Annotated in this window: 45 protein-coding genes and 1 pseudogene; 30 read left to right on the forward strand and 16 right to left on the reverse strand. The window is 58.9% G+C overall.

Features of this window, described 5'->3' with window-relative positions:
* Positions 1-229 precede the first annotated feature (229 nt).
* Complete coding sequence (locus ABIB56_RS15435; protein WP_354570115.1) at positions 230-544, forward strand: hypothetical protein; 315 nt, start codon at positions 230-232, stop codon at positions 542-544.
* 403 nt (positions 545-947) lie between these two features.
* Here ABIB56_RS15435 and ABIB56_RS15440 read toward each other — a convergent pair whose 3' ends face one another.
* Complete coding sequence (locus ABIB56_RS15440) at positions 948-2,504, reverse strand: glycoside hydrolase family 76 protein (protein WP_354570116.1); 1,557 nt, start codon at positions 2,502-2,504, stop codon at positions 948-950.
* 122 nt (positions 2,505-2,626) lie between these two features.
* On the opposite strand from ABIB56_RS15440, the gene ABIB56_RS15445 reads away from it, so the two are divergent.
* The 5 genes from ABIB56_RS15445 (at position 2,627) to ABIB56_RS15465 (ending at position 8,249) form a co-directional block, all read left to right on the forward strand.
* The gene (locus ABIB56_RS15445) at positions 2,627-3,961 is read left to right on the forward strand and encodes a glycoside hydrolase family 125 protein (protein WP_354570117.1); all 1,335 of its coding nucleotides are present in this window, start codon (positions 2,627-2,629) and stop codon (positions 3,959-3,961) included.
* Positions 3,962-4,134: 173 nt separating this feature from the next.
* Complete coding sequence (locus ABIB56_RS15450) at positions 4,135-4,953, forward strand: carbohydrate ABC transporter permease (protein ID WP_354570118.1); 819 nt, start codon at positions 4,135-4,137, stop codon at positions 4,951-4,953.
* On the forward strand, positions 4,950-5,870 hold the full coding sequence (locus ABIB56_RS15455; protein ID WP_354570119.1) for a carbohydrate ABC transporter permease: 921 nt from the start codon (positions 4,950-4,952) through the stop codon (positions 5,868-5,870). The genes ABIB56_RS15450 and ABIB56_RS15455 overlap by 4 nt, the downstream gene beginning before the upstream one ends.
* A 49-nt stretch (positions 5,871-5,919) precedes the next feature.
* Entirely contained in the window at positions 5,920-7,176 is a 1,257-nt protein-coding gene (locus tag ABIB56_RS15460; protein WP_354570120.1) for an ABC transporter substrate-binding protein, read from the forward strand.
* Entirely contained in the window at positions 7,173-8,249 is a 1,077-nt protein-coding gene (locus ABIB56_RS15465; protein WP_354570121.1) for a glycoside hydrolase family 76 protein, read from the forward strand. The genes ABIB56_RS15460 and ABIB56_RS15465 overlap by 4 nt, the downstream gene beginning before the upstream one ends.
* Before the next feature lie 26 nt (positions 8,250-8,275).
* Here the strand turns inward: ABIB56_RS15465 and ABIB56_RS15470 are convergent, their stop codons facing one another.
* The 3 genes from ABIB56_RS15470 to ABIB56_RS15480 form a co-directional block, all read right to left on the reverse strand.
* A complete protein-coding gene (locus ABIB56_RS15470) occupies positions 8,276-9,373 on the reverse strand; it encodes a GntR family transcriptional regulator (RefSeq protein WP_354570122.1) in 1,098 nt (365 codons plus the stop codon).
* A gap of 196 nt (positions 9,374-9,569) precedes the next feature.
* Positions 9,570-10,151, reverse strand: coding sequence for a recombinase family protein (locus ABIB56_RS15475; protein WP_354570123.1), 582 nt, complete (start codon positions 10,149-10,151; stop codon positions 9,570-9,572).
* Positions 10,152-10,492: 341 nt separating this feature from the next.
* The gene (locus ABIB56_RS15480) at positions 10,493-11,197 is read right to left on the reverse strand and encodes a FadR/GntR family transcriptional regulator (protein ID WP_354570124.1); all 705 of its coding nucleotides are present in this window, start codon (positions 11,195-11,197) and stop codon (positions 10,493-10,495) included.
* Positions 11,198-11,968: 771 nt separating this feature from the next.
* Between ABIB56_RS15480 and ABIB56_RS15485 the strand changes: the two genes are divergently transcribed.
* The 11 genes from ABIB56_RS15485 (at position 11,969) to ABIB56_RS15535 (ending at position 22,837) form a co-directional block, all read left to right on the forward strand.
* The gene (locus ABIB56_RS15485; protein WP_354570125.1) at positions 11,969-12,709 is read left to right on the forward strand and encodes an acetamidase/formamidase family protein; all 741 of its coding nucleotides are present in this window, start codon (positions 11,969-11,971) and stop codon (positions 12,707-12,709) included.
* Positions 12,706-14,244, forward strand: coding sequence for an AtzH-like domain-containing protein (locus ABIB56_RS15490; RefSeq protein ID WP_354570126.1), 1,539 nt, complete (start codon positions 12,706-12,708; stop codon positions 14,242-14,244). Before ABIB56_RS15485 ends, ABIB56_RS15490 begins: the two co-directional genes overlap by 4 nt.
* A gap of 34 nt (positions 14,245-14,278) precedes the next feature.
* Positions 14,279-15,340 (forward strand): ABC transporter substrate-binding protein, encoded by a 1,062-nt coding sequence (locus ABIB56_RS15495; RefSeq protein WP_354570127.1) that lies wholly within the window; start codon positions 14,279-14,281, stop codon positions 15,338-15,340.
* Between the two features lie 41 nt (positions 15,341-15,381).
* The gene (locus tag ABIB56_RS15500) at positions 15,382-16,767 is read left to right on the forward strand and encodes an amidohydrolase family protein (RefSeq protein WP_354570128.1); all 1,386 of its coding nucleotides are present in this window, start codon (positions 15,382-15,384) and stop codon (positions 16,765-16,767) included.
* Between the two features lie 19 nt (positions 16,768-16,786).
* A complete protein-coding gene (locus ABIB56_RS15505; RefSeq protein ID WP_354570129.1) occupies positions 16,787-17,536 on the forward strand; it encodes an ABC transporter ATP-binding protein in 750 nt (249 codons plus the stop codon).
* Entirely contained in the window at positions 17,533-18,414 is an 882-nt protein-coding gene (locus tag ABIB56_RS15510; protein WP_354570130.1) for an ABC transporter permease, read from the forward strand. The genes ABIB56_RS15505 and ABIB56_RS15510 overlap by 4 nt, the downstream gene beginning before the upstream one ends.
* A gap of 28 nt (positions 18,415-18,442) precedes the next feature.
* Entirely contained in the window at positions 18,443-19,267 is an 825-nt protein-coding gene (locus tag ABIB56_RS15515; protein ID WP_354570131.1) for a creatininase family protein, read from the forward strand.
* Positions 19,264-20,028, forward strand: a complete 765-nt coding sequence (locus tag ABIB56_RS15520; protein ID WP_354570132.1) for a cysteine hydrolase family protein — start codon at positions 19,264-19,266, stop codon at positions 20,026-20,028. The genes ABIB56_RS15515 and ABIB56_RS15520 overlap by 4 nt, the downstream gene beginning before the upstream one ends.
* Before the next feature lie 16 nt (positions 20,029-20,044).
* Entirely contained in the window at positions 20,045-20,506 is a 462-nt protein-coding gene (locus ABIB56_RS15525; RefSeq protein ID WP_354570133.1) for a cupin domain-containing protein, read from the forward strand.
* Positions 20,507-20,525: 19 nt separating this feature from the next.
* Entirely contained in the window at positions 20,526-21,977 is a 1,452-nt protein-coding gene (locus ABIB56_RS15530; RefSeq protein WP_354570134.1) for an amidase family protein, read from the forward strand.
* Between the two features lie 215 nt (positions 21,978-22,192).
* On the forward strand, positions 22,193-22,837 hold the full coding sequence (locus ABIB56_RS15535; protein WP_354570158.1) for a DUF1016 N-terminal domain-containing protein: 645 nt from the start codon (positions 22,193-22,195) through the stop codon (positions 22,835-22,837).
* A 110-nt stretch (positions 22,838-22,947) separates the two neighbouring features.
* Here ABIB56_RS15535 and ABIB56_RS15540 read toward each other — a convergent pair whose 3' ends face one another.
* Positions 22,948-24,171, reverse strand: a complete 1,224-nt coding sequence (locus ABIB56_RS15540; RefSeq protein ID WP_354570135.1) for an ROK family transcriptional regulator — start codon at positions 24,169-24,171, stop codon at positions 22,948-22,950.
* 151 nt (positions 24,172-24,322) lie between these two features.
* Here ABIB56_RS15540 and ABIB56_RS15545 point away from each other — a divergent pair, with 151 nt between their 5' ends.
* Positions 24,323-25,612 (forward strand): ABC transporter substrate-binding protein, encoded by a 1,290-nt coding sequence (locus ABIB56_RS15545; RefSeq protein WP_354570136.1) that lies wholly within the window; start codon positions 24,323-24,325, stop codon positions 25,610-25,612.
* A 119-nt stretch (positions 25,613-25,731) separates the two neighbouring features.
* Here ABIB56_RS15545 and ABIB56_RS15550 read toward each other — a convergent pair whose 3' ends face one another.
* Positions 25,732-25,872 carry a hypothetical protein gene (locus ABIB56_RS15550; protein ID WP_354570137.1) on the reverse strand — a complete coding sequence of 47 codons (141 nt, stop codon included), beginning with the start codon at positions 25,870-25,872 and terminating at the stop codon, positions 25,732-25,734.
* 16 nt (positions 25,873-25,888) lie between these two features.
* Here ABIB56_RS15550 and ABIB56_RS15555 point away from each other — a divergent pair, with 16 nt between their 5' ends.
* The 3 genes from ABIB56_RS15555 to ABIB56_RS15565 are packed head-to-tail and all read left to right on the forward strand — an operon-like array spanning position 25,889 to position 28,721.
* Entirely contained in the window at positions 25,889-26,527 is a 639-nt protein-coding gene (locus ABIB56_RS15555; protein WP_354570138.1) for a carbohydrate ABC transporter permease, read from the forward strand.
* Positions 26,524-27,426: a carbohydrate ABC transporter permease gene (locus ABIB56_RS15560; RefSeq protein ID WP_354570139.1), complete on the forward strand. Its 903-nt coding sequence runs from the start codon at positions 26,524-26,526 to the stop codon at positions 27,424-27,426. Before ABIB56_RS15555 ends, ABIB56_RS15560 begins: the two co-directional genes overlap by 4 nt.
* Complete coding sequence (locus tag ABIB56_RS15565; RefSeq protein WP_354570140.1) at positions 27,423-28,721, forward strand: sulfatase-like hydrolase/transferase; 1,299 nt, start codon at positions 27,423-27,425, stop codon at positions 28,719-28,721. Before ABIB56_RS15560 ends, ABIB56_RS15565 begins: the two co-directional genes overlap by 4 nt.
* Before the next feature lie 229 nt (positions 28,722-28,950).
* Here ABIB56_RS15565 and ABIB56_RS15570 read toward each other — a convergent pair whose 3' ends face one another.
* The 3 genes from ABIB56_RS15570 to ABIB56_RS15580 all read right to left on the reverse strand — a co-directional run bounded on the left by ABIB56_RS15570 (position 28,951) and on the right by ABIB56_RS15580 (position 30,073).
* Positions 28,951-29,160 carry an integrase core domain-containing protein gene (locus tag ABIB56_RS15570; RefSeq protein ID WP_354570141.1) on the reverse strand — a complete coding sequence of 70 codons (210 nt, stop codon included), beginning with the start codon at positions 29,158-29,160 and terminating at the stop codon, positions 28,951-28,953.
* 4 nt (positions 29,161-29,164) lie between these two features.
* Complete coding sequence (locus ABIB56_RS15575) at positions 29,165-29,674, reverse strand: DDE-type integrase/transposase/recombinase (protein ID WP_354570142.1); 510 nt, start codon at positions 29,672-29,674, stop codon at positions 29,165-29,167.
* Positions 29,675-29,758: 84 nt separating this feature from the next.
* Positions 29,759-30,073 carry a transposase gene (locus tag ABIB56_RS15580; RefSeq protein ID WP_354570143.1) on the reverse strand — a complete coding sequence of 105 codons (315 nt, stop codon included), beginning with the start codon at positions 30,071-30,073 and terminating at the stop codon, positions 29,759-29,761.
* A 291-nt stretch (positions 30,074-30,364) separates the two neighbouring features.
* Between ABIB56_RS15580 and ABIB56_RS15585 the strand changes: the two genes are divergently transcribed.
* On the forward strand, positions 30,365-30,682 hold the full coding sequence (locus tag ABIB56_RS15585; protein WP_354570144.1) for a hypothetical protein: 318 nt from the start codon (positions 30,365-30,367) through the stop codon (positions 30,680-30,682).
* Here ABIB56_RS15585 and ABIB56_RS15590 read toward each other — a convergent pair.
* From ABIB56_RS15590 to ABIB56_RS15620, 7 genes are all read right to left on the reverse strand, one after another.
* On the reverse strand, positions 30,619-31,647 hold the full coding sequence (locus tag ABIB56_RS15590; protein ID WP_354570145.1) for a zinc-dependent alcohol dehydrogenase family protein: 1,029 nt from the start codon (positions 31,645-31,647) through the stop codon (positions 30,619-30,621). The genes ABIB56_RS15585 and ABIB56_RS15590 overlap by 64 nt on opposite strands.
* 12 nt (positions 31,648-31,659) lie before the next feature.
* Positions 31,660-31,833 carry a hypothetical protein gene (locus ABIB56_RS15595; protein ID WP_354570146.1) on the reverse strand — a complete coding sequence of 58 codons (174 nt, stop codon included), beginning with the start codon at positions 31,831-31,833 and terminating at the stop codon, positions 31,660-31,662.
* Positions 31,834-31,953: 120 nt separating this feature from the next.
* Positions 31,954-35,034 (reverse strand): glycoside hydrolase family 2 TIM barrel-domain containing protein, encoded by a 3,081-nt coding sequence (locus ABIB56_RS15600; protein WP_354570147.1) that lies wholly within the window; start codon positions 35,032-35,034, stop codon positions 31,954-31,956.
* Positions 35,031-36,590, reverse strand: a complete 1,560-nt coding sequence (locus tag ABIB56_RS15605) for a sulfatase-like hydrolase/transferase (protein ID WP_354570148.1) — start codon at positions 36,588-36,590, stop codon at positions 35,031-35,033. Before ABIB56_RS15605 ends, ABIB56_RS15600 begins: the two co-directional genes overlap by 4 nt.
* Positions 36,587-37,345, reverse strand: coding sequence for a carbohydrate ABC transporter permease (locus ABIB56_RS15610; protein ID WP_354570149.1), 759 nt, complete (start codon positions 37,343-37,345; stop codon positions 36,587-36,589). Before ABIB56_RS15610 ends, ABIB56_RS15605 begins: the two co-directional genes overlap by 4 nt.
* 112 nt (positions 37,346-37,457) lie before the next feature.
* Positions 37,458-38,429 (reverse strand): carbohydrate ABC transporter permease, encoded by a 972-nt coding sequence (locus tag ABIB56_RS15615; protein WP_354570150.1) that lies wholly within the window; start codon positions 38,427-38,429, stop codon positions 37,458-37,460.
* Positions 38,426-39,697, reverse strand: a complete 1,272-nt coding sequence (locus ABIB56_RS15620; protein WP_354570151.1) for an ABC transporter substrate-binding protein — start codon at positions 39,695-39,697, stop codon at positions 38,426-38,428. Before ABIB56_RS15620 ends, ABIB56_RS15615 begins: the two co-directional genes overlap by 4 nt.
* Before the next feature lie 110 nt (positions 39,698-39,807).
* On the opposite strand from ABIB56_RS15620, the gene ABIB56_RS15625 reads away from it, so the two are divergent.
* The 8 genes and pseudogenes from ABIB56_RS15625 (at position 39,808) to ABIB56_RS15660 (ending at position 47,066) form a co-directional block, all read left to right on the forward strand.
* Positions 39,808-40,824 carry a LacI family DNA-binding transcriptional regulator gene (locus ABIB56_RS15625; protein WP_354570152.1) on the forward strand — a complete coding sequence of 339 codons (1,017 nt, stop codon included), beginning with the start codon at positions 39,808-39,810 and terminating at the stop codon, positions 40,822-40,824.
* A 9-nt stretch (positions 40,825-40,833) separates the two neighbouring features.
* A pseudogene (locus tag ABIB56_RS15630) lies at positions 40,834-41,011 on the forward strand (IS481 family transposase); the annotation flags it as partial.
* A 446-nt stretch (positions 41,012-41,457) separates the two neighbouring features.
* Positions 41,458-42,621: an ABC transporter substrate-binding protein gene (locus ABIB56_RS15635; protein WP_354570153.1), complete on the forward strand. Its 1,164-nt coding sequence runs from the start codon at positions 41,458-41,460 to the stop codon at positions 42,619-42,621.
* Positions 42,618-43,580 (forward strand): carbohydrate ABC transporter permease, encoded by a 963-nt coding sequence (locus ABIB56_RS15640; protein WP_354570154.1) that lies wholly within the window; start codon positions 42,618-42,620, stop codon positions 43,578-43,580. Before ABIB56_RS15635 ends, ABIB56_RS15640 begins: the two co-directional genes overlap by 4 nt.
* The gene (locus tag ABIB56_RS15645) at positions 43,580-44,398 is read left to right on the forward strand and encodes a carbohydrate ABC transporter permease (RefSeq protein WP_354570155.1); all 819 of its coding nucleotides are present in this window, start codon (positions 43,580-43,582) and stop codon (positions 44,396-44,398) included. The genes ABIB56_RS15640 and ABIB56_RS15645 overlap by 1 nt, the downstream gene beginning before the upstream one ends.
* On the forward strand, positions 44,395-45,207 hold the full coding sequence (locus ABIB56_RS15650) for an inositol monophosphatase family protein (RefSeq protein WP_354570156.1): 813 nt from the start codon (positions 44,395-44,397) through the stop codon (positions 45,205-45,207). Before ABIB56_RS15645 ends, ABIB56_RS15650 begins: the two co-directional genes overlap by 4 nt.
* A 34-nt stretch (positions 45,208-45,241) precedes the next feature.
* Complete coding sequence (locus ABIB56_RS15655; RefSeq protein ID WP_354570157.1) at positions 45,242-45,973, forward strand: glycerophosphodiester phosphodiesterase; 732 nt, start codon at positions 45,242-45,244, stop codon at positions 45,971-45,973.
* 79 nt (positions 45,974-46,052) lie between these two features.
* Entirely contained in the window at positions 46,053-47,066 is a 1,014-nt protein-coding gene (locus ABIB56_RS15660) for a LacI family DNA-binding transcriptional regulator (protein ID WP_354570159.1), read from the forward strand.
* Positions 47,067-47,155: the final 89 nt, after the last annotated feature.

Consider the following 47,155-nt stretch of genomic DNA (forward strand, 5'->3'; position numbering starts at 1 on the left):
GCCGCTCACGCTGGCGACGCCGACATCAACAAACAGCGAAACGACATCATTATCGAACCCGCGGACACATCCCATAAACGCGACTGTAGTACTAGCCCGTCAGGCGGTTACCAATGAGGAGAGTTCGACTGTGACCGAGTACGTCCGCTTTTAGAGCACCGCTCCCAATAGACGAGGCACTTTCCCCGGCGTCTTCGCACTCGCGAACGGCCTCGCGTCAAGCAACCTGTTGACTGTTCAAGATGCAGCCTGGCACCGCAGGGCAAATGACCGGGCCAACACGCTGTACGCCGACCCCACCACCGTCGCGCCGGACTGCTTCGACCCGGAAGCGAATGCCGGGGCGAGATCCTGGTTCACAGCATCGGCACGAGAGCTGCTCGACGCGACCCATGGCTACCTCGACCTGTTGGACAGGTACGGGGTCGGATGGATGGAACTACGAACCACGTCACCAGGACGCATCACCTACGAGGACGACGATCAGATCGTTGCCGTTCTTCCAACTCACGAGCAGGACTGGCCCTTCCGATCCGGACGGTAGGGGTTCCCCTGCTTACGCCTCGCCACTCTTATTTCGAAGTGCAGGGTTTCGTGACATTCGTGCAGGCAATCGCGAACATCGACAGACGCCTCAACTTCCGGGTCCGCCACCTGTCCAAAAGTCGCTGCCGAAATCAAACGGCCGAAACGTCAACGGCGAGGTTTTTTACGAGCGTCGCTCTCGCATCCTATGGGAGGCGAATCAAAAGAGGTTTCGAGACAGATCGTCAGACGATCGAGCATGCCTCGCTCGCCACCGAACATGACCACGTGGCGGCTGTCTCCGGCATGAAATAGCACGCAATACCCGCCAAGTCTGGTTATCTGACTCGAGACCGTCACGACGTTCGCACAAAAGCGCCCGACCTTTGTGAAGGCCGGTCGCTTTCGCAATTGAGGCGTTATTAGTGCGCGTTGAGGTCGATGGTGGCGTTGTCGAGGTTCAGGTATGCCGCGTTCCCGGCGCTGGTGTCGAGCTTGAGGGTGATCGCGTTGGATCCCTGCACGAGCGTAACTCCTGCGGTTATGGTCGACCAAGTAGTCCAGTTTCCCGTCGAGGGGAAAGTGATGGTCGTGGCGGTCCCTGCTGGCGCGATGAGCTGCCTGCTCGCGTCGCCTGCTGCCGCGGCATATCGGAACGTGATCGGGTAGGTGCCAGCGGCGTTCACGTTGACGTTGAATGTGACGCTTGTCCCGGTGCTGTTCCACCCCGCAAGGTATCCGCGGCCGGTGTAGCCGGTGTTCGTACTTTCAGTGTTCACACCGTTGCGCACAGCGTTTTCCGCCTCATACACGCCCGAGCCTTCCACAATCGCGTTGCTGTTGTCAGGGAGGGCCTGTTGCATTATCGCAACCGCAGCTCCAGCTCCCAGGCTCTGCACTGGTTGCGTTGCCAGTGCCGGGGTCGGCGCGGTCCAGTCGTACCCTCCGATCCCGTCGGAATTCACATGGTTGGCGATCTGCGACGCGTTTGCGGTGAGGAGGCTTTTGTACTGGGTCTGTCCTCCGGCGGTGATGAGGTCGCGGATGTCGCGGGTGAGGATAGCTTTGAAGCCTGCGGTGTCGACGTCTCCCTCGTAGAGGAACGTGCCGGAGGAGGTGAGGTTGGAGACGGCCCAGTCGATGGCGGATTTCGATTCGGTGAGATAGCTGGCTGTGCCAGTGGCGACATACATTTGGAGCGCGGCTTCGGCGAACTGGCCCTGGTTGTAGGTCCAGTCGTAGTCAGTGAACTGCCCCGTCCCTGAGACGTGATCTCGGATATGGCCGCTGCGATTGAAGTTGCTGTCAAGCCAGGTGTAGAGGCGCTCGGCCGTGTCACGGTAAGTGGCGTCTCCGGTGTCGGCATACAACCGAAGGGCGGTGGCGATGGCGGTGCCGTTGGTTGCCACGTTCTTCTCGTTAAGGGAGCCGTTACCAACATTGACGTTCTTCCACCAGATACCCCCGCCATACGTGGTGTCTTCGAACGTCGAAATGTAGGCGAAGATGTTCTTCGATTCGTCGAGGAACTTGGTCTCGCCGGTGAGTTCATAGGCCCGGGCGCTTGCTTTGGCCCACCACCCCATGTCGTCGTTCCAGTCGTTAGCCTTGAAATCCGGATACGCGGCTTGGAAGCCGGCGAAAACATCGTCGATCATGGCCCGTGAGGCACTGTCCCCGGTGCGCTGATACCGGTCCATTACCATTTCCCAGAGTTGTGCCCCCCACCAGTAGTCCGTGTATTTGCCACCCTGCGGGTCCACGGCGTGCTCCGAATGCACCAGATGATCGCTACAGGTGTAAAAGTATTTGGCCGTCGGATCCCAAAATTTCGAGATGAACGAGTCGTACGAACTGGTCGCCTGCGAGGCTGTCAACGCCTGAGCGGGAGCTGGTGACGCAAGCGCTCCTCCAGCCACCAACCCTGCCGCCGCAATTGACGTTGCTACTAAGCCTGCTAAGACGCGCGATCTTCTCATTTCGCTCCCCTATGCCATCCGCATCAACGAGAATAGCAATAAATATATTTAAATTAAAAACTTGCAGTCACAAGTCATATGAATATGATTGTCAGAAATCCCCATCATTGCAAGGAGCAAAAGTGAGCACTGTTGCTCGCATCAGCGACGACCTCGTCACCCGAGTCAACGAGTATGTTCGCGAGCGGATGCCCGCCTCTGTCGCAGAGGTCTTCGCGAACTGCTTCTCTGACACCTTGTCGACCACGCTGAGTGAGGTCGAGGATGGGAGCCTGTTCATGGTAACCGGCGACATTCCGGCGATGTGGCTTCGCGACTCAACAGCGCAACTCACCCCCTACCTCCACTTCCTCACCGAGGACAAGGTACTGGCCGACACCGTCGTGAGGATCTCCCGCCGCCAGCTCGCCTGCATCGTGGAGGATCCGTATGCGAACGCCTTCAACGCCGGGCCGACGGGGGAGTCGGATCATAATGCGGACGTGACGGATGGGGGACCCTGGGTCTGGGAGCGCAAATACGAGGTCGATTCCCTGTGTTATCCGATCCAGCTCGCGCATGACATTTGGTCGACGACCGGACGCACCGAGCACCTCGACGAACACTTTCTCGACGCTGCGCGGGTGATCGTCGACCTGTGGCGGCGAGAACTGCATCACGAGACATCCGCCTATCGCTTCCAGCGTCTCGATGCCCCGGAGAGCGACTCCCTGAGCCGGGACGGCCGGGGCCCGATCACCGCGCCGACCGGCCTGACTTGGAGTGGTTTCCGGCCAAGCGACGATGCGTGCGTTTACGGATACAACATTCCGGGCAATGCGTTCGCTGCTGTGGAGCTCCGCCATCTCGGGCAACTGGCGGCTGAGGTTTTCGGCGACACGGACCTCGCTACCGACGCTCGGGAGCTCAGCCTGGGTATCGAGGAGGGGCTCCGCGAGTTCGGGACTGCCGCGACACCCGCCGGCGACACCGTTTACGCCTATGAGGTGGACGGACGCGGATCGGCTCTTATGATCGATGACGCGAACGTGCCGAGTCTGCTCTCGCTCCCGTTTATCGGCTGGACGAGAAAAGACGATGCCCTCTACCTTGCGACCCGCGAATTCCTCCTCAGCGACGCCAACCCGTTCTACTTCAGCGGCACGCACGCGGCCGGTGTCGGAAGTCCGCACACCCCGCCGGGCCAGGTCTGGCCCATTGCTCTCGCAATTCAAGGGCTGACCACTGACGACCCGGACGAGAAGAGGTGGTTGCTGGATGTCCTCTCGTCCACCCACGCGGGAACCGACCTGATGCACGAGTCATTCTCGGTCGACGATCCTCGGCAGTACACCCGTCCCTGGTTTTCGTGGGCTAACGCGATGTTCTGCGAACTCGTGCTCGACGTCTGCGGCCTCCGCACCCACATCCGCGAACCTCAGCGCGCACTTGACACCGGGGAGATGATTCGTCAATGAAGGTACTCACTCCCGTAGATCCACTTTTGCCCGCCGCACGCGACGATCGAAGCGCGAAGTCAACCGATCCGGTCCGGTCCCTACCGCTTTCTTTGCGCGCGCGGTCCAATCGAGGTATGAGCGCGATGCGGCGGCAGCAAGCTCGCGCAGCGTGGCTGTTCCTCGCTATCCCGGTGGCACTTTTCATCGTGTTCATGCTCTTACCGATCATCATTGCCGGGGTCGTCAGCCTGAGCGACTATGCCGTCGTTGGATCTGCGAACTGGGTCGGCTTTGACAATTACGTGCGCATCTGGCGCGATCCCTTCTTCTGGATTGCTCTGCGCAATACGACCTATTACACAGTGCTCTACGTTCCGCTTGGACTTGTTGTGGCACTCGGAACCGCTCTATTGCTGAACCGAAATGCCGGCGTTATTCGCGTATACCGGACGCTGTTCTATATCCCGGTGATCTCCTCCACCGTTGCCACCGCGACCATTTGGTATTGGCTGCTTAACCCGCAGAAGGGACTGATCAACGTCGCCCTCGGTTGGGTGGGGATCAATGGGCCTGCTTGGCTGTACGACTCGAAGTGGGCGATGCCCGCGATCGTATTCATGAGCGTATGGGCCGGTTTCGGCGCTAACATGATCATTTTTCTTGGCGGTCTTCAAGGGGTTTCCCCGGACCTTAAGGAAGCGGCTCGCCTCGACGGGGCAAACGCTTGGCAGGTGTTCCGATTCGTCATCACTCCGGCCCTTCGTCGGACGACGTTCCTCGTGTCTACCTTGTTGATCATCGGAGCGTTCCAGGTCTTCGACCAGGCTTATGTCCTGACCAAAGGTGGCCCGGGAAACAGCACGATCACGATGGTCTATTACATCTATAACAAGGGCTTCGGATCGCTTGAAATGGGATACGCATCCGCGCTGTCGTTCGTGCTGTTCGTCATCATTCTCGTGTTCTCGGTCCTCAACTCGCGCCTCACCAACCGAAAGGACGGAGCATGAGTAGCACCACGCGACCCCTCACTGTCTCGATCAGCCCAGACCGGCGAAAGGCCCGCTCGAGGAAGTCGATCAAAAGCGTCATTTGGTTCGCAGCAGTGACTTTGATCAGTGTCGCAACAGTCGCACCACTGATTTGGACGTTGGCCACGTCGTTCAAACCGCCGGCGGAGATTCTCAGTGGTGCCTTGAACCTGATCTCGAAGGCTCCGACTCTCGGTAACTATGTTGAAGCGTTCACGACCGTGCCTTTCGCACGGTACTTCGTTAACTCGCTCATCATCGGTGTCGGCGGAGCGGTGGCGAATATGTTCTTTGGCGCCCTCGCTGGTTACGCGTTTGCAAAGCTCCGATTCCGGGGACGCGCGCCCGTCTTCGGCGCGTTCCTCGCTTCGCTCATGATCCCTGGGATTGTGACGATGATCCCCACCTTTTTGGTTCTGCGTCACTTCCCCTTTGCGGGCGGAAACGACCTCACCGGAAACGGCGGAATCGGGTTACTGAACACGTATTGGGCAGTCATCGTGCCGGGTGCTGCGGGTGCCTTCGCCGTGTTCTTCATGAAGCAGTTCTTCGAGTCGCTGCCCGATGAGTACGGAGAAGCCGCCCGAATCGACGGAGCGAGCGAGTTCCGTATCTTCGCCCAGGTCTACTTCCCACTCGCCAAGGCAGGACTTGCAGTACTTGGCATCCTCAGCTTCCAAGCAGGGTGGAACAACTTCCTCTGGCCGCTGATCGTGCTCAACGACCCCAACATGTTCACCGTGCAAGTGGGTCTGTCGTCCTTCGTCAACAACTATTCGACTAACTACGGACCTTTGATGGCCGGAACCATCATCTCCAGCCTTCCCGTTCTGCTTATCTTCGTCCTCGCACAGCGCTACATCATCGAGGGGATCGCCCACGTCGGCACAAAATAACCGCCCTATCTCAAATCACAACGATCAAATCAGGTAAGGAATTCAGACAATGAAGTCACGCACACGGCTCGGCACCGCCATCGCGGCAGTCGCCGCATCCGCTCTCCTCCTCGCTGGATGCGCAGCAGCATCCGCTCCGGCCACTTCCTCGGGGCCGCAAAAAGTTGTTATGTGGGGATCGTGGGGAGGCGACCAGGTTAAACAAATCGACCAGATGACGTCAAAATTCAACGCGAGCCAGTCCAAATATGTGGTGAATTATGTGCCGCAAGAACTGGTCGAACAGAAGCTTCTGACGGCGGTCGCCGGAGGGCAGGTTCCAGATCTTGTGATGTGGGACCGCTACCAGACTGCGCTGTACGCTCCAAAGGGTGCGTTGCAGAGCATCGACGAACGGGTGACGAAAGACAACGTGAATCTGAAGGCGTTCTATCCGCAAGCGCTCGGCGAGATGAAATCCGGCGGCAAGTTGTACGGCCTTCCAACACTGGTTGATAATCGCTCGCTCGTGTACAACAAAAAGATGTTCGCAGACCATGGGCTTACCCCGCCAACAACGTGGGCGGAGTTGAAGACCGACGCCGAAAAGCTAACCCTCACATCCGGCGGCAAGCTACAAACGTCTGGTTTTCTCCTCAGTGATCCGGGCCTTTTTGCGATGTACCTCGCCGAAGCCGGAGGTCAACTCGTCAACAAGGCGGGTACTAAGACGGCGTTCAATTCTCCGCAGGGTCTTGACGTTTTGAACTTCTGGAAGAGCCTTACGGACGCGGGCGTATATACGCAGGGCTTCGGAGACGGCACTAACGCATTCGCCGCGGGAAACGCCGCGATGCAGATGGACGGTCCGTGGGACATTCCTTCCCTGGATCAGGTCACATCGCTCAGCTATGGTGTTGCCGAGCCTCCCGTCGGTCCGAGCGGGGATAAGGGTGCGACGATGGGCGGATTCGGTCTCGTCATCCCGCAAGGTGCCAAGCAAAGCGACGGTGCGTGGGCGTTCATGAAGTGGTGGGCGACAGAGCCGAAGAATGGTGTCGCGTTCTCGAAAATCTCCAGCTGGCTGCCCGCGAACCGGGACGCCGCCAAGGACCCCTACTTCTCTCAGAACGCCAACCTGGCGGCATTCGTCAAAACCCTCGATTATGCCAAAGTGCGACCCAGCGTTGCCGGCTACTCGGACGTCGAGGGTAAGGCCCTCACCCCGGCGCTGCAGAAGTTCATGTCCGGCGAACTGACTGCCAGTCAGGCGCTCTCGCAGGCTCAAGTCCAGGGTGACCAGATATTGCAGGAGAACAAGAAGTGACGACGACTCTCACCTCGACGAGTGTCTGGGACACCCGCGCCGAACTCGCTCAGGATAGCTTCGACCATTTCTACCGGACCGATCCGCCGCAGCTGTTCGACAACACCTACCCGGTGTCGTCACGCCACAACGACACGTTCAACTACTGGTGGCTTGCCCACCTCATCGACGCCCGAGTGGACGCCTATGACCGATCCGGAGATCCTGCCCGTCTTGAACAGGCCGAGGAGGTTTACCGCAACATTCTCGAACGAAACGGGAATTCCCTGTTCAACGACTACTTCGACGACATGCTCTGGTACGCACTGGCGATCGTCCGCCTCTTCGACCGCACCAGCGCCAAGCACTATCTCGACGACGCGATCGCAATCTGGGATCACGTCATCACGTACGGATGGAACGGAGAACTTGGTGACAGCCTCGCCTGGCGCAAGCAGCAACTCTATTACAAGAACACACCAGCGAACGGGCCGCTCATCATCCTCGGCTGCAGACTCTTCCAACGGGACGAACGGGCCAACCGTCCCGACTATCTGAGATTTGCTGAAACCGCCTTCGATTGGCTCAGCGATACCCTCGTCAACGTCCGCGACGGTTTCGTGGAAGACGGCATCAACCGTGAAGGCAGCGGAATGGTCGACACCCAGTGGCGCTTCACCTACAACCAAGGACTGTATATTGGCGCCGCTGTGGAACTCTCCCGTGTCCGCGCACATGGGGAACTGGTTCGTTTGGCTATTCGGACAGCCCTCACAGCCATCCGGGAACTAGCCCCCCGCGGAGTCTTTGAGGACGAAGGGGCCGGCGGCGACGAAGGGCTGTTCAAAGGAATCTACTATCGGTACGTCGCGCTCCTCCTCGAGGAACTACCTGCGGGCGGTACCGACTACTTGGCATTGCGGGAATTTGTGACATCGAGCACCGACTCGCTGTGGCGAAACGCACCCAGCGAGGGATACTTCCTCGCCGCGAACGATTGGACTCGGAAATCTGAGGGAAGCATCCCGTATTCGACCCAGCTGAGCGCGATGATGGCGACCGAGCTCCGAGCCCGGCTCGAGAATCAGAGCTAGCTGCGTGTTTACTTGTTCCGGGGGCGTTATGGCTTAGACGTCGACTGTCCGGAGACGAGGGTGCTGGGGACGATCACTTTTTCGACATCGTTTCGGTCTTCGATCTGCGCCAAAACCTGCTCCATAGCTCGTCGTCCGAGGGCGTGCTGGTCTTGCTCCACGTGGGTGAAACGGAACAGCCCCTGGTCCGCAAAAGCGATCGGATGGTCGAAGCAGATGATCGAAACGTCGTCAGGAACGCTCAGGCCGAGGATGCGGCAAGCCTGACGCAACAACACGGCAATGTTGTACTCGGTGACCAGAAACGCGGTCACATCAGCGTTGGCGGTCAAGAACTCCATCAGGCTCGCGATGTCGTCGTCGATCGTCGCAGTCGCCCCCGGGAGCGTCGACTGCAATGTCCTTAACTCCGATGTCGCAGGCAATGGAAGGTGTCTCATCGCGTGTGCGCGGACGTAACCGTTCTCCCTCTCGTCATTGGTCGAGACTCTGCTTGCCGAAGCGATGAAACCCACCCGTTCGTGTCCGAGGTCGAGAAGGTATTCCGTCGCCACCTTGGCGGACTCGAAATTGTCAGAAAAGACGGTCGAAACTGGTATTCCGTCATAGCTTCGATCGAGAATGACGACGGGAAATCGCTTCATCACCAGTTCGAGCGCCGCGGGTGGAATGAATTGGGACGTACTCGGTAACAGGATGAGACCTGCCACGCCCGCATCGACGAGTGCCCGGATCGCCTTGTCCTCCTCGTCGATGCTGCCTCCCGATCGCTTCAGGAGCAAATGTGCATCGAGTCCGGCTTCCCCGAGTATTCCTTCCATAACACGTGTGCCGAACGTGTCGTCGAAGCTCGTCAAAACGCACCCAACCATTGGTCGATTCTTCCCGCGCGGTTCGGGCGCAGGACTCGGATTCGTGCTGATCACGATCGTGCCGACACGGGGTCGTCGACTGATGTAGCCATCATCTCTCAGGAGGTCGAGGGCATGCTTGAGAGTGATGGAGCTGACCGAAAACTTTGCTGTCAGTTCAGCCACGAGCGGAAGCTTGTCTCCTACCGCGAACGTTCCATTTCGGATGTCTGATAAAAGTCCCTCGTAGACCTGTCGATAAAGGAGGACCATACAAGCTCCTCCAAAATCAGTGGTCAGACATAATTAATGTACCTTATGGAAACATTGCCCAAAGCTCTGCGCTCGAGCTTGCCTCCACATGACAGATCGGCTCGATGACGCTTGGGAGCGCGCAAGGTCGCCACATACGGCCGCCGAAGGCACGACAGACTGCTCCAAATTTAGCTGGATCGGCGCAGTGGCGACTTCAGCCGACATTCATGCCGAGGTACCGGTAGACGGTGGCGCGGCTAGTCCCGATGATTTTTCCGATGTCGGTCGGTTTCAGGCCTTGGGCTTTTAGCTCGTGGGCACGCTTGACGCTGCGATCGTCAGCAGCAATTTCGCGCCGCCCGGCCTTCCGCCCGTGGGACGCGGCGACTGCCATGCCGGCGCGGGTTCGTTCCGAAAGCTGGTCGCGCTCGAGCTGGGCGAACGCGGACAAGATCGTGACCATGGCTTTAGCCATAGCGCCGCCCAGATCGCTCCCGGGATCAGTGGCGATGCCATCGCGGAGGGAGCGGAACTTGATGCCCCGCTCCGCGAAACCGTCAAGCAGTTCCAGCAAGTGCCGGGTGTTGCGTCCGAGCCGGTCGAGTTTCCACACCACAACTTCATCGCCCAGGCTGAGACGGTCGAGCATTCTGTCCAACTCGGGTCGGCTGGTCTTAGTCCCGCTGACTCCATGATCGCGGTAGATGCGACTGCATCCCGCAGCCTCCAATTCCCGGATCTGCAGCTCGGTATTCTGATCCGCCGTGCTCACCCGCGCGTACCCAAGTATTGTCATGCGGCTGGTCTTCTACTTTCTCGCCAAAGGAAGTGATCAAATAATGTTGAGAATGTCAGAGTGAGACACGTTGTTGAGACGCATCCGCGCTCGAACTGGCCGTGAGCATTTCGGGTGGCGACCCATCCGCGGCCCGTCCCGTTAAAGGATCCTTTGATAAGGCGAGCCGCCGATGCATCGTCATCCCGAATAGTCCCCGTGTGTCCGGGCAGCTCTTTGACTCAACAATGTCTCTGTCAGCGTCGGTAGGTCCCGGGATGACGGCCGAATACGGCCACAACGTTGAACATCTGTCCGCAAACCTGGAAGAGAAGAAGACCCCGAAGATTGTGAGGAACCTTTCACGTGGTGGGCCCAGCGGCGATGATGTTACGCACGTCGAGAAGATGTTTCTCCATCGCCGCGGATGCCGCATCCGCATCCCTGCGGCCGACGGCCTCGTAGATCGAAATGTGGCCTTCGATGGAAATGCGACGCCCCGTGCGTGTGGCATGGGAGAGGCCGCGGGTCTCCTCTGTCCAATCGGTGGTCATTTCACATAGCGTCACGAGAAGGGGATTCTGCGATGCATGAGCGAGGAGTTGGTGGAATTCCTTGTCCAGTCGGAAGGATTCGGCTGCCGAGAGGTTTTCGTTGGACTGGGCAAGAACCTGGTCCAGCTGAAGGAGGTTAGATTCGGCCACCCTTTGCGCAGCGAATCCCGCGATCCGCGGTTCGACGATGTCACGAAGTTCGATGGCGTTTGCGATCGCTATATCGACCGCGGCGAGTTCAGTTCGAAGAGTTGTCGCCCCGGCGGAGGCGGCGACGATGGTGCTTCCTCGACCTTGACGTCGTTCTATCAGATTCTTTGATTCGAGCTCAAACATGGCCTGACGCAGGGATGCACGGGAAACGCTCATCTCGGCCGCGAGCTCTCTCTCGGGGGGAAGTCGAGCACCGGGCGCGAGTTCTCCGTTGACGATGAGACGTTCGAGATGAGCGGCCAGTTCGGCGCTTACGCTACGCGTCCGACGGACGAGACGCGGGATCGGCGCAGAGTTCATTTTGGCCTTTCAAATTCATAAAGGGTGCATTGGAAGAGGGCGATCGGTTTGTTGGTCGGACCAATCGTCCAGGCTTCAGACTATAGCGACGGAGAGGTCTTTGGCGGTCGAGCCTTCAGACGATTCGAGCGCAGCAGTAGTCACGCAAAAATGCAGTTGGGACCTAGATTCAGTCGAAATGAGTCGAGTACGAGCGATTTCATCGCAACGTTTGTAGTACCGCGGCGCCAATGTTTCGGGGGCGTAAATGCCCCGTGACGTTCTCGTTTAACGCCGTGATGAGGCCGGGAGGCTGCCCTAGCATCTCAAGTAGTCCGGTGGTCTGACCAATCGGTACTTCGATATCTTCCGTTCCCCCTGACTCGCAGAGGTCCCATGACTGTCGTCACCGCATCACCGGTCGGCCAGCCGATACAGTCCAGCGAGGGCGTCGAGAGTGATGTCACTTACGTTCCAGCCGGCCCGAACACTGTCATCTGGGGCCGACTGCCCTTACGGATCGACACGCCAATAGCAAGCGTCGAGGACGGCGAGACTTTCATCATTGACACGGTGAGTCACGAGGGCATCATGCCTGATCAGGGATCGGACCCAGTCGCGTTCTTCGGTCGTTCAGGCATTCCGGCAACCGACGTTCTCAGGGACACCGTCGCGATTTCACGTTCAGTAGTTCGGGAGGAAGGTGATGGACCGCACATAGCGACCGGGCCGGTCGCTATTCGGGGGGCCAAGGTAGGTGACCTCTTAGCTGTTCATATTAATGCTCTCGATATGCGCACTTCCTACGGGGTGATCAGTACGCGTCACGGGCGCGGGGTGCTGGCAGGAGGGGGTGCAATCGAGGGCAACTACAGCGCCGTTTGCATCGTGGAGCCGGTGAGCTGTGGCCATGTGGGCGCCATCTCCCTCACGCCAGGATCGGGCGAAACGGTTCGCTTCCCGATCGCGCCGTTCCTTGGCATGATGGGTGTCGCCTCCGACTCTGCTTCGCGTCCGCACTCGACACTGCCTGGATTGTATGGCGGCAATACCGATGTCAAGCTGCTTAATCCCGGGTCGACACTTTTCCTGCCCGTGCAGGTGGACGATGCGCTTCTCTTCGTTGGTGACCCGCATTACGCCCAAGGAAACGGTGAAGTCGCTCTCACAGCGCTCGAGGCCCCGCTTCGCGCCAAGCTAACTGTTGACATCATTCCGGGGGAGCTTCTCGTTGACATTGCGTCTGTAGAAGGGCCGTTCGCGGCAGGCCACGGAATGATCGTGCCCATGGGACTCAGCGAGAACCTCGATTTGGCAATGCGACGGTGCACGGCCAACGCCCTCGAACTCGTGGTGGCGATATTTGGTATGGACCGCCACCTCGCGTACCTCTACCTCAGCGCAGCTGTCGATTTCTCCGTTTCGCAAGCAGTCGACATCGTGAAAGGTGTGCACGGCGCGGTGAGGGTTTCCGACTTCCCATCCGTTCGCGACACGACCCTCGCCCGTTTCATCCTTAGGGCTGCCAAATGATCTTTGACATTCCGGTTCTGAGTAACACACCCGTCCCAAGTGGGCTCCTTGACGCTTTCTGGGACTACGACGCTGCTCTGATGCAAAACGATGTCGACAAACTTGACGCCGCCTTCCTCGCAAGCGCCTCCACGCTGCGCGGCGACGGCACCATGGTCATTGTGGGGTTCGATGCCACAAGCGACTTTCGAGCTTCGCGCACCGCTGTGCCAACTCGCTTAGTGCGGCGCATACACGTCCGCGTTGAGGAGGATGACCTCGCGCTGATCATCGCCGAAGTGGCATCAACCACAGGAACGCCTGGTCAGCAGACTCAGCTCTGGCGTCGTGTCGACGGCGGGTGGAAGGTTAGCGCCGCTCACGTCACCGCTCCCGCGGCGCCGATCGACCGTACGGTGTGGCGAATTGTTGGATTTCCACTCCTCGCCCCCACTGACTCCGGCACGTTGGACGGTCAAACTGTCGCCGTCAAGGACATGTTCTCGGTCCGGGGCCTCAGCATCGGGGCAGGCATTCCCGAGTTCGCGACGGAGGGTGAGCCACGGGAGACATCTGCCCCAGTCGTGCAAATTCTATTGGCTGCCGGCGCTTCCATTACGGGCGTAGCGCAGACCGACCAGTTCGCGTACGGACTTGCCGGCACCAACTCGCGTTATGGAACTCCAACGAACCCCCGTGACCCGCGCCGCATCCCCGGTGGCTCGACGAGTGGTGCATCAGTCGCCGTATCACGCGGAGAAGTGAGCATCGGGCTCGGTACTGACACGGCCGGGTCGATCCGAGTTCCGGCGTCCTACCAAGGGCTATGGGGCATCCGCACGACCACCGGGCTCGTCAACACCTCGGGAGTTCTTCCACTGGCCCCGACATTTGACGCGATCGGCTGGCTTACCCGCGACGGAGCAATGCTCGAGCGGGTGACCAGCGCGATGCTCGCAGATCGAGACACCACCGAGTACGCGGTTCAGCCCGAACTCGTGATTGTGCACTCGCTCACTGCTCTCGCTGCCGATGCCGTACGTTTCGCCACAGACGCACTTGCTGAACGCCTCGGCGCTGCGGCGATCGAACTCGACGGTGACACAGAATTGTGGTTCGCAGCCTTCCGCACCCTTCAAGCGTTTGAAGCATGGCAGTGCTGCGGAACCTGGATCACGTCACATCCCGGTGTTCTCGGCGCAGAGGTGGCGTCACGGTTTGCCGATGCAAGTCGGGTAACACCCGCGGCGGCCAATACTGCCCGGCACGACGTGGAAGAGGCGCGAGCTGTCATTCGCGCTGCCCTAATCGGACGGATACTCATGATCCCCACGACGGCGGATGTGCCGCCTCTTCTCAGAGCAGATGCCTCCGCGATCGATGCCGATCGCGCCCGCACCCTGCGACTGACATTTCTTGCCTCGATCGCGGGGGTACCCGCGGTGGCTGCACCGCTGCCCGAAGCCGACAGGCTTCTGGCCGGCGTCAGCTTCCTGGGGCAAGAACGCACCGACCTGTCCCTCGTTTCATTTGCACGGCGTCAGTTGGACAACTGATCGCCAACAGCACCGTCATCCCCTGGAGGGAAACATGAACACAGTCTTCGCCCGCACTTCTCAGCGGCGTAACCGGCTCATTGCCGCCGCCGGTGTTGCGGCCGTCGCCATCGCTCTGAGCGCCTGCAGCACAGGTGCCAGTCCTGCCACGACCTCAAGCGCTGACACACCCGTCAAGGTTGTACTCGGCTGGTATGCCGATCCCGAAAGCGGGGGCATGTACGCAGCCGAAGCCGAAGGATATTTCAAGGACTCGAATCTCAAGGTTTCGATCCAGCAGGGTGGCCCCACCGTCTCCGGCACGCAAATCGTCGCGGGCGGGCGGGCGGACATCGGGATCTCAGATGCGACCAGCATCGCGCTTGCCCAACAACAAGGAATACCAATCGTCGCAATTGCGGCCGTCTACCAGACCAACCCTCTCGGGGTCATGGTTCACGCTGACAGCGGTGTGAGTTCATTCGCCGACATGTCGGGTCACACGTTTGTGGTCCAGACCGGGCAAGCTGGCACCGCTTACCTCGAAAAGACCAAGGGGCTCAAGTTCACGACTCAGACATACTCCGGCTCAATCGCGAACTTCATTGCCAACAAGGATCTGGTGCAACAGGGTTGGCCGACCAACGAGGTCTATCAGGCCAAACAGAAAGGCGTCAACACTAAGTTCTTCAGCTATGCATCCGCGGGATTCAACCCCTATAACGACGTTGTGTTCGCGACAAAGGCATTCGTGAAGAAGAACCCCAATGTGGTGAAGAAGTTCCTCGCGGCGTCCATGAAGGGATGGTCCGCCTACATGGGCGACGTCAAAGTCGCAACAACAACGAATGACGTACTCAAGAAGGTCAACACAGAGCAGACCTCTCAGTCCATTTGGTTTGCGTGGGATGCCCAGCGTAAGTACGTCACCGCCGGGGACGGGGCGGCCCAACTCGGAGTCATGACCATGAAGCGGTGGACGACTGTTGTCAGTCAGCTCACCGATCTGGGCATTCTGACGAAGAAGGTCGCTCCCGCCGACCTTTTTGACTCGACGATGCTCCCCAAAGTGGCCGCACCGGCCAGCCTTCCAGCTGCACCCGCTGGCTCGTTCTGAATCGAATAGTCGACTCGATTAGCTGACTCAGGAAGTCGGGCATGAGAACTGTTTACACCGGAGGCGCCGTCATCGGCTCTGCCGACCACGAGATGGACCGCGGCTACGTTGTCGTCGACGATGCAATCATCGTCGAGTGCGCTGCCGGAGCGGCTCCCCAATCAACGCTGGCGGCCGCGGATATTGTGGTCGACACCACTGGCCAAGTTCTCATGCCCGGCTTCATCAACGCACACTGCCATTTGTTCCAGTCGATGCTTCGTGGGCTTTCTACGAACCGCTCCCTCGAGGGTTGGCTGGAACACGACATCTGGCCTGTCATTCCGCTGCTAACTCCGGACGATTTTGAAATGGCCGCTCTCGGCGGTCTCGCCGAGAATCTCAGGAGCGGGGTCACCAGCGTTCTCGAGAACCACTACGTTCAAACGTCGAAGGAGAACGCCCATCGCGTCGCCCGCGCGTTTCAGAAGATCGGCATCCGCGGCCTTATCGCGCGCGGTGGTGTGGACGTGAACCTCATCGGGACGAATCCCGACGAAGCTCGACAGGAGTCCGTAACCGAGTATTTGAATAACACGGGCATCTTCCTCCAAGAGTGGCAGGGAGCCGCCGACGGTCGAATCCGTATCGAGCCGGCAATCCAAACGACCTGGCTCGCGAGCAGCGCACTCGCCAGCGCTGTCAGCGACTTTATGCATAAATACGGCGTTGGCCTTCACGCGCACTGCGCCGAGACACGTGCGAGCGTGGACTTCACCCTGGAGAAATATGGCGTTCGGGAGGTCGAATTCTTCTCTCGCCATGGGCTGCTTGGGCCGACCACTCAATTGGTTCACTCGGTCTGGTTGGACGAGAGTGAGCGCGCGATGCTCGCTGCCACAGACACGGTTGTAGTTAGCTGCCCGGTCTCAAATGCGTACCTCGCCTCCGGACCAGCTCCCGTCTCGGACCTTCTCGCAGACGGCGTGACCGTTGCACTCGGTTCCGATGGACCAGCCAGCAATAATGGCCAGAACATCTTCGAGGTGTTGAAGTGGGTGGTTCTGTCGGACCGCCTTCGGACGTTGGACGCCACGCGGCTCACCGAAGTCGATGCTCTGCGAATGATGTGGGATGGCGGCGCCGGGGCACTCGGCCTTCCCGGGGTCGTTGGCCGGATAGAGCCGGGCTACCGTGCCGATCTTGTCACGCTCGGCGTGACGTGCGCTCCCTACAAAGGCACACCCAACCTTCGTAAAGCGGTTGTATTCGGCGGGTCACCCGGAGATGTGTGCTCAGTCTGGGTGGATGGCGTGCTTGTCGTTAAGAACTCGACCGTACTTACCGTGGATGAACCCGCCGTTGGCCAGCAAATCGAAGTGCGAATGCGCACTCTGGGGCTTCTCGGCACCCCAACACAATTGGAAGGCAGAAATGACCACCACTAGCACTGCAGCCAATCGCCCAGTGGGCAAGGACATCTGCAGTCCACTCATCGAGTTTCATGGCGTATCCAAAACCTTCAGCAATGGCTTCAGGGCGCTCACCCCCTTCAACCTAAGTATCGATAGGGGTGAAATCGTCTCGCTCGTCGGACCATCTGGATGCGGCAAGACGACAGTAATCCGCCTAGCGGCTGGGCTCACTGCAGCGACCGATGGGGAGATCATCCGTCGGACGCAGGAGCTTGCTTACGTGTTCCAGGACCCGACTCTCTTGGCGTGGAGAAACGTGCGCAACAACGTCGCGCTCGTAGCAAAACTGAAAGGGGTTGGCAAGGCCGAACGCAACGCGGCGGCTCTCGCGGCAATCGAAACGGTCGGCCTGAGCCGGTTCGAGCGAGCGCTTCCTCGGCAATTGTCAGGCGGCATGAAGATGCGTGTTTCTCTTGCTCGCGCCATCACCAGCGCTCCAGAGCTCATGATCATGGACGAACCGTTCGCCGCACTCGACGAATTCACGCGCGACAACATGCAGAACGAATTGCTTCGACTGTGGCGTGTCAACCATTTCGGTGCGATGTTCATCACCCATTCGATCCGCGAAGCCGTCTATTTGGGACACCGGATCGTCGTCATGGCCTCACACCCGGGCCGCGTCGCCCGAGTAATCGAATCACCAAACCCGCCAACCCTTGATGATGCGCCACGTGACCTCAAAGCGCTCGACGCCACGGTCAATACCATTTCACAGCTGCTGGCAGGAGAACCAGCATGACCATATCAAAGGACGTCGCCGTCATGGCAGCCACCGCAGCGGAAGCCGAGGTCACGACCGAACTCCCGATTCCTGTTCGCTCGCGTTCCACTCGCCATTTGTGGCGAAAATTCGTGCTCCCCCCCCTTGTGGCGCTGGTGATTGCCCTCATCGCCTGGCAAGCTGCCATCACCCTCCTCAGCCTTCCGCCCTATCTGATGCCAGCGCCGATCGACGTTTATGACGCCCTCATCAGCAGGTTCGCAGACATGCTGCCCGCGGCACTTATTACGATGCAGGAGGCCTACCTCGGGTTCGCACTCGCGGCCATTTCAGGTTTCGTCGCAGCACTCATCATGGCCCGCTGGAATGTCGCCGAACGAGGACTGTACCCCTACCTGGTACTCCTCCAAACGATCCCGATCGTTGCGGTTGCGCCGCTGTTCGTCGTGTGGTTCGGACCGGGCCAGGCAACTAACGTCCTCGTCGCAGCGATGATTGCCGTGTTCCCGGTTGCCGCCAACACTCTGCAGGGACTCAAATCGACCGATCGCAATCTCGTGCAGCTCTATCGGATGGCCGGAGCACCACCGCGCGTCCAGTTGTTTTCCCTTCGAGTTCCATCCGCGCTTCCGCAGATCCTGACCGGCCTGCGAATCGCGAGCGGATCGAGCGTAATCGGTGCCATCGTCGGCGAATTCGTTGCCGGAGTCGGTGGCGGAAAGGGCGGGCTGGGCTACGTCATCACACTCGACGCTAACCAGCTTCGCACTCCAGAACTCTTCGTCGCAGTCCTCTTGGCAAGTGTGGTCTCGCTCATCCTGTTCGGCGCGGTCGCTCTTGTTGAGAGTCAGTTGCTGAAGCGATGGCACGAGTCGGCGCTTCCCACCGAAGAGTAGACGCTCGCCCCCCGAACCGAAAGTTAAAATGACTCACCTTCTGGCCCACCTGTCCACGGCTGATGTCGCCGCAATTGACACCTCAAACGCGGTGATCGTGCAACCCATCGGCGCCATCGAACAGCACGGTGCGCACCTGCCGATCATTACCGATGCGCTGACTGCCGAGCGAATCTCAGACCTTGCCATTCGGTCACTTCCCGCCGGCAGCAACGTGTGGCAACTACCCACGATCTCCTATGGAAAGTCAACGGAGCACCTCGGTCGCGCAGGAACGATCGCCATGTCCGCCAGCACTCTCATGGCAGTCTGCATGGACCTTGGCGCTTCGCTAGCGGCTTCCAGATTCCGGAAGCTCGTGTTCGTGAACGGCCACGGTGGCCAGCCGAGTTTACTGGACGTTGTAGCGCGAGATATACGAGTCCAGTCCGGTTTGGAGGTCTTTCCCCTGATGCCCTCCAGATTCGGTCTACCCACGGGCGTTATCGAGTCCGATCCGCTCTATGGCATACATGCCGGGCAGATTGAAACGTCGATCGTCTGGTCGCTGGCGCCGGAACTCGTCCAAATGGACCACGCCGTCAAAGATGGCGACATTGTTGGCGAAATGTATCGCAACCTCAAACATCTGACACTTGAAGGTACAGTTCCGACTGCATGGATTACCGATGACCTTTCGCGCTCCGGGGTACTCGGCGACCCGACGGCAGCAAGCCGCGAACTTGGAGACCGCATCGTCGAACACCAGACGAAGATGCTGGCCGAGGCTCTTATTGAGATCCGCGATTTCTCTTTCCCGTCGCTTCCGACGGCCGCTGCAACACGAGCCAGCGCCACACAAGGCTTGGCGTGAGCATCCGACGTGCCTGGGGGCTGTCGCCGACCCACGTTGATCTGCAGGGGCCAGCCAGTGCCAGACGGGCGCCAATTCTGGTCGAGCTCGACGCTCTCCCTCAGAGACTAAGTGTCGATCTGTCCCGAGCGGCGATCGTCGTTGTCGATATGCAGAACGACTTCTGCACCACGGGTGGATGGCTCGACACGATCGGTGTGGACGTGAGTGCAGCAACCGCCGCCATTGAACCGCTTGTTCGTATCCTCCCGCCTCTTCGATCTTTAGGAGTGCCCGTCATCTGGCTCAACTGGGGAAATCGTCCTGACCTCGCAAACCTTCCGCCCGGCGTCACGCACGTCTATGACCCCGACGGGACCGGCGGCGGCATCGGCGATCGAGCCGGACGCAGCGAGGCCGTAATGACGAGAGACAGCTGGGGCGCGTCGATCGTGAACGGACTTGAGCCCGCACTCTCGGACATACACGTTGACAAGTTCCGCATGAGTGGCTTCTTCGATACACCTCTTGACAGCATTCTTCGGCAACTCCAGGTCGACACGGTGCTGTTCGCCGGCGTCAACGCCGATCAGTGCGTGCTAGCTACGTTGACGGATGCCGCGTGTCTCGGCTACGACGTCATCATGATCGAGGGCGCAAGCGCCACCACGTCACCTGCATTCTGCCTCGACGCCACCCTCTACAACGTACGACAGTGCTATGGATTCACCACAACCACAGACCACCTGGTCGGCGCCGTTATCGCACCGACCGCTCTCTGAAAAAAGGACGCTGATCATGACCGCCCCACCCATCCTGAAGCACATCGACGACCTCACGACATACCGAATCGCGCCCGGCGACACGGTGAAACTGACCCACCTCACCGGCCCTTCCGAGGGATCGGCAACCAGCGTATTTTTCGAGATCTGGGAACCGAACGGCGTGCAGCCAGACAATTCCCACCCGGACTCCGTTGAAATCTTCATCATCCTTAACGGCGCGGGAAAGGCTGTCAGCGACGAACACTCCGTCGACTTGAAGGCAGGCGACGTCCTTGTACTGCCGAGCGGATCCGTACATCACATCCAGAACACGTCCGCCACCGAACGTCTGTACGCGGTGACGATAATGGCCAATGATCTCGGGGCGATGAAGCACGGTTTTGAACATCTCGTTACCAGTGGAAAGCCGGAAGTGTTCGGCGCGCAAGACAAGGGAGCAATCTTCACCGGGCTCGCCGCGTTGGCTACCGACTAGCTGACACAGGAAGCGGACGATGGACACTTCGTTCCTGCAGAACTCAGCAACGTCGCTCCTCCATCAACTCACCCAACAAACGCTCACAGCGGTGGAGTTGATCGAGTCGGTCCACGAGCGCATCGCTGAACGCGACGGGGAATTGGGGGCGATGAGCGCCTGGGACCCTGTTGCCTCGCTTACAGCTGCGCGGCGGATTGACGCGGCGCGGGCGAACGGAAGTGCGATCGGGCCTCTCGCGGGGCTGCCCGTCAGTGTCAAGGACTCCATCGATTCGATTGGACTACGCACAGCTCACGGCCGGTTGAGTGATTCGCACGTTGCGACGCGGGATGCCCCAGTTGTCCGAAGGCTGAGGGAAGCTGGCGGCATCATCGTGGGCAAGACCAACGCACCGGTCTATCTTGCCGATTACCAAGCAATCACTGAGTTCGCCACCACTCGCAACCCGTGGGATCTCGGCCGCACGCCGGGCGGGTCATCCTCCGGTGCGGCCGCCGCGGTCGCCGCAGGAATATCGGCAGTTGATTTCGGCAGTGACCTCTCCGGATCACTCCGCGTGCCAGCCGCCTGGTGCGGCCTGTTCGGGCACAGACCGAGCAATGGAATCGTTTCAAAGATCGGGCAGATGCCCTGGCCAACTTCCGGACTGCTCGAACCGCTCGTCTCTGCCGTTGGACCCATGACTCGATCCGCGAAGGACGCTCGGCTGTTCTTCGACCACATGATCGGGGTTGAGGGCCCAGAGGCAGTCGGCTGGAACGTGGAATTACCACCAGCTCGCGTGGTCGGCATTCACGGTATTCGGATCGGCCTTTGGCTAGAAAACGACGCGGCCGACGTTGACGCAGAAACCCGGGCGGCGTTGCAAGCGTTCGCCGATCGCGCTTCAGACGCGGGCGCGCTCATCAGTGAGCTGAAAACTCCTCCGGGCACGGGCATCGAAGGAGAGCGTCTCTTCCAGCATCTGCACGCCTCGGAAATTGTGCACGGCTTTGAGCCAGCACTTTGGGAAGAACACCTGCGGAACGCGGGTATGAACGCGGGCAAGCGAGGTGATTTCTCGCGCCTCGTGACCCAGTCCTACCGCGCAGGCATCGAAGCGCTCGAGGCCCAGGCGCTTGCGACGCAAGAATGGGCATCCGAAGTCTTCTCGACACTCGACATTGTGTTGTGTCCCGCAGCTCCAACTTCCGCGCCTCTTCTCAGCGACGTACCGGCCGAAGATCGCACCATTCCCTTCGACGATGGAGTGATAGCGGCGGAGCAGACATGGCGGTGGAGCAGACAGGCCAGCCTCCCCAAGCTGCCCAGCACCGTGATCCCATTGGGGGCAGGCGCAAAGAGCGGCCTGCCAATCGGCGCCCAGCTTCTCGCCCCCTACCTTGAGGACTACACGTCACTGCAATTCGCGGCCGATGCTGAGGAAGCTGGACTGGTCAGTTATGTTCCGCCACCATCATGGTGGTAGGCGCATCCTGGAGCCTGACCGGTGCTATTGAGGAGTCGATTTACTTTGACAAGGGACCATTTCCTGACTGCTCTTCGGACCCGGCCGGGTAACCAGGCCATGGGACGTGTCAGATCCGTGAATGCCTGGATGATCCCTGGGGTGGGCACCTTCGACGGCATCGTTCAATGGCTTTCCAAAGATGCGCCATGAAGATCTTATCAAAGGATCCTTTGATGAGACTTCCTGATCGGGTTTGGAGATGGCGAGGGATCCGGCTGATCAAGCTGTACTGGCAGATTGGCAATGAGGTTATAGCGCAGCGAGCCGTTCGAGGCTGGGGGAGCGCGGGCGTCGGCCAGCTGGCAGCCGATTTACATGCCGAGTTTCCGCGAATAACTGGCCTCTCGAGAAGCAATCTTTTTCGTAAGCGCGCGTTCGCTGCTGGGTGGTCGGGCGAGAACGCTATTGTCCAACGGCCTGTTGGACAATTGCCGTGGCGTCATATCACCGTCCCGCTCGACAATCTGACAATCCGCGCACCGGTGATTGGGACGCGGCAGCGGCGGCGGCGCAGGGGTTGGTCGCGGAACGTGTTGATGAACCAGATCATGAACCAAACCAGTAACGTGGCGGGGCTGGTCCTACTAACTTCGCTCGGCAGCTGTCGGCACCCGATTCGGAGCTTGCGCAGCAGATCGCGAAAAACCGGTACGCCCTTGGCCGTGAGTCGGCCGACGATCTGTTTCAAGTCACCGAGGTTACGACGCCCGACGGCCCATCGAGTGGACCAGCACGGCGTCGCAATCTCGGAAGAAGTCGACCAGATTCCCGAGCTCTGGTCGGTTCTTCTGATAGTTCCCGATGCCAGGTCGGTGTAGATCTTGTCGACCGGGATCCCGTCGAGCTGTCGGACGATTGTTTGGTCGAGGGCGCTGACGCGCACGTAACCGACAAGTTGCCATGTCGCCCCTCAACACGAAGAGGTCAATCAGATGGGGAGAACGAGGCGCGACGGATGTGCTGACACGGCGCTTGCAAGAACGAGAGACGCTGCGCCTATTGGACCAGCATCCTCACCGAGAGCGGTTCCGCGGACAGTCACCCCGTGAACGCTGCCGAAGATGTGGAGCTTGTCTATGATCGGCGGTACGACCTGCATAAATGTTGGCGAGAATGATCGCCAATTTGGTCCGCCGAAAATTATCGTGTCCAGGTCGAGCATATTCGTCAGATTTGCTGCGGCCCGGGCGAAACTTTGCGCGGCGCTGTCCACAATCGCTTTAGCCGCGGCGAGGCCTTCGTCTGCTTTCCGACAGAGTTCGGCGATCGCTGTCTCCACTTCGACTGGGCTGTCGATATTGAGGGCTCCGAGAACTCCCGCATTTTGACCGCGTTCTACAAGGACTGATGGCATGACCGTCACCGCCAGGCAGCCGCGACCACCGCAATAGCAGAGGGGGCCGTCAGGGTCGCCGCTCAAGTGCCCGAAGTTGCCCAGGTTGCCCGATGCGCCGTGCATCACTTCGCCATCTAGCACGATGCCTGCGCCTGCGCCTGCGCCGAGATAGATGAACGCAAAGTTTTTAGAGGTGAGGTTATCGACCCAGAGCTCACCGGTCGCGGCGGCGACCGTGTCTTTCTCCAATATGACTTGCATACCGAGGCGTTCCTCTAATTGTTCGCGAAGTCGCACCCTGGTCCACCCGCGGAGATTTGGCGGCCCGATCACGGTGCCCTCGTCCATGCCGAGCGGGCCAGGGGAAGCGACGCCCAGGCCACTCAATCTCCTCCGCGACCAATCATGTCGGTCAACAAGCGTCCGCACGTGCGACACGATTGCGTCTATGAGTTCGGCGGGGTTGTCGGTTGTGGGGTTCACGAGCGATTCTCGGTCCATAACTTGGCCGGAGAGATCGACGAGCGCGACGACAGTACGCGCGGGGTCAATGTGAAGGCCGATAGCACACCGGCTGCTCGGATTGATCTGATAAACGCTACGCAGCTTTCCCAGCGCACCGGTGACTCGACCTGACTCCTGAATAAGGCCTTGCTCGACGAGTCTTCGGCAAATGTTTGACACCGTTTGACTGGAAAGTCCTGTCTGATCGGCGAGCTCAACGCGACTGAGTTTGGAGTGCCTACGGATGGAGTCAACGACGAGAACCTGGTTGTAGTCGGCGACGAGAGGCAAATTGGAGCCGCGTTGCATCATTGCTTTGTTCCGCCTCTGGGTTGCCCAACCTGACCCCAAATATTACCTGGTTTTCGGAGCGAATCGTAGACAAATCAATTTGATTGCATTACTGTAAGTTCTCAATCGCCTGCGTGAAAACGCAGTAATTATCTTCAACGGAGAAGAACGCATGAGGAGAAACCGCGCCGCAGTAGCTGTGGCCTGTGCAGCAGCTTTCGTGGTCGGATTGACCGCATGCTCCACTGGCGGAAGTGTGGGCTCTAATTCTTCGGGAACCGTCCATCTCGTATTTCAGCAATTCGACCCGGCTGCCGAAGTTACTGGCCTGCAGTCCACAGTAAGCAAGTGGAATAAGTTGCACCCGGATATCCAGGTCGATATGCAAACGTTGAGTCCGTCTAATCCGCAGCAACTCGCCCGCGAGGCCAATTCGGGATCCGGGCCGGATGTCGTACAGGTGCCGTATGCGAATGTCGCGTTCCTCGCCCAGCCGAAGATTCTTCTGCCTCTCAACAGCTTGATGAAGAAATACCCCTTGGCGCATGGGACGGGTGATCTACTCGCCAAGGACATGGTCACGTTCGACGGCAAAATGTGGGCTGTCCCGTGGACGGCAGACACCATGGCGCTTGTATACCGGCCATCCGCACTGACCGCGGCCGGAATTTCTTCCCCGCCCGCCACTTGGGGTGAACTGGCCAGCGATGCGACCGCGATCAGTAAGCAGTCCGGGGGTAAGACTGCAGGCTTTTGTTTCGGAGCTTCCGGCTCGGCAACGGCCGCCCAATGGTTCGCGATCAACTATTACATGTGGAACCACGGACATGGCTTCGTAAAGAAGGACTCGGCGGGCTCCTGGGTGACCGACATCACCCAATCGCAACTGACGTCCACGATCGACTACTTCAATGGCTTGTTCGTTTCGGGAGCAACTCCGCAATCGTTCCAGTCGGTCAACGACTACACAGACCCGTCGATCGCTAATGGCCTTGCCAATGGTTCCTGTGCGATGACGTATGCGCCGCCGCAGACGTTCCAGACGCTGGTGAAGACTGCAGGGGATAAAGTCACCACGGCCCCGATGCCAGGAGGGCTCAAGGACGGCTCCACCCATCTGGGCGGACGCGGCCTAGCCATCAACAGGAACGCGAAGCATCCGCAGCAAGCGTGGGAGTTCATCCAATACCTCATGAGTCCTGCGACATTTAAGACTTATGAGCAATATCCCGCGTCGAAATCCACGCTGAAAAGCCTCACTGTTCCAAAGAATCAGGACGGGTTCGTACAGCAACTTCCACACTCGGTGTCATTCGGGCGTTACATCGGATCGAATATGCCGGTTGTGTCAATGCAACAACTAGTCAACCAGCAGTTCTCCGCAGTTTACTCGGGCCAGTCGAGTAGTTCGCGGGCTGCAACGGCGATTCTTTCAGGCTTGAAGGCCGGAATAGGAGGCTAATCCGAAATGGCAAATTCTCAGTCGACGAGGCACGAGCCCTTGCTCCTAATTGGGCCGGCGCTCATTGTGATTGCGCTCTTGTTCGCCTTTCCTGCGGTCTACAACATCATTTTGTCCTTTCAGAAGCTCAGCCCATACCAGTCACCGGGAGAGGCGATCTGGGTGGGGTTATCGAACTTCACCGCGTTGTTCACCAACAACCAGACAGCGGAGGCCGCTTGGAACAGTGCGTTTTGGTTGACCACGCTCACCGTGGTCATTCGACTCGTTCTCGGTATGGCGATCGCGCTCTTACTCCAAAGTGATGTCCTCGCACGATGGAAACTCCGTGGCGTCTGTCGCACGGCAGTCCTCCTACCGTGGATGGTGCCGCCGGTGGTCGCCGTAGCCAGTTGGAAGTGGATACTGGACGGAAACACCGGGGTTCTCAACCAGGTACTCGTCGGACTTGGTGTGATCCCGCGAGGTATTCCATTCCTTGCAGATACGTCAACAGTCTGGTGGTCGATTATCGCCATCGTCGTATGGCGCGAACTCCCTTTCGTCGTCATCGTACTTATGGCAGGGCTGCAGTCGATACCCAAGGACCAGTACGAGGCGGCTTCGTTGGATCATGCGGGAGCATGGAAGTCGTTTCTTCATGTCACGGTTCCAAACCTTCGCCCGGTGATCACAGTGATTGTGATCGTGACCGTAATCCAAACGTTCAATAACTTTGTTTATGTCTGGTTGGCCACCGGCGGCGGGCCAGGCACATATACCCAAGTGCTGGCGACGCGGTTGTATTCGGCTGCGTTCATCAACAACAGCCTTGGCCAAGGGGCCGCAATCGGGATCATGATGTCCGTTGTCGTGGCAATCTTCGCGATTATATATTTTCGACTGGCCGACCGCGAGAATGGAGCGAGAGCGTGACCGTCGTAACTTCTCCACACCACACAACGGACCTTGGCGGAGTTAAATCCGCTGTACGTCGCAGCCCGAACCGGCGGCGACTCCGCGATTTACTGATCATCATCCCGACGTTCGTACTGCTCGCAGTAACTATTTTCCCCGTTGTCTGGATGATATTTACCTCACTTCGCCCTGCAGATGCTCTTGCCGGGGCTGTCCCGTGGAACCAGTTCTTCTCCGGTCTCGGATTCGCCTCCTACGAGCGATTGTTTAATGGAACATCGTTTGCGCGGTACATCCTCAACAGTCTGATGATCTCATGTATCAGCACTCTCTTCACCGTCATTCTCGCGAACATCGCTGCTTTTGGACTTTCTCGTTTTCGTTTCCGATTTCGTAGGGCGATGATTTTCCTAATCATTAGCACTCAATTGCTTCCGTTCGTGGTCCTAGTCACGCCGGTTTATACACTATTTTCCGCGATTGGACTCGTCAATTCCTATGCGGGAATAATCATCGTCTACACGGCGATGACGCTTCCGCTGGCGGTCTTTCTGATGCTTGGCTACTTCGACACCATTCCTACAGTTCTTGACGAGGCAGCCCGAATGGACGGATGCTCCACGCTCGGAGTCATCTTCAGGATCATCATGCCGGTGTCGTTGCCGGGAATTGTCACCGTTACAGTGACCGCGTTCATCGCAACCTGGGAGGAGTTCTTGTTCGCTAGCGTGCTCCTCACCAGCGAACAGCTGAAAACTGTACAGGTCGGTCTGGCTGGGTTCTTTGGGGAATACTCCGCAGATTGGGGTGTGATCATGGCGGCTGCCACAGTCGCGGCAGTCCCAACGATCGTGCTGTTCTCGGTCGTCCAGAAAAGATTAGTAGCGGGAATGGCCGCGGGGAGCGTTAAGGAATGAATGTAGACAAGCCGAGTGGTCCAAACGTCGTCGTCATTTACGCTGATGACCTCGGATGGGGGGACCTCGGGTGCTTTGGAGCAGAGGATCTTCAGACCCCTCACCTCGATGCGCTCAGCGCATCCGGGGCCCGACTGCCCAACTGGTACTCGAACTCCCCGGTTTGTTCACCATCTCGAGCATCTCTGCTCACCGGGAAATACCCCGCACATGCCGGAGTTGAGGCGATTTTGGGCGGGTCACGTCACACCGTCGGTCTCCCAGATCAGCCGACATTGGCAAGCGAACTGCGCGATCGCGGATGGTCGACAGCGATCTTCGGAAAATGGCACCTCGGTGTCGAATCGTCCTACACACCTCTCGACCGCGGCTTTGACACTCACTTCGGCTTCCTTGCCGGATGCGTAGATTATTACTCGCACATCTATTACTGGGGCGACGAGAACCCGCTGCACGATCTCTGGGAAGACGAGAACGAGATCTGGCTTAACGGCGAGTACCTCACAAGCGTCATCGCCCGACGCGCGTCGGAGTACATCGAACAACATGCCGACGGGCCTTTTTTCTTGTACGTTCCGTTCAATGCACCGCACTACCCGCTTCACGCTCCCGAAGAGTACGTGGCGCGTTTTGCACACCTCCCAGAGGATCGTCGGATCATGGCCGCCATGATCGCCGCTATGGACGACGGCGTAGGGGAAATCATCGGCACACTGGACCGGCTCGGACTACGGCAAGACACGATCATTTTTATGTCTTCCGACAACGGGCCATCGATTGAGGAACGAAATTGGTTGAATGGGGAGGAAGTCTCCTACAACGGCGGATCGACGGGCGGGCTCCGTGGACATAAAGGCTCTCTGTTTGAAGGTGGGGTCCGAGTTCCAGCAATGATCTCCTGGCCCTCAACGATTCCCTCTGGACAAGACGCGACGGTCGTCGGAGCAATGATGGACCTCCTCCCGACGATCCTGCACGCCGTGGATGGCGACGAAACCCAAATTCCCGTCGAATCGGACGGGATATCGCTTTTGCCGGCAATTGTTAGTGAGGCCGACGTCCCGCAGCGGCCGATTTTTTGGTCCTACGAGGGCCAGTCCGCGGTACGGAGCGGGCGGTGGAAGGTTGTTATCGACGTGACCGAGAGCATGACGGCGCCCGTGGCTGTGCGGGAAGGTATCTTCGATCTCGAAGTTGACCCCCACGAGAGTCGCAACCTTCGAGACGAGAAATCTGCGCAATTCGCCGAAGGTCGAATAGCTATAGCCGGCTGGTTGAATGCCATGCGCCCATAGGAGAGAGCTAGACCCTCTCCTGACGGGCACATTGCGATAACCCCAAGTGTTCGGAGCGGCTACACCATGGGTTGCTTCAGGTGCCACAACTATCACTAACGAATTTTGAGAAAGTAGGGGCCACTATTCATAACGATGCTCAGATAGTTCAGGACCGTGTCGAACGACTCGTTCACGATAGCGTCAATCCCCACGTGTATGGCCTTGCCCCCGGTTGGTGGACACGGGGTTAAGCGGCGAGGTGAAGATCCGCGGTCTGGGTTGAGTATTGCAGTTCGAACTCGACTGGGCTGACGTGCCCGATCGCGGAGTGGCGCCGGCGGCGGTTGTAACGCTCCTCGATCCACGCCCCGACCTCCCGGGCGGTACGTGCTTTCGTCGGCCACACACGCCGGTAGTAGAACTCCGTTTTCAATGTTGCGAAGAAGCTCTCAGCCATCGCGTTATCCCAACAAATGCCGGTGTATCCCATCGATCGGGTGATGCCATGAGCGGCCGCGAACGCGGTGATTTGAGCGGACGCATATTGCGTTCCGCGGTCGCTGTGGAAGATCACTTGGGTCAGCGATGGCCCAGCCGATAACTCGGCGGCTGTGCGAGTCGATGACGGTGGCAAGGTAAATCCATCCTTCCCACGTTCTCAAATAGGTGATGTCCCCAACCCAAACCTGGTTCAATGCACCGGTGTCCCACTCCCGTTTCACCGCATCGACCGGGTAGGCGTCCGCGTGGTCGATGATCGTGGTGGTCTTCCATCTCTTCGGACAAATGTCGACCAAGCCCAGGCGTCGCATGGTGGTGGCAACGGTTTTGCGGGAGATGATCTCCCCGTCGCTGCGGAGGTCGGCGAGGATCCGCGGGGATCCGTAGACCTCGTCCGAGTCGCCGTGGAACCACATCACTTTTTGCTCGATCGTCTCCCGACGCAGCGTGCGCTTCGAGGGCTTCCGCAACAGCCAGGCGTAGTAGCCGTAAACGGGATACCCGAAGCAATCGAGCCGTCCGGGAGATGCTGAAACTGGTCTTCTCCGCCAGCATCAAGACGAACGCTTCCCGTTCGTATCCGAGGCTTCCTGGGCGAAGAAGATGGACGCTTTTTTTAGAAACGCCCGATCCAACTTCAGATCCGCAACTTCTTTACGCAGACGCAACAATTCGGCCCGCTCGGACTCGGTCACTGTCGTCCCACCTGGGTCTTGCCGGGCTTTGAACGCGGCCACCCACCGTCCCAGCGAAGCCTCGTTGATGCCCAGCTCCCGGGCGACCGTTGCGACCGCCCGGCCGGTGTTGATGACGAGCTTTACGGCCTCGTCTTTGTACTCAGGAGTGAACTCCCGACGTGTCCTTGCCATGATGAACATTCTCTCTTGTGAGGTGTCCACCCAACGGGGTCAAGGCCATTCAATGGGCTGCAGGGTTTGGGAAGATCATCGCGTTCGGCATCGAAGAAACAGGCTCTTATGGCGCAGGACTGACCTCATTCGTTAGCCGCCACGGGCATAAAGTGATCGAGGTTCCCGCCCCGACCGCCAACTGCGCAGACTCAACGGCAAGTTCGACACGCCGTCGCGGAGAACGCAGCCAGGGCCGTGCTAGCCGGGTTCGCCACGTCAATCCCCAAGACCGCCGACGGGGCCGTGGAGATGATCCGGCAACTGAAAGACGCCCATGACACCGCGGCCAAAGATCGCTCTGCAGCGATGATCACCCTCAAAGCGATGATCGTGCAAGCACCGGAACAACTCCGCACTGAGACTGCCAAGAAGACGCAGCGAATGCTCGCCCGCCACTGCGCAGCGTTGCGCCCGCGCGCGCTGGAAACCCCGGACGATTCGATCCGTCACACGCTGCGTTCGATCGCGAAAAAATGGGAAGCGGGACATGAATTTCCGAATCGTCAGGAAGCCTCGGGCCAAACAATACCCACTTTACCGGTGACCCCAGAGTCGGCCAATGCATAGGCGTCAGCGGCCTGATCGATCGAGAAATTCTGGGTCACGACGACCGACGGGTGGAGTTTCCAATGATCCAGCCTGTCGAGCAGCTCCGCCATCCGGATAGTAGACGAGACCCATGAGCCGAAGATCGTCAACTGCTGGTGGATAATATTGGCGCTGACGTCCACACTGAGCTGACCGCCTTCGCCCACAAGGGCGACTCGACCCCAGCGTCGCGTGTTCTGGATGGCCGACAATTGCCCCGCTCCCGCCCCGGAACAGTCGACCGCGGCATCCGCTCCGACAGGGAGGAGCGTCTCGAGGTCGGAACCATCGGACACGTCGCTGACGGCGCCGAGCTGAATTGCCAGAGCGCGGCGCTCACTGCTCGGATCCACTCCCACGATGGAGGTGGCGCCCATTTCTCGAGCCAGCAGTCCGACCGCGAGACCAACCGGACCCAGCCCGACCACAAGCACACGATCTCGTCCTGAGATGTTCAGTCGACACAATGCTTCGTATGCGGTGCCGAAACCGCAGGCGACACACGCCCCGTCGAGGAAGGTCAGGCTAGCTGGTAGGTGCAGCAAGTCACGCGCTTCGGTCAGAAGGAAATCGGCGTGGCCCCCATCACGTTGCCAGCCATATGCTGCCCGGCGCGGCGAGGTGCAACTGATTTGGTAGCCGCGACGACAGTCGTCACACTGCCCGCACCCGCTGATGTGATAAACGACGACCCGGTCGCCAGGAGCGAAGCCCTCGACGCCCGAACCGATCTCGGCAACTTCTCCACACGGTTCATGCCCAGCGACGACGTTCTGGTAGCCCTCCGGTCCTTCACCGAGGTGCTCCCTGTAGATAGCGCGCAGATCGCTACCGCAGATCGTCGATGCTCGCATCCTCACAAGGATCTGACCAGGACCCGGACGCGGGGTATCGATTTCGTGGATGGCGACAGTTCGGTTGCCTGGAAGATATGCGGCTTTCATAGTGCGGTTTCCTTACCGTTCTGAGCGAGGAGTGCGGCGAGTGTTGACCGAGCTCCCTGTGTGGAGCGCATCCAGGGCATCCGTGAAGTCTTTTGCGAAGCGCGCTTCGGCGGCGAGGTCGCCGAAGGGGGTCTCGTCCCGCAAGAACGCGAGTGGATCCTCCGTCTGCCGGACTGCGCGGGCCATCCAAAGAATCAGCCGCGATAACTACTAGGTAAACCCGTGAATCGGGGGGACGGTAGTCACGCACCGTCGAATACGACAGCTCTGTGGGGCACTCGCCTGTTCGTAGTGATTGGGTACCAATCACGAGAAGATCAGCCGGAGCGTTGCGGCATGCGGGCGCAAGGCAAAGCTGGGCCAAACATCAGGGCCGCAGGCTCGCGATCCAAGGCCATGTTGCGCGACGTCGATATGGAGCCAGGTGCGGTTGGGCGCCGATAGTTCGAACGGATGCTTGGCGAGCGCAACCTCGGTGGGTGAGTGGCGGCGCACTGTGAACCCGGGTAGTCGGCCCTGAGAATCGGCGATTGTTGCTGCATTGAGCCTCCCGGCCTCTCCGCTCAGTTCGAGTTGGCGCAGGCCCGGGCGGTGGCCGCTTTCTTGTGGCATCGCGTAGTCCGTTACGAGTTCATCGATTGGTGCTTTCCACTGTCCCAGTCGTGCGGCGCGCATGCTGTCTGGATAAGCTTCGCCAGGTCCCATTCCGAACCAAGATGCTTCCACCAGGCCGGAAGGTAAGCCGAACACAAGGCCCATCCGCGGCCAGACCATGTCCCATCCCGCCGACGGTTGGATGTCTGCAGTGAGCAGCACCCCGTTCTCAGCTTGCTGCCACCGAGTTTCGACGACGACTGATTCGCGCCTACCCGCTGCACTCCATCGTCGCAATTCACGGACTCCGACCGCGCCGACCTCACGATTGAGTAGTCGACTCGTCAGACGGTTGAGGCCCGCCCGCCGCCATGTGTCTGCCACCGCGCTCTCGGAAACTCCAACGGGTTGCGTCCAAGGGTCGACATTCGCGTAACCGCCAGCCGAAGTGCCCTCGTCGTTGTCGGTGGGTGCCCGAAACAGGCACAGAAAGGGCCCTTCCACTGGCATATCTGCAATTCTTGCCAACTCACCGTCCTCAAAACGGGCGGGACCAAGCGACAGCGATTGACCTACACTGCTGCCGACACCTTGCCATACTGGATGACGAGGCCTCACCGGCGCGCCGAGTGGGATCTGGCCCCGAGAGACAACATGGCCAGCAACCGCCCAAGCCGTTTTCTGACGCATTCGTGCCTCTATGTCGAGGACTCGCTCAGTATGGGGAACTGAGTTATCTGGAGCTTGCGGGATCGCCAGAAGAACCGAATCGCCTGCTGCTATTGGGGGCACCGAGAATACACCGGTAGCTCCCTCATTGCCGTCCTCTAAGACACGCCAAATGAATTCGACATCGTCGGAAGACAGATCGTGGCGGCGGTTTGTTATTCGCACCGAGCTGCTGTAACTTTCGATCCGGAATGGTGCTGCTACGGCAGCAAACTCGTGAAGCCCAGGTGTGGCCACGTCATTTGACAGCACCATGCCGTCCATAACGAAGTTGCTATCGTGGATCACCTCGCCGAAATCACCACCATAAGCAAAGTATTCGTGCCCGTCGCTTGTGACGGCACTAATTCCATGATCACGCCATTCCCAAACGAACCCACCATGAACGCGCGGGAATCGATCGGTGATCTCCTCGTATTGATCGAGCGCGCCTGGGCCATTCCCCATAGCGTGTGCGTACTCGCACTGAAGGAAAGGCTTCGTACGCTGGCGGTACGACTCCGCACTAGAACAGCCCAAAAGTAGCGACGCGGCATCGCTGCCGATCGACACTACCTCAGGAATGGTTGCGTACATCCGGGAATAGATGTCGGTGTACGCCCCTGCGTAGTCCCCTTCATAGTGGAGGGGACGGTCGGGATCACGGTCGTGGACCCAAGCAGCCATCGCCGCGAGGTTGGCGCCCGTCCCCGACTCGTTACCAAGCGACCAGATGACGACACTGGGATGGTTCTTATCCCGTTCGACAGTCCGTCGTATCCGATCCAGATATGCATCGCGCCATTCAGGGTCGTCGCTCGGGTTTCCCGCCCAGGCCGAATGTCCGGGGGCCGCGTGAGCGCCGTCCCTGTCAACGAGGCGCGAGAGTCGGTCAAATTCCTGGCGTCGCTCACCCCCTGGAACTCCAGCTGGCTCGAACCCATGGGTCTCAAGGTCGCACTCAAGCATGACCCAGAACCCCAATTCGTCAGCAAGGTCAAGTAACCGTGGGTGAGGCGGATAGTGGCTCGTGCGGATGGCGTTGACGTTGAATCTCTTCATTCGCGCTAAATCGGCACGCGCATGCTCCTCATTAAATACGCGGCCGCGGTCAGGGTGCGCTTCGTGGCGATTCATTCCGTGAATGACGAGACGCTGGCCATTCACCAGGAGCTGGTCCCCGCGAATTTCCACAGTCCGAAAGCCAAGGCGCATGCTGACGATTTCGCCGCGAGATGCGACGCGCGCGTTGTACAACCGTGGGGATTCAGCTGACCAGGGTGCAATGTCGCCGATAGCCAGTGGAAGAACGTCCTCAGGTGATCTCCAGAGTACGTCAATATCGATTTCCTCGATGGACAGTCTGACTGGGAAAGCACTGTCCGGTGCTCGTAGCTCCGGGTCGATGACACCCTGCCCATCGCGCCAACTAGTCCGTAACCAAACGTCGTCGATGCCGTCGTCAGATAACTTAAGGAGAGTCACGTCCCGAAATATCCCCGGTAGCCACCATTGGTCTTGGTCTTCCAGATAGCTCGCGTCTGACCATTGATGCACACGTACGGCGAGCACATTCCGCCCGGGCCGGGCGAGCTTGGTGACGTCGAATTCGTGAGCAAGCCTGCTTCCTTTTCCTATCCCGACGGGCGTGCCGTTCCACCACACTCGATATGCCGACTCGACGCCATCAAAGCGAATGATCAGCCGTCCGCCGCTGATCACGCTGTCCTCAAGCTCGACTTCGCGGCGGTACTCGCCTGTGGGATTGTCGTCAGGGACCGCAGGTGGGTCGATGGGAAAGGGAAACTGCACGTTAGTGTAGATCGGCCTGCCGAACCTCGCTTCATTATCTAGTACCCATGACGACGGGACTGCGATACGTTCCCAGGTCGAATCGTCCAGGTCAAGGCTGGCGAATGCGTGTGGCCCGGCAGAGCCGATAGCGTCGTGAGGCAATAAGCGAAATGCCCACTGGCCCGAAAGATCTAAATGGGCGGAAGTGGAATGCAACCAGGATCGTGCCGGCTCGGCACCATAACCGGGTCGCCGATCGCTCAGATACTCGGGCCGCACACCCCCACTCATGAGTCCTCCAGAGCAGAGCCCGGCCCGAAGGTCTCAAGTGCAGTGAGGATGTAGTCATCGAGGATGGCATCGTCGTGTGCGAGTGCGAACCTCCACAGGCGTGCGTAAAGGTCACGCACGCGCGGTAGGACATCCTCCGGCACCCGAGAGGCTGGCGCTACTCCCGTTCGGCGAGCGGAGTCGCGTTTTCCAAGCAGGTTAACTTGCTCATCTGGATCAACATCTAAGTTGTATAACTCGTCGTCGTCGAACAGGTTGACGACGAGTTTCCACTGATCGTGAATGACGACACGTTGGATCCCGTAAGCCTCGTTCCCATTACTTTGATAGATCACCTGTCGGCGCGAAGCCGTTTCGTCTACACCTTCCAAAATTGGAACAAGCGAGCGGCCGGATGACTTTCTGTCGACGGCAAGTCCGCACAACTCCTGGAGGGTCGGCCCCAAATCCACTAAAGAAACGCGCTCAGCGCGGACTGTACCTTGCACCGCGGATGACACTCCTGGGCCGCCGATAATAAGCGGGACCCGGTAAGCAGACTGGAAGGAAGGAAGGCCTTTGCCCCACAATCCGTGGTCTCCCGCGTAGTCTCCATGGTCGGAGACATAGAGGATCACGGTGTTTTCAGTTGCGCTCGTCTTATCGACCGCATCGATTAATCGCCCGAAAAGCTCGTCCTCGTAGCTGCAGAAAGCGAGATAGTGTCGCAATGCTTCTCGGTGTTCGCCTTCGGAGAGCTGGTCAAACGCGTCACGCGTGCGTCGGTACAAGGTCGGTTTGTCGATCATCGGATCGTCAAAGCTCGGCGGCAACTCGATGTCATCTGGATCGTAGAGGTCGAGGAATCTTGCTGGCGGGGTATATGGATCGTGGGGGCCTAGTGTGCCAACGTAAAGGACCCATGGTGGAGACTCCCGTTTTTGGTTGGCGATGAAACCCTCTGCGGCGGAGACCACGCCCTCGTCGCCAAACGGGAGTTCCTCCGTTCCATACAGCGTGAAGGCAGGCCAACCTGGACGGATTATCTCGCCGGCCCCTCTCTTCCGATCTTCGTCGAGACCGCTACCTCGACGAAGACGATCGATCTCCTGTTCGCGTGCGTGGTTACGCACTATCTCACCGTCCAAGGGGGAAGGCAAGGTAGTTCCTAAACCAAAGTCGTCGCCGCTGTTCAGTTCGGTCCAACCGTATGCCCGGGGCGTGGCCATGCTGCTGACGTGCCACTTTCCGCAGAAGGCCAGCTGGTACTGTTCCGACTCGAACGACCGGGACCAGAAGGGCACCTCCGGGCGGGGGTGCCGAGCCAGGGCATTGCCGACATTCACGTTGTTCCAAACGCCATGCTCACTCGGATATGTGCCAGTGAAGAAGCTTGCGCGGGAGGGCGAACAGTGTGGAGCGGTCGCGAAGGCATCCCGGAAGGTGACGGCGCGCTCACGGAATGCGTCGAGATGGGGTGTCACCGCGCGGGGACGCGCACCTGGGACGACAGTGCTGCCGTTTTGCTGATCTGTCATAAAGATGAGCACGTTGGGACGGCGAATTGTCTCACTCATTTGATTCCCGTCCCGGCTATGCCCTCGACGAATCTCTTCTGTAGGAGCAGAAAAACAATGATCATTGGTAGCTCGGCCATCAGAGATCCGGCCATGAGCATCGGATAATTGGTCACATACTCGCCGGTCAGCGAGGCCAGACCTGCGGACAGGTTCAGCTTGTCGGCGTCGGAGTTCACGATGAGCGGCCACAACAACTCGTTCCATGACCACAGCGCTGTGAAGATCGCGAGAGCTAACAGTCCCGGACGTGCCAGAGGAAGCATCACAGAGAAGAACGTCCGGAATCGACTAGCTCCGTCCAGCCTGGCCGCCTCCTCCAGCGATATTGGCAGGGTGGCGAAGAATTGGCGCATCAGGAAGGTCCCAAATGCGCTGAACAATCCCGGGGCGATGAGAGCAGCAACTGTATTAAGTAACCCTAGGCTCTTCATAATCTCGGACTGGGGCAGCAAGTAGATCTCTCGCGGCACCATCATTATCGCCAGTAACAACACGAACAGAAAGTTCCGAAGTGGGAACCTTAGTCGCGCGAAGGCGTAGCCCGCCATCGAGCAAAACAAAACTTGCGCCGCGGTTCGGATCAGCACCGAAGCCACAGAGTTGACGAACATGGCGCCTAGCGGAATCCGGACAAAAACGTCTAAGTAGTTCTGCCAATTTAGTTGCGCAGGGAGGATGTCGGACGGAACGGCGAGCGCCTCTGTCTCACTCTTAAAGGTTGTCAAGATTTGCCAAACGAACGGCACGATCATGAGTAGACCTGAGATAAGTAGGATTATATGAACAGGCCACTGCCGTTCGGCTCGCGTTGATCGAGAATGCGACGATCCCGCTTGCGCTGATGAGATAAGAGACGTGTTCATTTCAACGGTCATAGTTCACCCACCGCCTTTGGAGTCTAAATTGAGCTGCCGTTACCACCATCGTCAGCACGAGAAGCGCCACGCTGATCGCAGCCGCGTACCCACGGTTGCTCTGAATGAATCCGACTTCGTAGAAGTAATAGACGATCGTGGACGCCGAGTTGATTGAAGAACTATTGGGTCCGATCATGATCAGCACGAGATCGAACACCTGCAGTGAGGCAATGACGTTAAGCACGGCTATGAGGAAGATGGTGGGGGTGACAAGCGGCAGCGTCACAGACATGAAGCGACGAACTGCACCGGCGCCGTCCAGGGAGGCTGCCTCCATCACATCGTTTGGGACCGTTTGAAGGCCAGAGAGCATCAGGATGATGTTCAGGCCAAGAGAGGCCCAGAGGCCAACGATCGCGATGGCGACGACCACAACGATGGGCTGCGACAGCCAGGCGACCTTAGGGATGCCAATCAATCCGATTACTTGGTTCACGACGCCAAAGTCGGAATTGAAGAGGTACTTCCAGATCATTCCAACGGCGACTGGCATGGTGACAACTGGCAGGAAAAACAAGACCCGATAGAAAGACCTGAACCGTAGGCCCTTTACGTTCAGCAGCGCAGCAAAGAATACGGCGATCGGGATAGCTGCGAGGCTAATAAGGGCGTACAGCAGCGTGTGGGCCACCGATGCCCAAAACTGCGAGTCTCCTAAGAGCTGTTGATATTGAGCGAGGCCGACAAACGTTTCACCCCGGAAGATCCCAGTCTTTGTGAACGACAGGTAGATGCTTCGGCCGATTGGGTAGAAAAAAAGAACGGACACGCCCGCGAATAGCGGGAGTATCATCAGATACCCGGTCAAGGCTTCGTATCGGCGATCTTTTCCGCCCCCCGGCCGTCGCCCCAGTGGCCGGGGCGCTCGCTCCGCCGCGGCTCGCGCCGCATACGATGCGGGTGCCACAGTGGATGTCACTGAGTGGCCTCCTTATCGAGAGCCCCCTGCATGTCGGTGTTCATCTTCTTCAAGCCATCGGAGACCGAAACTGAACCCTTTATGACCGGAGCAAGATTCGCGGTTATATCCGACTGCCACACCGGTGAATTCAGAGAAACGGGCAAATTGAACGTGTTTTTGAGCTGGTCAGCGATTGGCTGAGCGTCGAACGCGCTGGAGAAGTAGTTCACAAAGTTCTTGTCTGCCGACGGATAGGCCGAGAACGCGATCCCACCCTCGGTGTAAATATCACCTGCCTCCTTCGAACCGAGGAACTGGACGAACTTGTACGACTGATCTGGGTGCTTTGCCTTTGCTGGAATGAGATTACCCAAGGATGAAGTCGATGAGGCGTCGTTCTTCGGCCCCTTGGGAAGGACTGCCACACCCAGCTTGCCGTCCTTTGCGAGCTGCGAATTTTTGAACGTCACCCCCATCCACGAGCCGGCGTAGATCATGGCAACCTTCCCAGAAAGGAGAAGGCTATTCTGATCGGTGGATGAGAGTTGATCTACCGACGGGCTGTAACCCTTGGTAGACATATCAGCCCAATATTGCATGCCCTGCTGCACTGCCGAGGTTCCCCACTGTGCCGTCTTCTTGTCGGCAGAAAGAATGGAACCGCCAGCCTGATGAACCGTGTTAACAAACAAATCACGGAAATCGATAGGCACCGCTGTACCCCAGACACCCTTCGAGGCATCCGTAAGAGCGGCAGCGTCTTTCTGATAGTCCGCCCAAGTCCACCCCGCCGTGGGATCTGATAGACCCGCCGCTTTGAACAGAGCTTTGTTGTACCAGACCACAATGTCGTCACGATTGTTCGGAAGCGCGTAGAGCTTGCCCTCATATGTGTAGATATCCCGCATCGCGGCCGGAATAGCGTTCGCATCAAATCCGGCCTTTTTGACCTGATCATTGATCGGCTGAATGGCCCCTTGAGACGCATACAGCGGAAAATTAAACGGGTTCATCCAGAACACGTCGGGCAGTGCATTGTTACCGGCCTCAGTTTGAAGCTTGGTCATATATTGGGCGGACGCCGTCACCTGCAGGTTCACCTTGATGTCTGGGTTCTCCTTCTCGAAGACCGAGATCATCTTCTGGAAGGTGGGCGCTTGTGATTGATCCCAGATCGCGTAATTGATGGTAACCGGGCCGGAGGAACCACCACCCGAACAGCCGGCTAGGACGAGGGCTGCTGCTGTGAGGACAGCAGCAGTTCCAATACTCTTCAAATGCTTCATCGCATGACTCCTTTGTGGCTGTGTGCGCTCACAGAAATAGATCTGTGAGCGCACACAGAGTCACATTCTTTCGACGCAATGTCAAGCTTCTAGGCTCTACTATTGCGTTAATGACCACATCACAGCCTGCACATAAGCGCGTCACGCTCGAAGATGTCGCCTTGGAGGCGGGAATCTCGCGCGGGACCGTGAGCCGCGTCATCAATGGCGATCGCTATGTCTCTGATGCAGCCCGCGTCGCGGTCGAGACTGCAATCGCCAAGACCAGTTATGTCCCCAACGCCGCCGCACGAAATCTTGCCCGGCGGCGCACTCGAGGAGTCGCAGTCATCGTTTACGAGCCTCTGGTCTTGTTCGTCGAGGATTCCAACGTTGCGACGGTTCTCGTCGGAATCAACTCACAGCTTTCCAGTACGGGCTACCAAATGGTGCTTCTCATAGTTAACTCCATCAGCGAGGCGAAGGGTGTTGCCGAATATCTCAGCAGTGGCTCTGCCGATGGGGTGATCCTCATCACCGCGCCTTTCGAGGACGAAATCACGCGAAGCATCACGCGCCTGCAGCTACCCGCGGTCTTTTTTAATCACCCGAACTCCGTCGAGAATGCGACATTCATTGAGATGGACAATCGCCAGGCTGCGATGGACGTCGTCACTCGTTTGCTCGTGGGCCGCAATCGGGTGGGAATGATTTCCGCAGCACTCGATACCGACTCTGGTCAACGCCGCTTTCGGGGGTATCAGGATGCGTTGGGGGATAGATATGACGGTTCGCTCGTCGAGCCTTGTGCCTACTATTCCTATGAGGGCGGTGCTGATGCGATGAAGCAGCTGCTACGTCGAGAACCTAAACTTGACGGCATATTCGCCGCATCGGATGCCGTAGCCGCCGGAGCGGTAGCGGTGCTAAAGGAATCGGGACGACAGGTACCGGGTGACGTCGGCGTCGTTGGATTTGACGACAGTTGGTGGGCACTTCACACAATTCCTTCCCTTTCTACCGTGCACCAGCCGTCCCAAGAAATGGGCACGCGGGCCGCCACTGCAATCGTCCGGCTAATACAGGGCATCGAAGAGGATCGTGAAATCGCCATGACTTCCCATGTTGTCTGGCGCGACTCCGCCTAGACGCTGTGAAGAGGCCACCGCGCCCTCGCCGACGGCTTGGCCCCTCCCGCCGCTACAACTCGGAATCAGCCTGCCGATCAGCCCTCCCAGCATGGCTCCACGAATACAATCACCACAGGCCCTACACGCCATCGGAGGTAAGCCGCCCATCATCCGGATAGCTAGCCTCCCCGGTCAGTGCACCTAGCGCGACCCGATGCCGCCGACGCCATCCGACGCGCGCACGGCGGAACCATCGCAATAACTTCTACCAAATGCCGGAAATCACGGCGTTGCGGCTGGGCGATCTTTGGGCTGACGGCTCGATCTTGCCACCTGTGGATTGATTGGGACCGGTCCCGAATTAACCTGACGCTACCAGACGTTAACCCTTTTGTTACTTGTATTTTGTTTCGGGAGAGCTACGCTGGGACCGGTCCCGGTTACTGGAGAGCCCTTATGGTTTGCTGTCGTGTTCGAGGCCGCTCCCGATCACAGTCGATTTGAAAGGCCAATTCAATGTTTCCCTCCCGGTTCAAGCGCATCGCTAGCGGGACAGCTGTCGCGATAGCGGTCACCCTCGCTATCGCGGGCTGTTCCTCCACACCTTCGTCGACTTCGAATGGCTCCGGTGGAGCCGCCAACCTCAGTCTGATGATCTGGGATCCCGCACAGACCGCTGGTGTCCAGAAGGCCGTTGATGGGTTTGAGGCGAAGAATCCGAAGATCAAGGTGTCCCTGCAGCAGGTACCGCAGGATCAGTACTACACAAAGCTCGACGCTTCGCTCGGCGCGGGGGAGGGCCCGGATGTGATGTGGCAAAGCTCAGCCATCCCGGTCTATGTGAAGGGAGGGGCGCTCGAGCCGCTGGATAGTTATATCAAAAAGTCGGGACTGAAACTTTCTGACTATGCCCCCATCATCTCTAACCTCTACAAGATTAACGGGAAGCAATACGGCATCGCGAAGGACCAGGACACGTGGACGTTTGTCTACAACTCTGCGGTATTCAAAAAGCTCGGCATGACCGACGTCCCGACGAACAATTGGACCTGGGATGACATGGTGAAGATTGCCAAAGAGGTTAAGTCCAAACAGACGTCTTCAACTGACGTGCCGATGTCTTACGACCGTGCATTTAACAACGGCGTTGCTAGCGTCATCCATCAACTCGGCGGGAAAGTCGTCGACAACAACAAGGGTGTCGTTTCGTCGCCGGAAGGTACTAAGGCGCTCACTATGATGAAGGACCTGCAGGATCAGGGACTGATCCCGGTCGTTGCGAATTCGACGGATTTCAACCCAGTGTCTGCCCTTATCTCTGGCACTGCGGCGATGGCCGAAATCCCCTCCTGGAACCTCAGCCTTCTGTCGAAGTCCACCGCCCCGGCCGGGACCTTCCATGTTGTTCGACTTCCTTCTGTCAACGGCAAGTGGCTCACTGACACCAATGGCTTGTCCTATGTGATGAATGCGAACTCGGCGCACAAGGATGCCTCCTGGAAGTTGATCCAATACTTGACCTCGACCGAGGGTGCTGTGCTTCACGCGGAAGGGGGAGCCTCGATCCCGGCGAACACGGCCAAGAGCACTTTGGATGCGTATGTGACCGCCAACTCGAACCTTGCAGGTCTGCGCGATGCCATCTCGGCAGCTCACCAGCAGATGTATTTGCGCACGTCGTCTGAGTACCCGCCCGTCCGCGGTCCGATCCCGCAGATCGAGAGCACCCAGATGGGTCCGTTCTATGCAGGCAAGATCTCGGCGTCGGATGTCGGAAAGGGGATCGATCAGATCATCGACAAGGCACTCGGATGACCTCTTCGACCTTGCTGCGCAGCAGCACAGTCGCCACACCGGGGCCGCGCCGCAATAAGCGGCGCGGCTTCGGCCGGCGAGATGCCCTCATCGGATTCCTTTTTTTGATCCCGTTGCTCGCAGGCCTCCTGCTCTTCCGCTTCTATGGGTTCGCCTACAACGTGTGGTTGTCGTTCACGAAGGCAGGTGCCTTCGGGCCTCCTCAGTTCATCGGGTGGGGCAACTACCAGCAACTGTTCTCTGACAGTCAGCTCGCGGTGGCTGTGGTGAACACCTTCAAGTTCGCGATCATTATCGTGCCCGTGGTCATCGTCGTGTCCCTGCTGTGTGCCACCGTGATGCAGTACAAGTTCCGCGGCCAGTCCGCATTTCGGGCGATCGTGTTCCTGCCAGCGGTCTTCCTCCCCACGGCCATCATCTTCGTCTTCGGCTGGCTCTTCCAAACCCAATACGGGCTCATCAACACCACGATCAGTTCCCTCGGTTCGTCTCCCGTCAGCTGGCTGGGCAGCTCCACCGGTGTCACGGTCGTCATCACCGTCATCGTCGTCTATCTATCGTTCAGCGTGCCGACGATCATCCTCTACGCCGGGATGCAAGAGATCCCAACGGAGATGTACGAAGCAGCGACCCTGGATGGTGCACGGCCGGTGCGGCGCTTCTTCTCCATCACCCTTCCGCTGCTCAGCCCGTCATTGTTCTTCGTGATTCTCACCACCACAATCGGCGTCCTCAAACTTTTCGACGTGCCCTACCTGTTGCTGCCACCGGAGCAGTCCACCTCGGTCAACTATGGAATGACGGTCCTGTATTACTACTACCAACTCGCGTTCGTCGGGATCGGGCAACGCGGATACGCGGCCGCCGTGTCATTAGTGCTCTTCGTTCTGATCCTCGCGGTTTCGCTCATCATGTTCCGTGTCCAGCGCCGGTTCGTGCACTACGGCGAGGACGGCTGATGGTCATCGAGCGCCCCCGATGGTGGATATACGGCCTGGTTGCGGTCATTGGCCTTGCCATCCTCGTTCCCTTCATCTGGATGGTCCTCACCGCCTTGATGACCACCGATCAGACGTTGCGTGTGCCGCCGACTATCATCCCGTTGCCCCCGACCTTGGACGGTGTTCACACGGTTTTCAATAAGCTGCCATTCTTCAGGCTGCTGTCGAATACGTTCCTCGTGTCTGTCGGACGAGCACTCGCCACCCTTGTTATCTCCGCCCTCGCGGCATACGCCCTCGCCATCGTCAAAGTGCCCGGTGCCCGGATAGTTCTCGTGTTGGTGCTCACCCTCATCATGGTCCCGGGCGATATTTTCATCATCCCGAATTTCTCGATCATCGCCGGGCTACATCTGACGAACACCCTCGTCGCCCTTGCGCTGCCCAATATTTTCGACGTATTCGGGGTGTTCCTGCTCTATCAGTTCTTCCGCGGCATGCCCCGGGAGTTGATCGAAGCCGCCCGGATCGACGGGGCTTCACACCTACGGATCCTGTTCACCATCGTCGTACCGGTGTCGCGTAGCGGTCTGATCGCCCTCGCGATCCTGACCGTACTCAACGAATGGAAAGAGCTGCTGTGGCCGATCGTCGTCAACCGCGATGTCGACCAGCTGACACTGGGGCCTGGGATCGCGTTGTTGCGCGGAGCGGCCGTCACCGACTGGAACGTACTGATGGCTGCCGGTGCCATGGCCGCGTTACCGATGATCGTCATCTACCTCTTGCTGCAGAAGCAGTTCGTATCGAGCATGGCAAGGAGTGGACTCAAGTGACAAATTACGATGTTGTCGAACTTTTAGGACTGGCGCGGGAGATCGCGGGGGAGGCGGCGGACCTTGCGGCCGACATGCGAAGTAGCGGGGTCCGGGTGGCGGCGACGAAATCCAATGACCTCGACATTGTGACTGCGGCCGACACCGCGGTCGAGGAACTCATCCGCACACGGCTCGCCGCCGCACGCCCCGAAGATGGTGTACTTGGCGAGGAGACCGGAGAAGTCGAGGGGACAAGCGGAATTACGTGGATCGTCGACCCCATCGATGGCACCGTTAACTACTTGTACGGCTCACCGAACTACTCCGTGTCAATCGCCGCGACGACACGAAACTCTGACGGCTTGCGCGTCTCGCTCGCGGGGTGTGTGCACGCGCCAGAGCTTGCCGCGGAGTACACGGCGGCCGTCGGACATCCCGCACGACGCAACGACCGAGAGTTGCAGGTCAACACAGCTGTGCCATTGCATAAAGCCTTGGTCTCGACCGGCATCCCCTACGATCTCGAAATCCGCGCCCGCGTTATGGCCGACTTTGCTTCACTCGCACCGCGAGTCCGCGACCTGCGCCTGGTCGGCTCGGCGGCGCTCGATATCTGTGGCGTCGCGGACGGGCGCACCGACGCGCACGCCGGCCGGCGCCTTCCCATATGGGACTACGCGGCCGCAGCCCTGATCGCCACCCAGGCCGGAGCCGTCGTTCGCGGCCCTGCTGGTGGCCCACCAAGCCTCACGCTTCTCCTCGCCGCCGACGCGCCGCTCGCCGACGCCCTAGAACCCCTACTCATGGAGAACCTCAATGACAAATAATCGACAGTTCGTGTTGTGCGGACACCGCGGAAACATGTCCGACTCACCCGAAAACACGTTGATCTCATTCGCCAGCGCTGAACGCGTCGGCGTCGATGAAATCGAACTCGACGTACGCACAACCATCGATGGCGAGCTCATCATCCTGCATGATCACACCGTTCGGAGGACGGCCGGCACGTATACCCCGTTCCTTGACCTCCCAATCGAGCGGCTCACGCTCGAGCAGGTGCGGAGCATCGACTTGGGTGCCGGACAGAAAATACCCACCTTCGCCGAGACGCTCGACGAGACCAGCGTGCTGCTGCAGGTAGAAGTCAAGGCGCCCGGGGCGGCACGCCCGTTGGCACGGTTCCTCAGGGATCGGCCCGCGCGGGATCGGGACCGGTGCCTCATCACAAGCTTCGACACGCTTTCTCTCGCCGACTTTCGTGACGAGTGGACTGGGGGCGCCCGAGGGCTCGCACTCCACATTCCCGACGTGACCGAGAACTGGCGCGACCACGCCGACCGGATCGAGCTCTCGACCGTCTTCATCCAACTGACGCAGCTCACAACAGCCCTCGCCGATGAATTGCATGAGGCTGGGCGTCGGGTGGCGGCGTCCCTGATGGAAGGACCCGGCGACGTGCGACGGATCGTGGAGCTAGATGTCGATGCCACCGCTTCTAACTCGCCCGCCTATGCCCGGCACCTCTTGGAGTCAAACGATGAGTTCATCGCCCGGTTCCCGTCCTTCGCAGATATGGACTTAGTAAAGGCTTGAACCTGTCACCGGCGGTACCGAATGACGGAACACAAAGCCGGATATTATGACTGCCATGCCACCACTGGATACTCACCGTATGCGCCGGCCAAGCACGATCAGGGACGTGGCAGCCCTCGCCGGGGTCTCAAAATCCACAGCATCTCGCGCTGTTCTCGGTCAAGACGGTGTCAGCCCTGTAAACCTTCAGAAAGTACGGCACGCAATCGAGCAGCTCGATTTTGTGCCCAACCAAATCGCCCGGAGCCTCACCGCTTCGTCGTCCGCTGTACTCGGGTTGTTCCTTCGGCAGACCCGGTCTCCGTTCTATTCGCACCTTGCCGGTGCATTCGAGAATTATGCGGGGGTCGAAGGTTACGAAGTACTCTCAATCGCGTCGGACGATCAACCTGACGAAGCCAACTACCGGTCGCTCATGCTTTTGGCGGACTTGCGAACTGCAGGGATCATCGTCGCGGCGCCCACCGTGGACCCTCGAACAATCCGTAAAGTTGCGTCCAGAATCCCGCTAGTTCTCGTCGGTCAGATGGGACAACCCTCGAACCCCGGAGTGCCATACGTAGCCCCAGATCCTCGCGAAGGCGCGGTGCTTATCGAACACCTCGTCGGGCTTGGGCATCAATCGATCGCCCTCATCGCCTATCCGCCGGCACACTCTCCCACGCAATGGGCGAGGATCTCCTGGACACGAGACGAACTAGAACGACTGGGACTGTTGGGCCGCCTAGAGGTGATCCAGCCCGAATCCGACATGACGGACATCATCAACAGAATCCACCGCGCAGGCAACACGGCGATCCTCTGTAACAACGACTGGACCGCATTGGACGCCATTACAGCTGCCGCACGCTTAGGCCTCTCAGTACCCGGAGACATTTCAATCGCCGGCCACGACGGCATACCACCATTCGACCACGAAGCGTTCGGACTCACGACCTACCGTGTCCCCATCAACGCGATGGCGAAGTCAGCGGTAAAACTCGTCGACGAACTGATTCGCGACAATCACGTCGAAACCGGTGGGATCCTCCTACGCGGCGAGCTCCTCCTCGGGCGCACAACCGGACGCGCCACCTCCGTTCTTGGGGCTTAGCCTCGATCCACCGGTCCGCGTTGGTGAGCAGGTTCGGTTGGGTTCGATTTGAGGTTTCCGGGGGTGGGTATGGCGGAGCCTCCGGCCTT

The sequence above is a fragment of the Glaciihabitans sp. UYNi722 genome (assembly GCF_040549465.1).
In the GTDB taxonomy this organism is placed as follows: Bacteria; Actinomycetota; Actinomycetes; order Actinomycetales; family Microbacteriaceae; genus Lacisediminihabitans.

Excerpts from the sequence above, each read along its gene's own strand:
- ABIB56_RS15440 (WP_354570116.1), bottom strand. The coding sequence starts at position 2,504 with ATGAGAAGATCGCGCGTCTTAGCAGGCTTAGTAGCAACGTCAATTGCG.
- ABIB56_RS15455 (WP_354570119.1), top strand. The coding sequence starts at position 4,950 with ATGAGTAGCACCACGCGACCCCTCACTGTCTCGATCAGCCCAGACCGG.
- ABIB56_RS15460 (WP_354570120.1), top strand. The coding sequence starts at position 5,920 with ATGAAGTCACGCACACGGCTCGGCACCGCCATCGCGGCAGTCGCCGCA.
- ABIB56_RS15470 (WP_354570122.1), bottom strand. The coding sequence starts at position 9,373 with ATGGTCCTCCTTTATCGACAGGTCTACGAGGGACTTTTATCAGACATC.
- ABIB56_RS15475 (WP_354570123.1), bottom strand. The coding sequence starts at position 10,151 with ATGACAATACTTGGGTACGCGCGGGTGAGCACGGCGGATCAGAATACC.
- ABIB56_RS15480 (WP_354570124.1), bottom strand. The coding sequence starts at position 11,197 with ATGAACTCTGCGCCGATCCCGCGTCTCGTCCGTCGGACGCGTAGCGTA.
- ABIB56_RS15485 (WP_354570125.1), top strand. The coding sequence starts at position 11,969 with ATGCGCACTTCCTACGGGGTGATCAGTACGCGTCACGGGCGCGGGGTG.
- ABIB56_RS15490 (WP_354570126.1), top strand. The coding sequence starts at position 12,706 with ATGATCTTTGACATTCCGGTTCTGAGTAACACACCCGTCCCAAGTGGG.
- ABIB56_RS15495 (WP_354570127.1), top strand. The coding sequence starts at position 14,279 with ATGAACACAGTCTTCGCCCGCACTTCTCAGCGGCGTAACCGGCTCATT.
- ABIB56_RS15500 (WP_354570128.1), top strand. The coding sequence starts at position 15,382 with ATGAGAACTGTTTACACCGGAGGCGCCGTCATCGGCTCTGCCGACCAC.
- ABIB56_RS15510 (WP_354570130.1), top strand. The coding sequence starts at position 17,533 with ATGACCATATCAAAGGACGTCGCCGTCATGGCAGCCACCGCAGCGGAA.
- ABIB56_RS15515 (WP_354570131.1), top strand. The coding sequence starts at position 18,443 with ATGACTCACCTTCTGGCCCACCTGTCCACGGCTGATGTCGCCGCAATT.
- ABIB56_RS15525 (WP_354570133.1), top strand. The coding sequence starts at position 20,045 with ATGACCGCCCCACCCATCCTGAAGCACATCGACGACCTCACGACATAC.
- ABIB56_RS15530 (WP_354570134.1), top strand. The coding sequence starts at position 20,526 with ATGGACACTTCGTTCCTGCAGAACTCAGCAACGTCGCTCCTCCATCAA.
- ABIB56_RS15535 (WP_354570158.1), top strand. The coding sequence starts at position 22,193 with ATGAGACTTCCTGATCGGGTTTGGAGATGGCGAGGGATCCGGCTGATC.
- ABIB56_RS15540 (WP_354570135.1), bottom strand. The coding sequence starts at position 24,171 with ATGATGCAACGCGGCTCCAATTTGCCTCTCGTCGCCGACTACAACCAG.
- ABIB56_RS15545 (WP_354570136.1), top strand. The coding sequence starts at position 24,323 with ATGAGGAGAAACCGCGCCGCAGTAGCTGTGGCCTGTGCAGCAGCTTTC.
- ABIB56_RS15550 (WP_354570137.1), bottom strand. The coding sequence starts at position 25,872 with ATGACCACGGTGAGCGTGGTCAACCAAAACGCACTGTTCCAAGCGGCC.
- ABIB56_RS15555 (WP_354570138.1), top strand. The coding sequence starts at position 25,889 with ATGGCGATCGCGCTCTTACTCCAAAGTGATGTCCTCGCACGATGGAAA.
- ABIB56_RS15565 (WP_354570140.1), top strand. The coding sequence starts at position 27,423 with ATGAATGTAGACAAGCCGAGTGGTCCAAACGTCGTCGTCATTTACGCT.
- ABIB56_RS15570 (WP_354570141.1), bottom strand. The coding sequence starts at position 29,160 with ATGGCTGAGAGCTTCTTCGCAACATTGAAAACGGAGTTCTACTACCGG.
- ABIB56_RS15580 (WP_354570143.1), bottom strand. The coding sequence starts at position 30,073 with ATGGCAAGGACACGTCGGGAGTTCACTCCTGAGTACAAAGACGAGGCC.
- ABIB56_RS15585 (WP_354570144.1), top strand. The coding sequence starts at position 30,365 with ATGATCCGGCAACTGAAAGACGCCCATGACACCGCGGCCAAAGATCGC.
- ABIB56_RS15590 (WP_354570145.1), bottom strand. The coding sequence starts at position 31,647 with ATGAAAGCCGCATATCTTCCAGGCAACCGAACTGTCGCCATCCACGAA.
- ABIB56_RS15595 (WP_354570146.1), bottom strand. The coding sequence starts at position 31,833 with ATGGCCCGCGCAGTCCGGCAGACGGAGGATCCACTCGCGTTCTTGCGG.
- ABIB56_RS15600 (WP_354570147.1), bottom strand. The coding sequence starts at position 35,034 with ATGAGTGGGGGTGTGCGGCCCGAGTATCTGAGCGATCGGCGACCCGGT.
- ABIB56_RS15605 (WP_354570148.1), bottom strand. The coding sequence starts at position 36,590 with ATGAGTGAGACAATTCGCCGTCCCAACGTGCTCATCTTTATGACAGAT.
- ABIB56_RS15610 (WP_354570149.1), bottom strand. The coding sequence starts at position 37,345 with ATGATCGTGCCGTTCGTTTGGCAAATCTTGACAACCTTTAAGAGTGAG.
- ABIB56_RS15620 (WP_354570151.1), bottom strand. The coding sequence starts at position 39,697 with ATGAAGCATTTGAAGAGTATTGGAACTGCTGCTGTCCTCACAGCAGCA.
- ABIB56_RS15625 (WP_354570152.1), top strand. The coding sequence starts at position 39,808 with ATGACCACATCACAGCCTGCACATAAGCGCGTCACGCTCGAAGATGTC.
- ABIB56_RS15635 (WP_354570153.1), top strand. The coding sequence starts at position 41,458 with ATGATCTGGGATCCCGCACAGACCGCTGGTGTCCAGAAGGCCGTTGAT.
- ABIB56_RS15640 (WP_354570154.1), top strand. The coding sequence starts at position 42,618 with ATGACCTCTTCGACCTTGCTGCGCAGCAGCACAGTCGCCACACCGGGG.
- ABIB56_RS15645 (WP_354570155.1), top strand. The coding sequence starts at position 43,580 with ATGGTCATCGAGCGCCCCCGATGGTGGATATACGGCCTGGTTGCGGTC.
- ABIB56_RS15655 (WP_354570157.1), top strand. The coding sequence starts at position 45,242 with ATGTCCGACTCACCCGAAAACACGTTGATCTCATTCGCCAGCGCTGAA.
- ABIB56_RS15660 (WP_354570159.1), top strand. The coding sequence starts at position 46,053 with ATGCGCCGGCCAAGCACGATCAGGGACGTGGCAGCCCTCGCCGGGGTC.